The organism is Streptomyces sp. NPDC048734, from assembly GCF_043198675.1.
Lineage (GTDB): Bacteria > Actinomycetota > Actinomycetes > Streptomycetales > Streptomycetaceae > Streptomyces.
The window spans coordinates 123,299-167,917 of record NZ_JBICUZ010000014.1 but is presented as its reverse complement, the minus strand read 5'-3'; the positions used below and the strand labels follow the sequence as shown (position 1 = coordinate 167,917).

At 73.2% G+C, this 44,619-nt stretch carries 44 protein-coding genes, 2 tRNA genes, 4 pseudogenes and 1 riboswitch (1 of these 51 running past the window's edge); of the genes and pseudogenes, 16 read left to right on the top strand and 34 right to left on the bottom strand.

What is annotated here, in order from left to right:
• Positions 1–55: 55 nt before the first annotated feature.
• A complete protein-coding gene (locus ACGFQC_RS29735; RefSeq protein ID WP_363090633.1) occupies positions 56–1,084 on the bottom strand; it encodes a sugar ABC transporter substrate-binding protein in 1,029 nt (342 codons plus the stop codon).
• Between the two features lie 277 nt (positions 1,085–1,361).
• Between ACGFQC_RS29735 and ACGFQC_RS29730 the strand changes: the two are divergent.
• A pseudogene (locus tag ACGFQC_RS29730) lies at positions 1,362–2,208 on the top strand (GntR family transcriptional regulator); the annotation flags it as partial.
• 6 nt (positions 2,209–2,214) lie between these two features.
• Here the strand turns inward: ACGFQC_RS29730 and ACGFQC_RS29725 are convergent.
• The 4 genes from ACGFQC_RS29725 to ACGFQC_RS29710 form a co-directional block, all read right to left on the bottom strand.
• Entirely contained in the window at positions 2,215–2,973 is a 759-nt protein-coding gene (locus tag ACGFQC_RS29725) for an SDR family NAD(P)-dependent oxidoreductase (protein ID WP_363090634.1), read from the bottom strand.
• Between the two features lie 2 nt (positions 2,974–2,975).
• The gene (locus ACGFQC_RS29720; RefSeq protein ID WP_363090635.1) at positions 2,976–4,154 is read right to left on the bottom strand and encodes an acyl-CoA dehydrogenase family protein; all 1,179 of its coding nucleotides are present in this window, start codon (positions 4,152–4,154) and stop codon (positions 2,976–2,978) included.
• Between the two features lie 113 nt (positions 4,155–4,267).
• Positions 4,268–4,840 carry a TetR/AcrR family transcriptional regulator gene (locus ACGFQC_RS29715; RefSeq protein ID WP_363090636.1) on the bottom strand — a complete coding sequence of 191 codons (573 nt, stop codon included), beginning with the start codon at positions 4,838–4,840 and terminating at the stop codon, positions 4,268–4,270.
• Between the two features lie 172 nt (positions 4,841–5,012).
• Positions 5,013–5,089 (bottom strand) — tRNA-Pro (locus tag ACGFQC_RS29710).
• Positions 5,090–5,187: 98 nt separating this feature from the next.
• On the opposite strand from ACGFQC_RS29710, the gene ACGFQC_RS29705 reads away from it, so the two are divergent.
• From ACGFQC_RS29705 to ACGFQC_RS29695, 3 genes are all read left to right on the top strand, one after another.
• Positions 5,188–5,694: a DUF309 domain-containing protein gene (locus ACGFQC_RS29705; protein ID WP_363090637.1), complete on the top strand. Its 507-nt coding sequence runs from the start codon at positions 5,188–5,190 to the stop codon at positions 5,692–5,694.
• Between the two features lie 45 nt (positions 5,695–5,739).
• The gene (gene cobF / locus ACGFQC_RS29700) at positions 5,740–6,525 is read left to right on the top strand and encodes a precorrin-6A synthase (deacetylating) (RefSeq protein WP_363090638.1); all 786 of its coding nucleotides are present in this window, start codon (positions 5,740–5,742) and stop codon (positions 6,523–6,525) included.
• Positions 6,526–7,213: 688 nt separating this feature from the next.
• A complete protein-coding gene (locus ACGFQC_RS29695) occupies positions 7,214–8,665 on the top strand; it encodes a WGR domain-containing protein (protein WP_363090639.1) in 1,452 nt (483 codons plus the stop codon).
• Positions 8,666–8,883: 218 nt separating this feature from the next.
• Here the strand turns inward: ACGFQC_RS29695 and ACGFQC_RS29690 are convergent.
• Both ACGFQC_RS29690 and ACGFQC_RS29685 read right to left on the bottom strand, forming a co-directional pair.
• Positions 8,884–9,015, bottom strand: a pseudogene (locus tag ACGFQC_RS29690) (IS481 family transposase); the annotation flags it as partial.
• Between the two features lie 218 nt (positions 9,016–9,233).
• Positions 9,234–10,016: a cobalt-precorrin-6A reductase gene (locus ACGFQC_RS29685; protein ID WP_363090640.1), complete on the bottom strand. Its 783-nt coding sequence runs from the start codon at positions 10,014–10,016 to the stop codon at positions 9,234–9,236.
• A 128-nt stretch (positions 10,017–10,144) separates the two neighbouring features.
• Between ACGFQC_RS29685 and ACGFQC_RS29680 the strand changes: the two genes are divergently transcribed.
• Positions 10,145–10,942 (top strand): HAD-IIA family hydrolase, encoded by a 798-nt coding sequence (locus ACGFQC_RS29680; protein WP_363090641.1) that lies wholly within the window; start codon positions 10,145–10,147, stop codon positions 10,940–10,942.
• On the opposite strand, the gene ACGFQC_RS29675 is transcribed toward ACGFQC_RS29680, so the two are convergent.
• Entirely contained in the window at positions 10,931–11,704 is a 774-nt protein-coding gene (locus ACGFQC_RS29675; protein WP_363090642.1) for a sulfite exporter TauE/SafE family protein, read from the bottom strand. The genes ACGFQC_RS29680 and ACGFQC_RS29675 overlap by 12 nt on opposite strands.
• A gap of 93 nt (positions 11,705–11,797) precedes the next feature.
• A complete protein-coding gene (locus tag ACGFQC_RS29670) occupies positions 11,798–12,985 on the bottom strand; it encodes a thiolase family protein (protein ID WP_363090643.1) in 1,188 nt (395 codons plus the stop codon).
• Positions 12,986–13,204: 219 nt separating this feature from the next.
• Here ACGFQC_RS29670 and ACGFQC_RS29665 point away from each other — a divergent pair, with 219 nt between their 5' ends.
• From ACGFQC_RS29665 to ACGFQC_RS29655, 3 genes are all read left to right on the top strand, one after another.
• A complete protein-coding gene (locus tag ACGFQC_RS29665; RefSeq protein WP_393288915.1) occupies positions 13,205–13,495 on the top strand; it encodes a WhiB family transcriptional regulator in 291 nt (96 codons plus the stop codon).
• Positions 13,492–13,974 carry a DNA starvation/stationary phase protection protein gene (locus ACGFQC_RS29660; protein WP_363090644.1) on the top strand — a complete coding sequence of 161 codons (483 nt, stop codon included), beginning with the start codon at positions 13,492–13,494 and terminating at the stop codon, positions 13,972–13,974. Before ACGFQC_RS29665 ends, ACGFQC_RS29660 begins: the two co-directional genes overlap by 4 nt.
• Positions 13,975–14,092: 118 nt before the next feature.
• Positions 14,093–14,425, top strand: coding sequence for a DUF3140 domain-containing protein (locus ACGFQC_RS29655; protein ID WP_363090645.1), 333 nt, complete (start codon positions 14,093–14,095; stop codon positions 14,423–14,425).
• 63 nt (positions 14,426–14,488) lie between these two features.
• Here the strand turns inward: ACGFQC_RS29655 and ACGFQC_RS29650 are convergent, their stop codons facing one another.
• Entirely contained in the window at positions 14,489–15,358 is an 870-nt protein-coding gene (locus ACGFQC_RS29650) for a Cof-type HAD-IIB family hydrolase (RefSeq protein WP_363090646.1), read from the bottom strand.
• A 224-nt stretch (positions 15,359–15,582) separates the two neighbouring features.
• Here ACGFQC_RS29650 and ACGFQC_RS29645 point away from each other — a divergent pair.
• The 3 genes and pseudogenes from ACGFQC_RS29645 to ACGFQC_RS29635 all read left to right on the top strand — a co-directional run.
• Positions 15,583–16,104: pseudogene (locus ACGFQC_RS29645) on the top strand (amidohydrolase family protein); the annotation flags it as partial.
• A gap of 7 nt (positions 16,105–16,111) precedes the next feature.
• Positions 16,112–16,651, top strand: coding sequence for an NUDIX hydrolase family protein (locus ACGFQC_RS29640; RefSeq protein ID WP_363090647.1), 540 nt, complete (start codon positions 16,112–16,114; stop codon positions 16,649–16,651).
• Between the two features lie 5 nt (positions 16,652–16,656).
• Positions 16,657–17,085, top strand: coding sequence for a (2Fe-2S) ferredoxin domain-containing protein (locus ACGFQC_RS29635; RefSeq protein WP_363090648.1), 429 nt, complete (start codon positions 16,657–16,659; stop codon positions 17,083–17,085).
• Between the two features lie 49 nt (positions 17,086–17,134).
• On the opposite strand, the gene ACGFQC_RS29630 is transcribed toward ACGFQC_RS29635, so the two are convergent.
• The 8 genes from ACGFQC_RS29630 to tdh all read right to left on the bottom strand — a co-directional run bounded on the left by ACGFQC_RS29630 (position 17,135) and on the right by tdh (position 24,138).
• Positions 17,135–18,952 carry an ABC transporter ATP-binding protein gene (locus ACGFQC_RS29630; RefSeq protein ID WP_363090649.1) on the bottom strand — a complete coding sequence of 606 codons (1,818 nt, stop codon included), beginning with the start codon at positions 18,950–18,952 and terminating at the stop codon, positions 17,135–17,137.
• Positions 18,953–19,170: 218 nt separating this feature from the next.
• A tRNA-Pro gene (locus ACGFQC_RS29625) sits at positions 19,171–19,244 on the bottom strand.
• A 110-nt stretch (positions 19,245–19,354) separates the two neighbouring features.
• Positions 19,355–19,714 carry an MmcQ/YjbR family DNA-binding protein gene (locus ACGFQC_RS29620; RefSeq protein ID WP_363090650.1) on the bottom strand — a complete coding sequence of 120 codons (360 nt, stop codon included), beginning with the start codon at positions 19,712–19,714 and terminating at the stop codon, positions 19,355–19,357.
• Positions 19,715–19,811: 97 nt separating this feature from the next.
• Positions 19,812–20,333, bottom strand: a complete 522-nt coding sequence (locus ACGFQC_RS29615) for a GNAT family N-acetyltransferase (protein ID WP_363090651.1) — start codon at positions 20,331–20,333, stop codon at positions 19,812–19,814.
• Entirely contained in the window at positions 20,330–20,908 is a 579-nt protein-coding gene (locus ACGFQC_RS29610) for an XRE family transcriptional regulator (protein WP_363090652.1), read from the bottom strand. The genes ACGFQC_RS29615 and ACGFQC_RS29610 overlap by 4 nt, the downstream gene beginning before the upstream one ends.
• Before the next feature lie 30 nt (positions 20,909–20,938).
• On the bottom strand, positions 20,939–21,841 hold the full coding sequence (locus tag ACGFQC_RS29605; protein WP_363090653.1) for a LysR family transcriptional regulator: 903 nt from the start codon (positions 21,839–21,841) through the stop codon (positions 20,939–20,941).
• Between the two features lie 35 nt (positions 21,842–21,876).
• Complete coding sequence (locus tag ACGFQC_RS29600) at positions 21,877–23,076, bottom strand: glycine C-acetyltransferase (protein WP_363090654.1); 1,200 nt, start codon at positions 23,074–23,076, stop codon at positions 21,877–21,879.
• A 33-nt stretch (positions 23,077–23,109) separates the two neighbouring features.
• The gene (gene tdh, locus ACGFQC_RS29595) at positions 23,110–24,138 is read right to left on the bottom strand and encodes an L-threonine 3-dehydrogenase (protein ID WP_363090768.1); all 1,029 of its coding nucleotides are present in this window, start codon (positions 24,136–24,138) and stop codon (positions 23,110–23,112) included.
• A 202-nt stretch (positions 24,139–24,340) separates the two neighbouring features.
• On the opposite strand from tdh, the gene ACGFQC_RS29590 reads away from it, so the two are divergent.
• On the top strand, positions 24,341–24,946 hold the full coding sequence (locus tag ACGFQC_RS29590) for a GPP34 family phosphoprotein (protein ID WP_363090655.1): 606 nt from the start codon (positions 24,341–24,343) through the stop codon (positions 24,944–24,946).
• A 20-nt stretch (positions 24,947–24,966) separates the two neighbouring features.
• On the opposite strand, the gene ACGFQC_RS29585 is transcribed toward ACGFQC_RS29590, so the two are convergent.
• The 7 genes from ACGFQC_RS29585 to ACGFQC_RS29555 form a co-directional block, all read right to left on the bottom strand.
• Positions 24,967–25,536: a GAF domain-containing protein gene (locus ACGFQC_RS29585; RefSeq protein WP_363090656.1), complete on the bottom strand. Its 570-nt coding sequence runs from the start codon at positions 25,534–25,536 to the stop codon at positions 24,967–24,969.
• A 61-nt stretch (positions 25,537–25,597) separates the two neighbouring features.
• Positions 25,598–26,218, bottom strand: a complete 621-nt coding sequence (locus ACGFQC_RS29580; protein WP_363090657.1) for an ATP/GTP-binding protein — start codon at positions 26,216–26,218, stop codon at positions 25,598–25,600.
• Complete coding sequence (locus tag ACGFQC_RS29575; protein ID WP_363090658.1) at positions 26,196–26,573, bottom strand: DUF742 domain-containing protein; 378 nt, start codon at positions 26,571–26,573, stop codon at positions 26,196–26,198. The genes ACGFQC_RS29580 and ACGFQC_RS29575 overlap by 23 nt, the downstream gene beginning before the upstream one ends.
• Positions 26,570–27,004, bottom strand: a complete 435-nt coding sequence (locus tag ACGFQC_RS29570; RefSeq protein ID WP_363090659.1) for a roadblock/LC7 domain-containing protein — start codon at positions 27,002–27,004, stop codon at positions 26,570–26,572. Before ACGFQC_RS29570 ends, ACGFQC_RS29575 begins: the two co-directional genes overlap by 4 nt.
• Positions 27,005–27,096: 92 nt before the next feature.
• Positions 27,097–29,307, bottom strand: coding sequence for an ATP-binding protein (locus tag ACGFQC_RS29565; protein WP_363090660.1), 2,211 nt, complete (start codon positions 29,305–29,307; stop codon positions 27,097–27,099).
• A 498-nt stretch (positions 29,308–29,805) separates the two neighbouring features.
• Positions 29,806–30,435 carry a hypothetical protein gene (locus ACGFQC_RS29560; protein ID WP_363090661.1) on the bottom strand — a complete coding sequence of 210 codons (630 nt, stop codon included), beginning with the start codon at positions 30,433–30,435 and terminating at the stop codon, positions 29,806–29,808.
• A gap of 165 nt (positions 30,436–30,600) precedes the next feature.
• Positions 30,601–30,912 (bottom strand): hypothetical protein, encoded by a 312-nt coding sequence (locus tag ACGFQC_RS29555; protein WP_363090662.1) that lies wholly within the window; start codon positions 30,910–30,912, stop codon positions 30,601–30,603.
• A gap of 9 nt (positions 30,913–30,921) precedes the next feature.
• On the opposite strand from ACGFQC_RS29555, the gene ACGFQC_RS29550 reads away from it, so the two are divergent.
• On the top strand, positions 30,922–31,632 hold the full coding sequence (locus ACGFQC_RS29550; RefSeq protein ID WP_363090663.1) for a hypothetical protein: 711 nt from the start codon (positions 30,922–30,924) through the stop codon (positions 31,630–31,632).
• 101 nt (positions 31,633–31,733) lie between these two features.
• Here the strand turns inward: ACGFQC_RS29550 and ACGFQC_RS29545 are convergent, their stop codons facing one another.
• The gene (locus ACGFQC_RS29545; protein WP_363090664.1) at positions 31,734–32,960 is read right to left on the bottom strand and encodes an MBL fold metallo-hydrolase; all 1,227 of its coding nucleotides are present in this window, start codon (positions 32,958–32,960) and stop codon (positions 31,734–31,736) included.
• Positions 32,961–33,130: 170 nt separating this feature from the next.
• Here ACGFQC_RS29545 and ACGFQC_RS29540 point away from each other — a divergent pair.
• Positions 33,131–33,732: pseudogene (locus ACGFQC_RS29540) on the top strand (hypothetical protein); the annotation flags it as partial.
• Between the two features lie 41 nt (positions 33,733–33,773).
• Complete coding sequence (locus ACGFQC_RS29535; RefSeq protein WP_363090665.1) at positions 33,774–34,394, top strand: TetR family transcriptional regulator C-terminal domain-containing protein; 621 nt, start codon at positions 33,774–33,776, stop codon at positions 34,392–34,394.
• A 282-nt stretch (positions 34,395–34,676) separates the two neighbouring features.
• Here the strand turns inward: ACGFQC_RS29535 and ACGFQC_RS29530 are convergent, their stop codons facing one another.
• The 4 genes from ACGFQC_RS29530 to ACGFQC_RS29515 all read right to left on the bottom strand — a co-directional run bounded on the left by ACGFQC_RS29530 (position 34,677) and on the right by ACGFQC_RS29515 (position 39,622).
• On the bottom strand, positions 34,677–35,462 hold the full coding sequence (locus ACGFQC_RS29530; RefSeq protein ID WP_363090769.1) for an SGNH/GDSL hydrolase family protein: 786 nt from the start codon (positions 35,460–35,462) through the stop codon (positions 34,677–34,679).
• A gap of 145 nt (positions 35,463–35,607) precedes the next feature.
• Complete coding sequence (locus tag ACGFQC_RS29525; RefSeq protein ID WP_363090666.1) at positions 35,608–36,321, bottom strand: DUF6250 domain-containing protein; 714 nt, start codon at positions 36,319–36,321, stop codon at positions 35,608–35,610.
• 14 nt (positions 36,322–36,335) lie between these two features.
• Positions 36,336–38,225 carry a hypothetical protein gene (locus ACGFQC_RS29520; RefSeq protein ID WP_363090667.1) on the bottom strand — a complete coding sequence of 630 codons (1,890 nt, stop codon included), beginning with the start codon at positions 38,223–38,225 and terminating at the stop codon, positions 36,336–36,338.
• A 359-nt stretch (positions 38,226–38,584) separates the two neighbouring features.
• Positions 38,585–39,622: a LysM peptidoglycan-binding domain-containing M23 family metallopeptidase gene (locus ACGFQC_RS29515; RefSeq protein ID WP_363090668.1), complete on the bottom strand. Its 1,038-nt coding sequence runs from the start codon at positions 39,620–39,622 to the stop codon at positions 38,585–38,587.
• A gap of 4 nt (positions 39,623–39,626) precedes the next feature.
• Positions 39,627–39,784, bottom strand: a riboswitch (cyclic di-AMP (ydaO/yuaA leader).
• Positions 39,785–40,365: 581 nt separating this feature from the next.
• Here ACGFQC_RS29515 and ACGFQC_RS29510 point away from each other — a divergent pair.
• On the top strand, positions 40,366–41,163 hold the full coding sequence (locus ACGFQC_RS29510; protein WP_363090669.1) for a tyrosine-protein phosphatase: 798 nt from the start codon (positions 40,366–40,368) through the stop codon (positions 41,161–41,163).
• 34 nt (positions 41,164–41,197) lie between these two features.
• On the opposite strand, the gene ACGFQC_RS29505 is transcribed toward ACGFQC_RS29510, so the two are convergent.
• The 4 genes from ACGFQC_RS29505 to hpnH form a co-directional block, all read right to left on the bottom strand.
• Positions 41,198–41,320, bottom strand: coding sequence for a DUF6126 family protein (locus tag ACGFQC_RS29505; protein ID WP_363090670.1), 123 nt, complete (start codon positions 41,318–41,320; stop codon positions 41,198–41,200).
• On the bottom strand, positions 41,317–41,946 hold the full coding sequence (locus tag ACGFQC_RS29500) for an XRE family transcriptional regulator (RefSeq protein WP_363090671.1): 630 nt from the start codon (positions 41,944–41,946) through the stop codon (positions 41,317–41,319). The genes ACGFQC_RS29505 and ACGFQC_RS29500 overlap by 4 nt, the downstream gene beginning before the upstream one ends.
• A 93-nt stretch (positions 41,947–42,039) precedes the next feature.
• Complete coding sequence (locus tag ACGFQC_RS29495) at positions 42,040–43,425, bottom strand: aspartate aminotransferase family protein (protein WP_363090672.1); 1,386 nt, start codon at positions 43,423–43,425, stop codon at positions 42,040–42,042.
• 323 nt (positions 43,426–43,748) lie between these two features.
• On the bottom strand, positions 43,749–44,619 hold the 3' portion of the coding sequence (hpnH, locus tag ACGFQC_RS29490; RefSeq protein WP_363090673.1) for an adenosyl-hopene transferase HpnH. Its footprint extends 152 nt past the window's final position; only the last 871 of its 1,023 coding nucleotides appear in the window; the start codon falls outside the window, past its right edge — the gene reads right to left on this strand; it ends in the stop codon at positions 43,749–43,751.

The window sequence follows — 44,619 nt, the reverse complement described above, 5'->3', positions numbered from 1 at the left end:
GGGCCGGGGACCGGCGGTGGGGTCACCGCCGGCGCAGCCTGCTGGGTCATGCTCATCACCGGGTGCCCTTCGCGGCGAACGCGGCGACCGCGTCGACGTTGGACTTGTCGACGAAGGCCGGACCGGTGAGCACCGGCTGCTCCCCGCCGCCCAGGTAGTTGCCGTTGTTCTTGTAGAGCCACAGCGAGTCGATCGCCAGGTAGCCCTGGAGGTAGGGCTGCTGGTCGACGGCGAACTGGATGGTGCCCTGGTCGATGGCGCCCGTGAGGTTCTTGTTCAGGTCGAAGGTGGCGATCTTCGCCTTGCTGCCCGCCTCCGACACCGACTGGACGGCGGTCAGCGCGAACGGGGCGCCCAGGGTCACGACGTAGTCGACGGCACTGTCCTGCTTGAGCTTGGCGGTGATCGTCGACTTCACCGAGGGCATGTCGGTGCCGTTGACGTACACGGTCTCCGTGGTGCCGGAGAAGGTCTTCTTCACCCCGTCGCAGCGCTGGGTGAGGCCGATGTTGCCCTGTTCCTGGATGACGCAGGCGACCTTCTTGGCGCCCTCGGAGTTCAGCCGGTTGCCGAGCGCCTCGCCGGCCACGGTCTCGTCCTGGCCGAAGAACTCCAGCAGACCGAGGCTCTTCCACTCGCTGACACCGGAGTTGAGGCCGACGACGGGGATGTTCGCGGCCTTCGCCTTGGCGACGACGTCCTTGAGGGCGTCGGGTTTGGCGAGGGTGACGGCGATGCCGTCGACCTTCTGGTCGATCGCGTTCTGCACCAGGTTGGCCTGGTTCCCGGCGTTGGGGTCGGCGGAGTAGACCAGCTTGACGTTGTCCTTGGCGGCGGCGGCCTCGGCACCCTTGCGGACGATGTCCCAGAAGGTGTCCCCGGGAGACTGGTGGGTCACCAGCGCGACGGTCATCCGGGGCGTCGTGGCCTTGCCGGCGGCGGCCTCACCCCCTCCGTCCTCGGCCTTCTTGCCGCCGGAGCTGCTGGAGCAGCCCGCCAGGGTCAGGGCGGCCGCGGCGGCCAGGGCCACGACCGGGGCGATTCCGCGGGAACGGGAGGGACGGGAGGGGGAAGAGCTGTCCATCTTTCCTGCACCTCACTGTGCGACAGGGGAACGACGGGAAAAGGGGGAGGCGATCACGAGGATCCGGGCCCGGACCGGAGGGTCGGGAACTGCGCGCTGCTGGGACGGGATCCAATCCCCTGGGGCGCCCACTGTCAATACTTTGTTAAGACATCATTTCACAAGCAGGTCCGAATGTAAGGACAAAGTATGAACAGGGGGCGCGCGGGTCCTACACCCGCGGGAGCGATCTCTACCCCGAACGCAGGAGCGCCACCCACCCCCGCGGAGGTGTCCGATACCGAGGACCGGTGACCGTTCCCGCACCGTGTCGGGGCAGGGGTCGGGGTCGGCGCTGGACGCGCTGGACGCGCTGGACGCGCTGGATCTCATGCGGACCGCGGCAGCCCGGTGCCGCTACACCACCGGCTCGCCCAGCAGCTGGAGGCGGCCATCACGCACGGGGACTCGCCCCCGGCGACCTGCTCGGCAACGAGATCGCCCCGCCCATCCGGCTCGGCCCGTCCCGCCCGACGGTCCGCCGGGCCATCCGGTCGCTGATCGCTGGTCGCTGGTCGCTGGTCGCTGGTCGACAAGGGTCTGCTGGTGCGCCGCCGCGGAGTGGGCACGCAGGCGGTGCACAGCCGGGTGAGACGGCCGCTGGAACCGAGCAGCCTCCACGACGACCTGGAGGCGGCCGGGCGGGGACCGACCACGCGCGTCGTCCGCGACGAACGCGTCCCGGCCGCGGCCGATGCCGCCGCGCCGGGAATGCCGGAGGGCGCCGAGGTCACGCTCCTGGAGCGGCTGCGCTCGACGCACGGACAGCCGGTGGCCCGCCTGTGCGGCCACCTGCCCCCGGCCCTGCCGGGCCCCGCCACGGCACGGCACGGCACGGCTGGAGGCGACCGGGCCCGTACCGGCTGCCGCGCGCGGCGGGCGTCACGCCGCACAGCGCCCGGCAGACCGTCGGCGCCCGCTCCGCCACCGCCGGGGAGGCCGCCCCTCCTCGCGGAGCGGACGGGGCGGCCCCGCCGACCATCCGGCGCACGGCGTACGACGACACGGGACGCCCGGTCGAGTACGGGACGCACGTCTGCCGTGCGCCCCGGTACGCCTTCGACTTCCGACTGCCGGTCAGGCCCCGAGCGTCACCGCGGTGCCATCCGCAGCGCGCCGTCCATGCGGATGGTCTCGCCGTTGAGGTAGTCGTGGTCGACGATCGCCAGGGCGAGCCTGGCGTACTCCTCGGGCCGGGCGAGCCGGCGCGGGAAGGGCACGCCGGCGGCGAGCGAGGCGCGGAACTCCTCGGAGACGGTGGCCAGCATGGGGGTCTCGACGATGCCCGGGGCGATGGTGCACACCCGGATGCCGTACTGGGCGAGATCGCGGGCGGCGGGCAGGGTCAGTCCGACGACGCCGCCCTTGGAGGAGGAGTAGGCGGCCTGGCCGATCTGGCCGTCGTAGGCGGCGATGGAGGCGGTGTTGACGATCACGCCCCGCTGGCCGTTCCCGTCGGCCTCGGTGTCGGCGATGGCCTCCGAGGCGAGCGCGAGCACGTTGAAGGTGCCGACCAGGTTGATCTGGATCACCTTCGCGTACAGGGCGAGGTCGTGGACGCCCTTCTTGCCGAGGATCCGCATCGAGGGGCCGATGCCGGCGCAGTTGACGACGGTGCGCAGCGGCACGCCCGAGCCGGCCGCGGTGGCGACGGCGGCCCGCACCTGCTCGGGGTCGGTGACGTCGGCGGGCACGTAGCTCACGCCGGACACCTCGGGCGCCTGGTCGATGCCGTCCTTGAGGTCCAGGGCGAAGACCCGCGCGCCGGCCTCGGCGAGCGCCTTCGCGGTGGCCGCGCCGAGGCCGGACGCACCACCGGTGACAAGGGCGGCGGTGTTCTCGAGCTGCATCATCACTCCTTGCCGAAGACGGTGAGCGCACCGCCCTCGTTCCGGTCCAGCGCACGCGAGATGATCATGCGCTGGATCTGATTGGTTCCCTCGAAGATCTGCATGACCTTCGCCTCGCGCATGTAGCGCTCGACGGGGAAGTCGCGGGTGTATCCGTACCCGCCCAGGACCTGCACCGCGTCCGTGGTCACCTTCATGGCGTTGTCGGTGGCCACGAGCTTGGCGACGGACGCCTCCCGGGTGAAGGGCAGACGGGCGTCCTTGAGCCGGGCGGCGGTGAGCGCCGTGGCGCGCGCCGACTCGGTCGCCGCCCCCATGTCGGCGAGGACGAAGGCCAGACCCTGGTGCTCGATGATCGGCTTGCCGAAGGTCTCGCGCTCGCGGGCGTAGCGCACCGCGTGGTCCAGGGCGCCCTGGGCCAGGCCGGTGGCGACGGCGGCGATGCCGAGCCTGCCGCAGTCCAGGGAGGCGAGCGCGATCTTCAAGCCCTGCCCCTCCTCCCCGATCCGCCGTTCGACGGGCACCCGCACGTCGTCGAGGCGCATGGTGGCCGTCGCCGACCCCGTCAGGCCCATCTTCCGCTCCGGCGGGTCGGCGCTGAGCCCCGGGGTGTCGGCCGGGACGAGGAAGCAGGAGATGCCGCGGGCGCGGTCGTCGGAGGTGCGGGCCATGACCGTGTAGAAGTCGGCGTACCCGCCGTGCGTGGTCCACGCCTTGGCGCCGTTGAGGACGTACTCGTCGCCGTCGCGGACGGCGCGCGTGAGCATCGCCGCCGGGTCCGAGCCGGCGTGCGGCTCGGAGAGGCAGTACGCGCCGAGCAGTTCTCCGCCCAGCATCTCGGGCAGCCACTTGCGCCGCTGCGCGTCGGTGCCGAAGCGGGCCAGCGGGAAACAGGACAGCGCGTGCACCGAGATCCCCACGGCCACACTGGACCAGACCGCGGCGACCTCCTCCAGGACCTGGAGGTACACCTCGTACGGCTGTCCCGCCCCGCCGTCCTCCTCGGCGAAGGGCAGCCCGAGCAGGCCGCTGCGCCCGAGGGTGCGGAAGACGTCCCGCGGGAACGTCCCGTCCGCCTCCGCGTCGGCGACCCGGGGCGCGAGTTCCCTGGCGGCGAGGGTGCGCGTCAGCTCGACGAGGTCGACGGCCTCCTCGGTGGGCAGGGCGCGAGTGGCAGGCATGCCGACCTCCACGGAGTGATACTGGAAGGAGTACGAAAGTATCATTCACAGTACTGCACGTGGGCGCGCGAGGGCATCCGCGGACGGGGTCGAAGGTGCCGGAGCCGCCGGTCTCAGGAGGAGACGGCGTGCACGATGAGCGAGGCGAGCTGCTCGTAGGCCTCGGCGTCGGTCAGCCCGGTGCGCGCCTTCAGCTCGCCCTGCTGGATCTGGCGCATGGTGGCGGCGGCGACCTCGCCGACGAAGGCGGTGTGCACCTCGCGGAAGGCCCCGTCGGAGACGCCCTCCGCGATCAGCCGGCGCACCCGCTCCGCGGCCATGCGCGTGTTGGCCTCGTACACCTCGCGCGCGGGCGGGAACTCGGCCACGTCGTCGAGGAAGCGGCGGGACAGCGGGCGCAGTTGCTCGGCGACGGCCGTCAGGTAGACGCGGACGCGGTCGGAGGGGTCGTCGGTTTGCGCCACCCGCTTCTCCACGGCCTCGGTCGCGCCCCGGAAGTAGTGCTTGACCGCCTCCACGACCAGCCCCTGCTTGCTGCGGGCCAGCTGGTACAGGGTGGTCTTGGAGCAGCGCAGCCGCTCGGCGAGGTCGTCCAGGGTGAGGTCGGAGAACCCCTGTGCCGTCAGCAGCGCGACGAGTCGTTCCAGCAGGTCGGCCTGTCGGGCGGTGCGGCGGGGGGACGGCATGGTGCCAGAATATCCGCGCCTTCGCCGCGCCCGGCCGCCCGATCCGGAATCGGCTCGGTCGGGCCTCGGCACACGGGATCCAGCCGTCCCCTCATCGCGCCGGGACATCCCCCGAACGCACCGAAGCCGCCTTCTCACGGATGAGAAAGCGGCTTCCGACCGGCGATGAAGCTGGTCGGGACGACAGGATTTGAACCTGCGACCCCTTGACCCCCAGTCAAGTGCGCTACCAAGCTGCGCCACGTCCCGGTGCGCTTCCCGCGGATTCCCGCGTGATCGCGCGAACAGCACTTTACCCCACACCGGGCGCTGCACCGAAAGGGGCACCGGCGCGGGACAATCGCCCCATGGGCAGCATGAGGAACGGCGGGGACGCGCGGGACCGGGACGAGGAGGGGCGGGCGCGCAGCGCGCGGCCCCGGGACGGGCTGGGGCGGCCTCTGCCGTACGGGGCGGCCGGGGTGGAACGCCAGCCCGAGGGCGTCGTACGCCGTCCGCGGGAGAGTGTCGCCGAGGCTCAGGCGCTGCTGGACGCCGGGAAGCCGTTCCACGCCCACGAGGTGTTCGAGGACGCCTGGAAGTCGGGCCCGGAGGCGGAGCGCGCGCTGTGGCGGGGGCTGGCCCAGCTCGCGGTGGGTCTCACCCACGCCGCCCGCGGCAACCTCACGGGCGGGCCGCGTCTGTTGCGGCGCGGGGCGGCGTCCGTGGAGGAGTGGGCCGACGACTGCGGGCGGTGGGATCCGTACGGGATGGACCTCGCCGCACTGGCCGACTGGGCGCGGCGGCTGGCGGGGGAGGTGGAGGAGTCGGGGACGGCGGTGGACGCGCGGGCCTCGGCGCCGCGGCTGCGCTGACACCCGCCACCGTCACCGCCGGTGGCGTACGGCAGACTCGTGGCCGTGCGAAGGATTCATGTCATCGGTATCGGCGCGGGCGACCCCGACCAGCTGACCCTCCAGGCGGTCCGGGCGCTGCGGAACACGGACGTGTTCTTCGTCCTCGACAAGGGCGAGGTGAAGAGCGACCTCACGCGGCTGCGCCTGGACATGCTGGAGACGCATCTGCCGGAGGGCGGTTACCGGGTCGTGGAGGCCCGCGACCCGGAGCGGGACCGCCGCGCGGGCGGCGCCGCGTACTCCCCCGCCGTCGGCGACTGGCGCAGCGCCCGCGCCGGGATCTACGAACGGCTGATCGCCGGGGAACTCGGCGAGGACGAGAGCGGCGCGTTCCTGGTGTGGGGCGACCCCGCGCTGTACGACAGCACGCTCGGCATCCTGGAGGAGGTGCTGGCGCGGGGCACGGTGACCTTCGAGTACGACGTGGTGCCCGGCGTCAGCAGCGTCTCGGCGCTCGTCGCCCGCCACCGCACGGGCCTGAACCGGGTGGCCGGGCCGGTGCAGATCACCACCGGGCGGCGGCTCGCCGAGGGGTTCCCGGAGGGGGTGGACGACGTGGTGGTGATGCTCGACGCCCACCAGGCCTTCCGCCGGTACGCCGACCAGGACATCGACATCTACTGGGGTGCCTACATCGGCACCCCGGACGAGATCCTGGTCTCCGGCCCGCTCGCCGAGGCCGGTCCCCGCATCGAGCGTCTGCGCGCCGAGGCACGCGAACGCAAGGGCTGGATCATGGACACCTACCTCCTGCGCCGCAGTCCCCGGGACGACCGGGGCCTGTTGTGAAAGTGCCGGTCACAGCCGTTCGTTGACGGTTGCTCTCCCGTGTCCGCCGCGGGCTGCTCGTGCTGCCCGGGCCGAGCGTCCTGCTCAGCCTGACCACCGTCGAGAACCTCACCGAGGCATGCCTGCCGGCCGCCGACTGGCCGCCGGGCGCGTACGACATCGCCGGCCCGGTGCCGTACGACCGGGACGAAGCGGTCCGGACGGTCCCGCGCGCCCACGGCGTACGGGCGCGCGTCGGCCACACCCCGCTGCCGGTGGCCCAGGCCGCGGCGGGCGCGGCCCAGAGGCTGGCCCGGCTGCGCCCCGCACGCGGAGCCGCCGCTCACCCGCTACGCCGTCGACCAGCTGGCGCACTCCGTGGTCCTGGACGTGTCCAGGGCCGAGTCGCAGGGACGGGTGGCCGGCCGCACTCTCGAGGACTGCGGAACCGCCCTGGGGAACGGTCCGTGTGCGCCGTCGGTCACCCGGTGAGACGTACCGGCGGACCGCGGACCATCCTTCCCGGCCGCCGGACGGTCGCCGCCGGACGGATGTCCAGGGCCAGGTCGGGGTGGCGCCCGTCAAGCGCGTCCGGGAGCACCTGCCGGGGCCGTCGGCGGGAGGGGGTGATTGTCAGTGGCTCCTCCTACGGTGTGAGCAGTGGGACCCGTCGGAAAGGCCACGGGTCCGCTGTGGGGAGGGGTGTGCCATGTCTGCCGGGTCCGCGGGGTCGACGACGTATCTGGAGTTGTCACAGGAGGGTGACGGCGCGCACAAGTTCTACGAAGTGACCGTCGACGGACAGGTGGTGACGGTGCGCTACGGGCGGATCGGCGCCGGCGGGCAGACCCAGACGACGACGTTCCCCACGGCGGAGAAAGCACGCGCCGCGGCCGCGAAGAAGGTCGGCGAGAAGGTCCGCAGGGGATACGCCCCGGCCGTTCCGGGACAGCGTGCCCCGCGCGCGGTGACCCGGCGTCAGGTGGCCTCGGCCCCGTCCACCGCGCGCGCCGTCGCCCCCGTGGTGTGGCGGTTCGCCACCGGCTCCTCGGCGTTCGGCATCCACGTCGACGGCGACCGCTGCTGGGTCGGCAACCAGGCGGGCGACGTGTACACCCTGGACCACGACGGCAACACGCTGGCCCGTTTCAGCCTGCCGGACGGCGTGAAGTGCCTGGTGGCCGACGACTTCTGGATCTACGCCGGCTGTGACGACGGCAAGGTGTACGACCTGTCCTCCAAGCTGCCCTTCGCCGCCTACGACATCGCGGCGGACGTCGACATCTTCTGGCTCGACATCCACGAGGGCGTCCTGGACGTCTCCGACCGCGAGGGCCGGCTCACCGTCATCGACCACGAGGACGAGCACCAGTGGTCCCGACGCAGCCAGGGTGAGCACGCCTGGATGGTCCGCGCCGACGACCGGGCCGTCTACCACGGACACCACCGGGGCGTCACGGCCTACGCGCCGGACGGCGGCAGGGAACTGTGGCACACGTCCACCCGGGGCGGTGTCCTGTTCGGCTGGCAGGAGGACGACGTCGTGTACGCGGGCACCGCCCACAAGGTGGTCCAGCGGCTGTCGAAGCGGACCGGCGCGATCGAGGCCACGTACGCGTGCGACAGCGCGGTGTACTCGTGCGCCACCTCACCCGGCGGGCAGTTCGTCTTCGCGGGCGACGCGGCCTCGTCCGTCTACTGCTTCGACCAGGACGGCACACGCCTGTGGAAGCTCGGCACCGGCGGCGGTTCCGCGCTGTCGATGCAGTACCACGAGGAGCGGCTGTACCTGGTGACCACGGACGGTTCGCTGGTGTGCGTCGACGCGAGCGAGGCGGCCGTCTCCGCGGCGCAGCAGGGTACGGTCCCCGTGGCGCGGGACGTCAAGCTCGCCGCGGCCCTGCCGACCTACGAGCCGGCCACGGCCGCGGCCGCGGTGGCCACCGTCACCCGGGCCCCGGCGGGGGCGGTCGTCGTGGAGTGCGTCAGCGAGGCGGGACGCATCCGGGTGCACGTGGTGTCCGAGGGCTACGATCCAGCGCTGAACGTCCAGTTCCCGCGCGCGATACGCGAGCCCGGAGCACGCTACGTGGTGGACGCCCTGCACACGGCGGCAGGCGGCTTCTACCGGGTCCGCGGCGACATCCGGCGGCTGCTGTGACGCACCCTGCACCGGGGACGCCCGGCGTCACCCCCTTTACGGCCTCGGAATCCCCCTCGGACACCAGGGCCAGGTGACTGGCGCGTCCCGCCCGGCCGCCGTACCAGCCGCCGGTGGCAACGGGCGTCGGCGACGGCCCTGCGGCTGCCGTCGGCGGCCACCGCATCGTTGTCGTACGCCTCTGTGACGATCGACGACTGCCTGTCAGCCGGCCTCGTCCAGGGGGCGGCGGCGGTGTGGCCGACCTGGAGGCGTTCCTCGGCCCGGCGCGACGGCCGGCCGTCGTCCACGACGCACCGGGCCGGACGCAGTCTGCCGGTCGGGGTCAGCGGGGCATTGCGGTGGGCCACGAGGGCCTCCTGCGGCCGGGCGTAGAGGTCGCGATCCACACCGGACCCGGAAGGCCCTCACTCGTTCAAGATCACCCTTCAGTGATCGCTGTCACCAACCTCCGCGGGCAGGACACCTAGGGCCAATGCCAGTGACTCAACGGCTGCCGGAAGCCCTGACTGGCGACGTTTTCGCACGTCAGAGCCTCGAATCGATCGCTAAGTCACCGGCATTGCACCTAGGGCCCGTCCGGCGGGTCCGGCCGGCGGAAACCGGCGGCGCCCCGCAGCCCCAGCCGCTCCAGTGCTCCGGCCACGTCCGGGACCGCCGTCACGCCGTCCGGCAGCGGCGGCCGCCGTACGACCACGACGGGCAGGTCCAGCCGGCGTGCGGCCGTCAGCTTCGCGGCCGTCGCCGCTCCCCCGCTGTCCTTGGTGACCAGCACGTCGATGCGGTGCTCCCGCAGCAGCGCCAGTTCGTCGGTGACGGTGAACGGGCCGCGGGCCAGGACGACTTCGGTGTCCGGCGGCATCGGCGGCGCGGGCGGCTCCACGGACCGGACGACGAAGTGCGGCCCGGTGAGGTGCGCGAAGGCGGCGAGGCCCAGGCGTCCCGTCGTCAGCAGGACGCGTCCGCCCAGCCGGGGCAGCAGTTCCGCCGCCTGCGCCAGGGAGCCCACGGGGTGCCAGCGGTCGCCGGGGCCGGGCCGCCAGCCCGGCCGGCGCAGCACGATCAGGGTCCGTCCGGCGGCGGTCGCGGCGTGCGCCGCGTTCGCGGTGATGCCGGCGGCGAAGGGGTGGGTGGCGTCGACCACGGCGTCCACGGCGTGCTCGGCCAGCCAGGCCGCGAGCCCGTCGGCCCCGCCGAACCCGCCGCTGCGGACGTCCCCCGCGAGGGCCCCCGGCCGGGACACCCGCCCCGCCAGTGACGAGGTCACCCGGACACCGGGGCGGGCCGCGAGGGCGGCGGCCAGTTCGCGGGCCTCGGTGGTGCCGCCGAGGACCAGGACGTGGGCGGACATGGCGTCGAGAGTACGAGGCCGGGGCGGCGGCGGACGCGGAGGGGGCGGCGGACGCGCGGGGCCGGACCCGGGCAGCACCCGGGTGATCCTTTCCGGCGGACCGCCGATCCCGGCGTTATCGTCCCCGTATGGGTGCTGTGCGTGCCGTCCTGATCGACGTCGACGGGGTCCTCACCGTCTCCTGGAGGCCGCTGCCGGGGGCGGTGGAGGCGCTGCGGGCGGTGCGGGGGGCCGGGTTCGGCGTCGTCCTCGTCACCAACACGACCTCGCGGACCCGGGCCTCGATCGCGGCGACGCTGGCGGACGCCGGGTTCCCGGTGGGCGCCGAGGACGTCCTCACCGCGCCGGCCGCGACCGCCGCCCACCTGGCCGAGCGGTTTCCGGGCGCCCGGTGCGCTCTGCTGAACAGCGGTGACGTCGAGGAGGACCTCGCGGGCGTGAACCTGGTCGGCCTCGACGCGGACGGCGTGGACGTGGTGGTCCTAGGCGGGGCGGGCCCCGAGTTCGGTTACGAGGCGCTGGACCGGGTCTTCGGGCACCTCCAGCGGGGCGCGCGGCTGGTGGCGATGCACCGCAACCTGTACTGGCGCACCGACGCGGGACTGCGGCTGGACGCCGGGGCGTTCCTGGCGGGGCTGGAGGCGGCCGCACGGGTGGCGGCCGAGGTGACGGGGAAGCCGTCGCCGGCGTTCTTCGCGGCCGCGCTGGGGCGCCTCGGGGTGGGCGCCGGGGAGGCGCTGATGGTGGGCGACGACGTCGAGTCGGACGTCCTCGCGGCGCAACGGACGGGGATCGGCGGGGTGCTGGTCAGGACCGGCAAGTTCCTGCCGGAGGCGCTGGAGGCGGCCGACGGCACCCCGGACCACGTGGTCGACTCGTTCGCGGACCTGCCCGCCCTGCTGGCGGGGCCGCGGTCAGCGCAGTAGCAGCTGGAGGCCGCCCACCACCGTCGCCGCGATGACGAGCCGCTCGAACAGCAGCTGGTCGATGCGGTGCACCGCCCACCTGCCGAGCAGCGCCCCGGGGACGACGAACGCGGCGAGCGCCGCGTCCAGGAGCAGCGAGCGGCCGTCGATCAGGCCGAGGCCCACGCTGAACGGCACCTTGGAGATGTTGACGATGAGGAAGAAGAAGGCGGAGGTGCCCAGGAAGCCGAGTTTGCGGAATCCCGCCGACAGCAGGTACATCGACATCACCGGGCCGCCGGCGTTGGCGACCATCGTGGTGAAGCCACCGAGGACGCCGTAGGAGCGGGCCTTCAGACGGCCGGCGCGGGTCACCACGGCGTCGGGGTCGTCGGCCGCCTCGGCGGTGCGCCGCCGCCACACCGTGACTCCGGCCATGAACAGCAGGATCGCGCCGATGGAGGTGCGCACGGCCGCGTCGTCGGCCCACATCAGGAACAGCGTGCCGGCGACGACACCGGCGGCCACCGCCGGGAACAGCCGCCACAGCGTGGGCCAGTGGGCGTGCCGCCGGTAGGTGAGGACGGCCAGTACGTCCCCGGCGATCAGGATCGGCAGGAGGACGCCGGTGGATGCGCGGGCGGGCAGGACCGCGGCGAAGATCGCCAGGCTGACCGTGTTGGCCCCGCTGACGGCCGTCTTGGAGAAGCCCACCAGGAGGGCCGCGAGGGCGAGGGCGGCGAGCTCCCAGCCGGTGATGTGCCACAACGTCATCGTGTTCATGCGGAGACCGATGCTACGCACACGTGATCGGCCCCGGTGAGGAGCCTCCCGTCCGGCGGCCGCCGGGCCGCCGGGCCGCCCCGTCGTGGCGCGTCAGTGCCGCTCGACCAGCACCGCGCTGCCCTGCCCCACCCCGACGCACATGGTCGCCAGGCCCCGCTCCGCGCCCGTGCGCCGCATCCGGTGCAGCAGCGTGGTGAGGATGCGGGCCCCGGAGCAGCCGAGCGGGTGGCCGAGGGCGATCGCGCCGCCGCTGGGATTGACCAGTTCGGGGTCGATGCCCAACTGGTCCACACAGGCCAGCGCCTGTGCGGCGAACGCCTCGTTGAACTCGGCCTCCTGGAGATCGTCGACGCTCCACCCGACGCGGTCCAGCGCCTTGCGGGTCGCGGGGACCGGGCCGATGCCCATCACGTCGGGGTGGACACCGGCGGAGGCGCCCGCGACGTAGCGGCCGAGGGATTCCAGGCCCAGCGCGTTCAGGGCCTCCTCGCTGGCGAGGAGGAGACAGGCGGCACCGTCGTTCATCGGGGAGGCGTTGCCCGCGGTGACCGTGCCGTCCTGCCGGAAGACGGGCCGGAGCCGGGCGAGCTTGTCGTAGGAGGTGTCCTCCCGGACGCACTCGTCGGCGTCGACGACCGCGCCGTCCGGGAGCCTCACCGGCAGGATCTCGTCATCGAAGTGGCCCTTGTCGCGGGCGAGGGCGGCACGGCGGTGGCTGCGGAGCGCGAAGTCGTCCTGGCGCTCGCGGGGGATGCCGTACCGTTCGGCGACCTCCTCGGCGGTCTCGCCCATCGCCAGCAGGCCGTGCAGGTCCTTCATGGCGGGGTTGACCAGGCGCCAGCCGAGCCGGGTGTCGACGGTCTCCATCCGGTGCGGGAGGGCCTCGTCGGGGCGGGCGAGCACGAAGGGGGCGCGGCTCATCGACTCGGAGCCGCCCGCGAGCACGATCTCGGCCTCGCCGGCGGCGATCGTGCGGGCGGCGGCGGTGACCGCCTCCATGCCCGAGGCGCACAGCCGGTTCACCGTGGCGCCGGGCACGGTCTCGGGGAGTCCGGCGAGCAGGGCGGCCATGCGGGCGACGTTGCGGTTGTCCTCGCCGGCCTGGTTGGCGGCGCCCCAGTACACGTCGTCGATCCGCGCCGGATCGAGCGCGGGCAGGTCGGCGACCAGGCCGCGGATGACACCCGCGGCGAGGTCGTCGGGCCGTACGGCGGACAGGGCGCCGCGCAGCTTGCCGATGGGGGTGCGGCGGGCGGCCGCGAAGTGGACGGGACGCACGACTGGGGACTCCTGACCGACGACGACGCTGTGGTCCGACAGATTGACCACCACTACTTAATTAGCACTGCTAGTTTCGGACTATAGACCGCCGTCACGTCCTGTGGGAAGGCCACCGGAAGGTCACCGGGCGGCGGCGCCGACCGCCCCGGAGCCCCGCGCGCACCCGCCCCGAGACCGCGGCCGCTCCCACCGGGGCCGCTCCCGCCGGGGCCGCGTTTGCGCAGAATCGCCCTGGGCACCCGCGCCCCCATGGAGTGGTTGCGCAGTGCCGCCTGCATCGGCGAGGACCCCGAGCTGTTCTTCCCCGTGGGCACGTCCGGACCGGCGTTGCGGGAGACCGCGGACGCCAAACGGGTCTGCGGGCGGTGCCCGGTGACCGCCGACTGCCTGGAGTACGCCCTCGTCGGCGGGCAGACGTCCGGCGTGTGGGGCGGTACCGACGAGGCGGAGCGCGCCGACCTGCTCCGTACCGCACGAGACGACGTGAGAAGGAGGACCGCCGTATGACTGTCGTCAAGAGCCCTCTGCCCGAACCGGCCCGCCAGGTCACCTTCGACGCGCTGCAGGCCACGCTCGTCGATCTGCTGGGGATCTCCCTGATCGGCAAGCAGGCGCACTGGAACATCGTCGGCCCGCGGTTCCGTTCGATCCACCTCCAGCTCGACGAGGTGGTCACGACCGCCCGCGGCTTCGCCGACACGGTCGCCGAGCGGACCGCCGCGCTCGGCCTGCCGCCGGACGGCCGCCCGGAGACGATCGCGTCGGCGTTCACGCTGCCGTCCCCGAAGGACGGCTGGCTGCGCGACGAGGACGTGGTGCGGGTGATCGCGGAGACCCTGGGCGCGGCCATCGACCGGCTGCGGGAGCGGATCGGGACCACCGAGAAGGCCGACCCGGTCACCCAGGACCTGCTCATCGGCATCACCGCCGAGCTGGAGAAGCAGCGGTGGATGTTCGAGGCGGAGAACTGGCCGCGCGAGGACTGACCGCCGACCGCGAGGACCGACCACCGGCACGGCCCCCGCGGCAGGGACACGACGCGGGCGCCCGACTCACGCACACGACTCGGGCGCACGGCGCAGTGGCACGACGGAAGGGGATGCCATGACCGACGTTCTCGAACTCGACGCGCTGTGGGAGGACTTCCACCGCGTGGTGAACATGACCTCGCAGGAGCTGGCCGCCTGGCTCCGAGTGCGGGACGCCGGCGAGACCACGGAGGCGCTGCCCCGGGAGGCGGGTTCCCCGACCGGCCGCCATGTGCTGGCGATCCTCCAGAAGCGGCGCACCGACCTCACCGAGGACGACCTCCGCGTGATGCGGGAGGTGGTGGAGACGGTCGACGACGAGACGGACATGGCGGACGAGCCCGCGGCCGAGGACACCGCCTTGCGCCACCGGCTCATGACGATCGGCCACGATCCGCTGAAGCCCTGAAGCCCTGAACCGCTGAAGCCGGGAGCCGCCGGAGCCCTGAGCCGGACGGAGCCGGGCCCCGGGTCAGATACCCGTCACCGGCAGGTCGAGAAGGCGGACCAGGGTGCGCAGCACCCCGTTGTCGTTGTTGGAGGGGGCCAGGTGGCGGGCCCGCCGGACGACCTCCGGGTGGGCGTTGGCCATGGCGAAGGACCAGTCGGCGGCGTCCAGCATCTCCAGGTCGTTGAGGTAGTCGCCGAACACCACGGTCTGCGCGGGCGTGACGCCCAGCTCGCGCTGGAGCCGGCGCAGGGCGGCGCCCTTGTTGGCGGTGCGGTTCATGACGTCGACCCAGTGCTCGCCGGAGACGACGACCTGGTGCGTCTCCGCGAACGGGGCCAGGGCGGGCGCGGTGGTCTCCGCCACCGACCCGAAGTCGAACAGGGCGACCTTGATGACGTCGTCCTCGACGGCGGCGACGTCCTCGACGACCCGGTGGCGCAGGTAGTAGCGGCCGACCTCCGCGAGGAAGGCCTCGTCGGCACGCTCGACGTACGCGGACCGCTTCCCGCAGACCACGGCCCCGACGTCCGCGCCGCCCGCCACGAGCCGCCGTACGGCGTCGACGACGCGGGCGACCGCTGCGGGGTCCAGGGGGTCGGAGCTGAGTTCCTCGCCGTCGCGGACGACGTAGCCGCCGTTCTCCGCTATGAAGACCATCCCGTCGGCGACCTCGGCGAACTCCCGCGCCAGCGTCGCGTACTGCCGGCCGCTGGCGGGGCTGAACAGCACGCCCCGCTCCCGCAGCAGCGCGAGGACCTCCCAGAGCCCGTCGGGCGTCCGCTTGTCGTCGTCGAGCAGTGTGCCGTCCATGTCGGTGACGACGAGACGGATGTCGGCGCCGTCGGCCGCCGGCTCGGGCGCGGTCAGCTGGGGGGCGTGCGAGTAGGGCATGTCCTGCTTCCTGTACGGGGGTGACCGGATTGTCACCCTACCGGGGGACCCCGGACGTACCCGCGACCGCGATCCCAGGCCCGGGCCTGGGTCTGGGCTTGGGCCTGGGCTTGGGCTTGGGCTTGGGGTCGCGGTCGCGTCCGGTCCCGGGACACCGGTGATCGCCCGGCGGCACAATGGCGGAGGACGGGCAGGGCGCGCGAAGGAGGGGGGACGCGGGTGCGGAGCCCGTGCTCGTGCGGCACCTGCTGTGGACGGCCGTCGACCTGGGGCTGCCGCTCCAGCCGCACACCTGCTTCGGCGACGACGACGTCCGCCCGCACCGGGCGGATCCGGCCCGGCTGACGGACTGGCCGCACCTCGTCGCGGGCACGGTCCCGGTACTGCTCCCGCACCGCCGGCCCTACCAGCGGCAGGCCGCCCGTCTGGCCGCGGTGTTCGAGCAGGTGTACCTGGACGTGGGGCTCACCCCGCACCACGTCGGCCCGTTGCGGGCGCGGACGGTCCTGGAGGAGGCGCTGGAGATCACACCGTTCCGCAAGCTGCTGTACGGCTCGGACGCCTACGGCGTGGCCGAGTTCTACGGGCTCGGCGCGTCGGCGTTCCGCCGGGGACTGGGGGATCTGCTCCAGGACCGGGTGGACGCCGACGAACTGGGCCTGCCCGACGCGCCGCGCCTGGCCCGGTGGGCCGGGACGGAGACCGCCCGCCGGGTCTACCGGCTTCCCGACGGACTGAAAGTATGATCAAGCAATGTCAGACTTGACCGATACCACGCCCGGCTGGCTGAGCCAGGACGAACTCGAACTCGCCCGCTCCCGCATGCCGATCCTGTACGTCGAGGCCGTGCCCGTGCGCGTCGACGACAGCGGCGAAGTCACCAAGATCGGCCTGCTGCTGCGGATAGGACCGGACGGCAACGTCAGCCGGACCCTGGTCTCGGGTCGGGTCCTGCACCACGAACGGGTCCGCGACGCCCTGCTGCGGCACCTGGAGAAGGACCTCGGCCCCATGGCGCTGCCCCGCGTCCCGGCGTCGCTGCAGCCCTTCACGGTCGCGGAGTACTTCCCCACCCAGGGCATCACGCCGTACCACGACCCGCGTCAGCACGCGGTGTCGCTGGCGTACATCGTGCCGGTGACCGGCGACTGCCGGCCCCGGCAGGACGCCCTGGACCTGGTGTGGTTCGACCCGCAGGAGGCGGTCTCGCCCGCGGTGCAGAGCGAGATGCCGGGCGGGCACGGCTTCCTGCTGCGGCAGGCGCTGGCCCACGTCGGCCAGTCGGCGTCCTGACCGGCGTGGGAGCGCGTTCCGTCCCGCCCGCCCGGCGCGTGGTGTCGGTCGGCGCCGCCGCGCGCCGGCCCTGCACCCTGGTGGTCTGCCGGGGCTGCTGCTGCGGCGACGCCCGCAAGCACCCCGGCTACGACCACGCCTGGCAGCTGGAGCGCCTGCGGGCGGCGGCCGCCGCGTCGGCGGGCACCTTCGCGGTCCGTACGACGGACTGTCTGGGCCCCTGCGACCAGGCCAACGTGATCGTCGTCCAGCCGTCCGGCGCGGGCCGCCGGGCGGGCGGCCGGGCCACCTGGGTCGGTTTCGCGACGGACGACGACTGCACCGAGGAGATCCTGGCCTGGGCGGCGGCGGGCGGCCCGGGTGTCGCCGGGCCCCCTGCCGCCCTGGAGCTCCAGTTCATCAGCCCGCCCCGCCCGGCCCGCACCCGCGGGTGACGGGACGGGCGGCGGGCCGCCGACGGCCCCCGGCCCGCCGGCGGCGCGGTCAGCGCAGATCGGCCGCCCGGGCCGGGCTGTCGTCGAGGAAGCCGCCCGACTGGTGCTGCCACAGCTTGGCGTAGGTGCCGTCGGCGGTCAGCAGCTCCTGGTGGGTGCCCTGCTCGACGATCCGGCCGCGGTCCAGGACGACCAGCCGGTCCATCCCGGCGACGGTGCTCAGCCGGTGCGCGACCACCAGCGCCGTCCGCCCCTCCATGAGCCGCCACAGCGCCTCCTGGACGAGGATCTCGCTCTCGGAGTCGAGGGCGCTGGTCGCCTCGTCGAGCAGCAGGATCGGGGCGTCGCGCAGGATCGCCCGGGCGAGCGCGACCCGCTGGCGCTGACCGCCGGAGAGTTTGACGCCCCGCTCGCCGACCAGGGTGTCGAAGCCGTCGGGCAGCGCGTCGGCGAACTCCGTGACGTGGGCCGCCGCGGCGGCGCGGTGGACCTCGGCCTCGGTGGCGTCCGGCCGGGCGAAGGCGATGTTGTCCCGCAGCGAGCGGTGGAACATCGCCGGGTCCTGCGGCACGTAGGCGATCAGGCCGCGCAGGTCGGCCTGGCGCAGCCGGGTGATGTCCTGGCCGCCGACGAGGATGCGTCCGCCGTCGATGTCCGTCATCCGCAGCAGGAGCCGGGTCAGTGTGGTCTTGCCGCCGCCGGACCGGCCGACGAGGCCGAGCTTCGTCCCGCCGGGCACCTCCAGGTCGAGCCCTTCGAAGAGCGGCCGCGCGCCGCCGTGGGCGAAGGTCACCCGCTCGAAGCGGACGTCGGCGGCGGCGGGCCGCAGCGGCTCCGGCACCTGCGGGTCGAGCACGGTCGGCGGCGACAGCAGCAGTTCGGTGAACTGGGCGGCCTCCGTCATCGAACTCTCCAGGCGGCGGTAGACCTGGTTGAACTCGAACATGATCCGCGTCGCGTTGGAGTAGTACGTGAAGGCCACCACGACCGCCTCCACGCCGTGGCCGCCCCCGCCGAGCGCGACCGCGAGCAGCAGGCCCAGCGCGTTGGTCAGCACGGACATCGGCGCCACCAGGGTGTCGATGCGCAGGTTGCCGTAGTCCCACGAGCGCAGGGTGAGCCGCCGGGACGCCGCGACCCGGGAGCGGTGCTCGGCGGCCTCGCGCTCCTCCGCCGCGAACGCGCGGACCGTGTCCATGTTCATCAGGCTGTCGGCGACGTGGCCGGAGACCCGGGCGATGGCCTCCTCGCGTTCGGCGACGAGCGCCTGCCGACGGCGGATCAGCGGCACCACGCACCACGCCGTCACGGCGATCATCGTCAGCAGTCCGACGACGAGCAGCGGCTCGTAGTGCCACAGCACCACCGAACCGAACAGCAGGGGAACGAGACGGCCCACGATCTGGAACGTGAGCGTGTCGACGAACTCCTCGTAGCGGGAGGCGAAACTCAGCACCCGCTTGGTCAGCGACCCGGCGAAGTTGTCGTGGAAGAACGCGGCGTCCTTGGCGAACAGCTCGTCCATGCCGATCACGTACAGATGCTCGATGCCGAGCGCGTCGAGGCGGTTCAGGCAGTGCAGCCCGACCCGCCACAGCGTCTCCGCGAGCAGCAGCACCCCGGCGAAGCCGAGCACGTACGGCAGCACCGGGCCGACCCCGGTGCCGGGCTCCCCGGCCAGCCGCCCGACGAGCTTCGCGACGACCAGCGGGGCGATGTAGTTGATGCCGATGTTGCCGAGCGCCGGCAGCAGCAGGGCGGGAACGGCCAGCCACCGGAGGCGGCCCAGCTCCCGTCCGTAGTACCGCAGTGCCAGCAGTACGGAGCCCTTCCCGGGCCTGACCTTGCGCGCTTGAGACGATCCCATCCCCACCCCGTGCGGTCGTCCGGCAACCGGCCGGGCCGGCCCTCGCAGTGTCCCGCGACGGCTCCGACGGAGTCCAAGGAATAACGCACCGGACGCCACCGGTGCTCCCGTGCGCCCCCGGAGGGCGACCGGGGCCGCCCCCCCCCCAGGCCGCGGACACGGCGAAGGCCGCCTTCTCGTCATGGAGAAGACGGCCTCGGATTCACGACTTCGAAAAGTCGGGACGACAGGATTTGAACCTGCGACCCCTTGACCCCCAGTCAAGTGCGCTACCAAGCTGCGCCACGTCCCGTTGCCCGTCTGACCTGGGGTTTCACCGGGCCGGACGTGCAGGGAAACAATACCGCACTCGGGTCGGTGATCGCGCACGCGTTTGTCGGGGCGGCGCTCACCGGGCGCCGCTCAGCCCTCCACCGGCGCCCCCAGTCCCGGGTGCGCCTCCAGCAGGTGCGCCGGGGCGGCCTGGCGCCAGGAGTCGGCGAGGATGTCCCGCAGCTCGTCCTCGTCCTCCAGGGCGGCCAGCCGGACCCGGACCCAGGCGAACTGGGCCTCGTGGTCGGCGATCCAGAACTTCTCCGGCTCGGCGAGGGCCAGCTCGTCGCGCTCCTCCTTGGGGCAGCGCACGGCGAGGGAGGTCTCGTCCTCGGGCAGGGTGGCGAACATCTTTCCCGCGACCCGGAACGTGGGCATGTTCCAGGCGGTCTTCTCGGCCGTGTCCGGCAGGGACAGGGCGACACGGCGTACGTCTTCGGCGTCCGGCATGCTGCGCAGGCTAGCGGCAGGCACTGACATTGATATTGCCGGGCAGGTTCTGGCGGCCGTGGCTCGGGCACCGACTGACGTCCTGCCGGGCTGTCAGTCACGCCGGGGTGAGGTGCTTGTAGTACAGGGTCGTCGGCCGCAGGACGCCGGACGGGTCGGCCGCGTAGTCGGGGATGACTCCCGCCCTGGTCCATCCCCCGGTGCGGTAGAGGTGTTCGGCGGGGCTGCCGGTCTCGGTGTCGAGATGGAGGAGGGTGACACCGGCAGCGGCGGCGGCCTCCTCGGCGGTGGCCAGCAGCCGGCGGCCCAGGCCCTGCCCCCGGGCGTCCCGGTGGACCATCAGCTTGACAAGTTCGGCGCGGTGACGGCTGTTGGGCTTGTCGGGGAGGGCCAGGGTGACGGTGCCGGTGACCCGGCCGCCGTCGAGGGCCGCCCAGACCGCCAGCCGCCCGGCGGCGACCCCCGCCGCGCGCCCCTGCCACCAGGCGAGGGCCTGCGCGCGGTCGAGCGGGGCGAGGAAGCCCACCGAGGCGCCGCCGTGCACCGTGTCGACGAGCAGGTCGGCCAGCCGGCCCGACAGGTCCAGCAGCCGGGAGGCATCGAGCCTGGTCGTCGTCACGGCAGCACCACCGCCAGCACGTACCGGGTCTCCTTCCCGCCCACGCACCGGAACCGCGTCGGCCCCCACACCCGCAGCCGCAGGCAGTCACCGGCGGCCAGGTGGTGCCCGGTGTCCCGCTCCGTCACCTCCAGGGCGCCCTCCAGGACCCAGATGTGCTGTTCCAGGCCGGGCACGGGCGGCCGGTCGTAGGCGAGGTCGGCGCCCGCGGCGAGCCGGCCCTCGACGAGTTCGCCGCGCAGCGCGGGGTGCGGCGGCGACACGGAGCGCCGGACGAACCCGGAGGCCCGGTCCTGCCAGACGGGCTGCTCACCGGCCCGCACCAGCGGTACCGGCTCGGCCTCGGCCTCCACCTCGCCGAGCAGCCGGGACATGGTCCGGCCGTAGACGTGGCACAGGCGGTTGAGCAGGGCGGCGGTCGGGCTGATCTCGGCACGCTCGGCACGGGACAGGGTGGAGCGGCTCACTCCGGTGCGCTCGGCCAGTTCCCCCAGCGACCAGCCACGCTCGGCGCGCAGCTCGGCCAGCCGGGCGGCCAGCCGGGCGTCGACCTCTCCCTCGGCGGACTGTCTCATATCCGGGATGCTATCCCGGATATGAGAACCTCAGGTGGGGGTGGTCTCCCCCAGCGCCTCCAGCACCGGACGGATCAGCGGATGCTCCTCGGACCCGCGGCGCACGGCCGCGAAGACGCGGCGGGTCGGGGCCGCCCCGTCGACCGGGCGGACGACCACGCCGGTCAGGTCCATGCCGCGCAGGGCCGAGCGCGGGACGAGCGCCACGCCCGCGTCGGCCGAGGCCAGCGCCACGACCGCGCGGAAGTCGTCCGAGGAGTGCTCCAGGCGGGGCTGGAACCCGGCGTGTTCGCAGGCCAGCACGACCACGTCGTGGCACGGGTTGCCCGGGTACGGGCCGATCCAGGGGTCCTTGGCCAGCTCGGCCAGCGGCACCTCGGCGCACTCGGCGAGGCGGTGGGTGACCGGTACGACCGCGTCGAAGGGCTCGGCGTAGAGCGGGACGTGCGCGAGGCGCGGGTCGTCGGCGGCGGGCGCCCCCCGGTACTCGACGGCCACGGCGACGTCGACCTGCCGGTCGAGGACCATCGGCAGGCTGGCGTCGCCCTCGGCGTCCTGGACGCGGATCCTGATCCCCGGGTCGGTGCCGGCGAGCCGGGCCACGGCGGGCGCGACGACCAGGGCGATGCCGGTGGCGAAGGCGGCCACGGTGACCGTGCCGGCCGCGCCCGAGCGGTAGGCGGCCAGTTCCGCCTCCGCCCGCTCCAGCTGGGCGAGGACCGCGTGGGTGTGGGCGAGCAGGATCTCACCGGCCGGGGTGAGCCGTACGCCCCGGGCGCCGCGGTCCACCAGGCGGTGGCCGGTCTCCTGCTCCAGGGCGGTGAGCTGCTGGGAGACGGCGGACGGGGTGAGGTACAGCGCGGCGGCAGCCGCCGTCACCGTGCGGTGGTCGGCCACCGCACGGAGGATGTGGAGCCGCCGCGCCTCGATCATGGAGCGATTATCGCAAGGTGCCCGGACCGGCCGGGTCAGGCCTCCAGTTCCGCCCGCGCCGCCACGAAGGCGTCCACGGCACGGTCGACGTCGGCCGTGGAGTGCGCGGCGGAGAGCTGGACCCGGATGCGGGCCTGCCCCTGCGGGACGACCGGGTAGGAGAAGCCGATCACGTACACCCCGCGCTCCAGCAGCAGCTCGGCCAGCCGGCCCGCCCGCGCCGCGTCGCCGATCATCACGGGCGCGATGGCGTGGTCGCCCGGGAGGACGTCGAAGCCCTCGTCGGCCATGCGGCGGCGGAAGAGGGCCGTGTTCTCGGCGAGCCGGACGCGCAGGTCGTCGGCCGACTCCAGCAGGTCGAGGACCTTGAGGGAGGCGGCGGCGATGACCGGGGCGAGGGTGTTGGAGAACAGGTAGGGGCGGGAGCGCTGGCGCAGCAGGGCGACGATCTCGGCGCGGGCCGCGACGTAGCCGCCGGAGGCACCGCCGAGGGCCTTGCCGAGGGTGCCGGTGACGATGTCGACGCGGTCCATCACGCCGTGCAGCTCGGGGGTGCCGCGGCCGCCGGGGCCGACGAAGCCCACGGCGTGGGAGTCGTCGACCATGACCATCGCGTCGTAGCGGTCGGCGAGGTCGCAGATCTCGGCGAGGGGGGCGACGTAGCCGTCCATGGAGAAGACGCCGTCGGTGACGATCAGCCGGCGGCGGGCGCCCCCTTCGGCGGCCTCCTTCAACTGCCGCTCCAGGTCGGCCATGTCGCGGTTGGCGTAGCGGAGGCGGCGGGCCTTGGACAGGCGGATGCCGTCGATGATGGAGGCGTGGTTGAGGGCGTCGGAGATCACCGCGTCCTCGGGGCCCAGCAGTGTCTCGAAGACACCGCCGTTGGCGTCGAAGCAGGAGGAGTACAGGATCGTGTCCTCCTGGCCGAGGAAGGCGGACAGCCGCGCCTCCAGCTCCTTGTGGACCTCCTGGGTGCCGCAGATGAACCGTACCGACGCCATGCCGTAGCCCCAGCGGTCCAGGGCCTCGTGGGCGGCGGCGATCACCTCGGGGTGGTCGGCGAGGCCGAGGTAGTTGTTGGCGCAGAAGTTGAGGACCTCGCCGGGCCGGCCGCCCGCGGTGACGGCGACGGTGGCGGACTGCGGGGTGCCGATGACCCGCTCGGGCTTGTGCAGGCCGGCGGCACGGATCTCGTCGAGGGTGGCGCGCAGGTCGTCGCGCACGGAGTCGAACATCGGGAAGCTCCAGGCTCCTAGAGGGCGGATGGCTTACGCGGTCCAGTCGAGGATGACCTTGCCGCCCCTGCCGCTCGCGGCGTCGGCGAAGGCCGCCTCGAAGTCGCGGTGGGAGTAGCGGCCGGTGATCACCGGGGCGAGGTCGAGGCCGCCCTCGAGCAGTACGGACATCGCGTACCAGGTCTCGAACATCTCACGGCCGTAGATGCCCTTGATGGTGATCATCGAGGTGACGATCCGGGCCCAGTCGACCGGGAACTCCTCGGCGGGCAGGCCGAGCATCGCGATCCGGCCGCCGTGCGTCATGTTGGCGATCATGTCGCGCATCGCCTCGGGGCGGCCGGACATCTCCAGCCCGATGTCGAAGCCCTCGCGCAGGCCCAGCTCGCGCTGTCCGTCGGCGATGGTCGCGCCCGAGACGTTCAGGGCGAGGCTCGCGCCGATCTTGCGGGCGAGTTCCAGGCGCTCCTCGCTGACGTCGGTGACGACGACGTTGCGGGCACCGGCGTGCCGGGCGACGGCGGCGGCCATCAGGCCGATCGGGCCGGCCCCGGTGATCAGCACGTCCTCGCCGACCAGCGGGAAGGACAGCGCGGTGTGGACGGCGTTGCCGAACGGGTCGAAGATCGCCGCCACGTCGAGGTCGACGGGGACGCGGTGCACCCAGACGTTGGCGGCGGGCAGCGCCACGTACTCGGCGAACGCGCCGTCGCGGCCGACGCCGAGCCCGACGGTGGCCCGGCACAGGTGGCGGCGCCCGGCGAGGCAGTTGCGGCACCGGCCGCAGACGAGGTGCCCCTCGCCGCTCACCCGGTCGCCGGCCTTGATCTCGCCGACGTCCCGCCCGGTCTCGACGACCTCGCCGACGAACTCGTGCCCGAGGACGAGCGGGGTGCGGATCGTCTGCCGGGCCCAGCCGTCCCAGGACCGGATGTGCAGATCGGTGCCGCAGATACCGGTGCGCAGCACCTTGATCAGTACGTCACCGGGTCCGACGGCGGGCTCCGGCACGTCCGCGAGCCACAGTCCCGGCTCCGCCTTCTCCTTGACCAGCGCCTTCAACGCTACGGCTCCTGACGGTGAGACCCCCGCGCCGGGCATGCCGAAGGAGGCCCGCGGCGGGGGAAGGGGGTGGAATCCGGTAGCAATCTGCCGTACGGCGGCGGCACGGTCCATCGAGACTTTCTTAAGCGGCGCCACAGCTGCGCTTCACGCCCTGGTCCCCGTGCCACCCTGGAGGGAACCGACCGACGGGGAGCAGCCCATGACCACGGCTCAGGACCTGATGATCGTCTCGCTGGACGTGCCGCCCGCGCGCCCCGTGGAGCGGGGTGAACTCTCGCTCGCCCTCGCGGGGGCCGAACTGATCGACCTGCTGGAGGCGGGCGTGCTCGTCCTCGCCGACGACCGGGTGACGCCCGGACCGGCGCCGGCCCCGGACGACCGGCTCCTCGCACAGGCCGCGGCCTCGGCGGTGCGGCGGGAGCCTTACGAGTCGGTCGAGGAGTGGCTGTGGCGCCGCGGTAGCGGGCTGGCCGAGGCCTACACCGCCCGGATGGAGGCCGACGGCGTGCTGGCCCGCCCGCACGGCCGCCTGCTCGCCGGGCGGTCCGACCGGAGCGGGGCCGCGGACTCGCCGGCCCGGCGCCGCGCCGCCGAACGCTGGGCCGCGGGCGAGCCAGTCCTGGCGGGCCTGGCCACCGCCACCGGTGTCCGCGAGGAGGAGGGCGAGGGCTTCCCGGGCCCGCTGACCGACCGGGTGGTGACGGTGCTGGTCGCGGTGGGCGACGCGGTGACGGAGCTGACCGCCGTACGGCAGCGGCGGTCCGTGGAGGACGCCGCTTTCGACAACGTCTGGCGGGGCTTCTGACGGACCCCGGCCGGGCCGGCTCACCAGGGCGGCCCGCCGGCCTCCCGGTGTTCCAGCCGTCCGGCGAGGTCCGCCGCGGTCGCCTTGATGGTCTCCAGCCCCGCCCTGCCCCAGGGCCGGGGCGTCAGATCGGCCACGGACACGGTGCCGAGCACCATGCCGGCCCTGTCGATCAGCGGGGCACCGAGGTAGGAGCGGATGCCGTACTCCTCGACGACCTGATTGCCCGCGAACCGCGGATAGTCGCGGACGTCCTCCAGGACCAGTGCCTTGCGCCGCGCGACGACGTACGGGCAGTAGCCGTACTCGCGGGCGAGCCGGCGGCCCAGTTCCGGCCTGCCGCCGCGGGCGGCCCGGCCGCCGGGCGGTGTGTGCAGGCCGGCGAAGAACTGCCGTTCCACGTCGATGAAGTTGACCATCGCGTACGGGGCGCCGGTCATCTCGGCGAGGCGGTCCGCGAAGGCGTCCAGACCGGGCTCGGCCCGCTCCCCCAGGCCGAGGCCGCGCAGCTTCAGGGTGCGGGCGGGAGCCTCCTCGTCGTCGGGGGTGAGCAGCAGCCGACCGGCCGGGCGGGGCGGGTCGTGGCTCATGGGCGGACTCCGTCGCTGTGGACGTACGGCATGTGCGGCTCCGGTAGGGGGTGGTACGGGATCACCTGTGGGCGCCGCGGCTCGGCCGGGGTGCCGCCGGCGCGTGGGCGATGAGGTGGCGGACGAGGGCGAGCAGGGTCTGCACGCCCGAGGCGGAGATACGGGCGTCGCAGCGCACGATGGGGACGGCCGGGTCCAGGTCCATGGCGGCGCGCACCTCCTCGGGGTCGTAGCGGTGGGCGCCGTCGAACTCGTTGACGGCCACGATGAAGCCGAGGCCGCGCTCCTCGAAGAAGTCGACGGCCGCGAAGCACTGCTCCAGGCGGCGGGTGTCGGCGAGGACGACGGCGCCGAGGGCTCCCTCGGACAGCTCGTCCCACATGAACCAGAACCGTTCCTGTCCGGGGGTGCCGAACAGGTACAGGACGTGCTGCGGGTCGAGGCTGATGCGGCCGAAGTCCATGGCCACGGTCGTCTCGACCTTGTTCTCGATGCCGTCGAGGTCGTCGGTGGCGGCGCCGGCGGTGGTGAGCAGTTCCTCGGTGCTCAGGGGCGCGATCTCGCTCACCGCGCCGACGAGCGTGGTCTTGCCGACCCCGAACCCGCCCGCGACCAGGATCTTCAGCGCGGTCGGGAAGGGGGCGGAGCCGTCGTCGTGGTCAGAGCTGTCGTCGTAGTCCATCGAGCACTGCCTCCAGTAGGGCCCGGTCGGTGGGGTGGTGGTGGAACTCGGGGGGCTTGGTGGTCAGCGCCCCGCAGTCGACGAGGTCCGCCAGCAGCACCTTGGTGACGGCCGCCGGGAGCCTCAGGTGGGCGGCGACCTCGGCGACCGGGACGGGGGCACGGCACAGGTCCAGTGCCTGCGCGTGCTCGGGGCCGAGGTGGCCGAAGGGGGTCGTCCCGGTGGTCCTCACCTGTGACATGAGGTCCAGGGCGACGGTGGGTCTGGTGCGGCCGTTGCTGACCGTGAACGGACGCACCAGCCGTCCGGCCGCGTCGTCGAGCCAGGGCCCGTCGCCGGCCGCCACCGCCCTCAAGGTCCCATCACCGAGGGTTCGACGGCGTGCTGCCGGGGCGCGGTCACCAGGTAGGGCCGCACGCTCTTGACGAGCATCGCCATCTCGTAGCCGAGCACGGCGGCGTCGGCCTCGCGTCCGGCCAGCACCGCGAGGCAGGTGCCCGATCCCGCGGTGGTGACGAACAGCAGCGTCGAGTCGAGTTCGACGACGACCTGCCGCACCTCACCGCCGTCGCCGAAGCGGAGCCCGGCGCTGCGGCCGAGCGAGTACAGCCCGGAGGCCAGGGCCGCCATGTGGTCGGCGCTGTCGTGGTCGAGGCCGTGGACGGACTTCACGAGGCCGTCGCAGGAGAGGAGGACCGCGCTCCTCGTGTGCGGGACGCGCTGCACGAGGCCGTTCATCAGCCAGTCGAGATCGGATACCTGGCCGGTCGGCGCATCGCTCGCCATGGTGGATCGACTCCTTGGGGTACGAAGGTCAGCGGGAGCGGTGGGGACGGGGGTGGGGGTGGTGAGGGGGGCGGGGGTGGTGAGGGGGGTGCTCATCCGGCTGGTGTGCTCCCGTCGTGCCGGGTGGTGGACCGGTGGGCGGGGCCGCCGGACAGGCCGTGCGCGGTGTGCGCCCCGGCGTCGGGCCGGGGGGAGGCTGCCGTTGCGGGCGGTACGGCCGGGGCGGCCTGGGCGGCCTGGACCGGCAGGACGTCCGTCTCCGGGTTCTGCTGGGCCTCGGCGAGGCCGACGCCGCGCTGGAAGGCGGCCATCAGACCGGGGTCGTGCCCGGCGGGCCGCTCGGCGTCCGGGCGGGGGGCGGGGCCGCCGCGCAACTGGGGGGCGATGTGCTCCCGGGCACGGCGGCGGGGCAGTTGCGGCTTGCCCATGGTGCCGCGCACCGTGCTCGCGCGCGGGGTGGGCACGAGGCCCGCGACCTCCTCCACGGCGGCCCGGTCACCGGGCCGGATCCCGGGCACCGCCTCGGCCGGATTGGGCCGCTCCTCGTGCGCGCCGCGGACGGGCAGCGGGGCCGGACGGGTGCCGTTCGGGTCGGCGGTGTCGTGCTGGACGGAGGGCGGGGTGGAGGACGAGGTGGAGGACGGGACGGAAGGCGGGGTGGAAGGCGGGGCGGAATGCGGGGCGGCGGGTGCGTGCCCGGCGCCGCCGTGCGGATGCCCTTCCGGGGCGAGGCCGGGCCCCTGGAGACCGGCCTGGGGGGACGCGGTCCGCGGGTGGGCCGGGGAGTCGCTCCGGGGAGCGGACGGGGCGGGGGTTCGGATCTGATGACGCGTCAGCGATGTCTCGTTCGAAGCAAATTGATGTGACGTCAGCGAATCAGTTCGAGGAAGGAGTTGAGGCTGGGGTTGGAGCTGGGACTGGGACTGGGACTGAGGGTGCGTGCCCGGCTGGACCTGGCCCTGGACCTGGCCCTGGGGCCGTGCGCCGGCCTGCAGGGCAAGCGGCGGCCGCTCCCCGCCCCGCGGCACCCGTCCGCCTGCCGTACCCGCCGGCACCGCGCCCGCGCCGCTCTCCTCGACCTGCGGCGACGGCGGTCCGGCCGGTCCCAGGAGGGCCTGCGGGACGACGAGTACGGCCTGGACGCCGCCGTAGATGTTGTTCTGGAGCCGGACCCGGATGCCGTGGCGGCGGGCCAGCTGCGAGACGACGTAGAGGCCGATGCGGCCGTCCGCGAGCAGGCGGCCGACGTTGACCTGGTCGGGGTCGGCGAGCAGGGCGTTCATCCGGCCCTGTTCGTCGACGGGCATGCCGAGGCCGCGGTCCTCGACCTCGACGGCCAGCCCGGAGGTGACCAGGTTGGCGCGCAGCAGGACCTGGGTGTGCGGGGCGGAGAACACCGTTGCGTTCTCGACGAGTTCGGCGAGCAGGTGGATGACGTCGGCGACGGCGTGCCCGCGCAGTTCGCCGTCGACCGGCGGGACGAGTTTGACCCGCGAGTACTGCTCGACCTCGGCGATGGCGGAGCGCAGCACCTCGGTCATGGAGACGGGGTTGCTCCACTGCCGCCGGGAGACGGCGCCGCCGAGGACGGCGAGGTTCTCGGCGTGCCGGCGGATCCGGGTGGCGAGGTGGTCGACGTGGAAGAGGCCCTTGAGGAGGTCGGGGTCCTCGATCTCGTTCTCCAGCTCGTCCAGGGTGGAGATCTCGCGGTGCACGAGGGACTGAAGGCGCCGCGCGAGGTTGACGAACACCTCCAGTTTCTGTTCGCTGCCCGTCCGGCTGGAGAGCCGGGCGGCCTGGACGACGGCGGTGACGGCCCCGTCGTGGGCGCGGGACAGGTCGGCGGCGAGCAGCTCGAACTCGTCGGCGTCGCCGGGCGGGCCGCCGCGCGGCTTGCGGTGCGGCGGGGCCTCTCCGCGGCGCAGCGCGTCGAGCAGGGCGCGCAGGTCGGCCTCGCCGCGCGCGCTGCTGCGGCGCAGGGCGGTGATGCGGTCGCTGACGGAGCGGGCGGCCCGGTCCGCGGCCACGGCGGCCACGACGATGCCGACGCCGGTCACCGCGACGGCCCCGGCGAGGACGGCCCACAGGGTCGGCCCCGGCCTGACGCCGGTGGAGCGCACGGTGAACAGGACGGCCGCGCAGGCGCTGAGGGCGACGGCGGTCGGGGGCAGCACGGCGAGCCGCAGCAGCTGGGACCGTATGTGCCTCTCGGCCGGTGCGGGTGCGGTGCCGGCGACCGGCCTTCCGTGCCGTCCGCCCTCACGGCGGTCTGCGCGTGCGGCCGGTGCGCGGAGGTGAGACATCGGTGTCCTCGTACTGTCCGTCGGACCCGGGGCTCGCGCGGGGTGCGCTCCTCGGGCTTGCGCCATCGCGGTGTCGGTCGGGAGAGCCGAGGGATGTCGGAACCTTCCCACCCGATGGCGACTCACAGTAGTCGCCGACTCGACAAGCGCGATGGGCAGTTGACAAAGTCCCCCGGCGAGCGTCCCGCTCTGGTATGAGGCTTCGTACGACAGACCGATAAGCTCGCGAGGTGCCCGGACAGTTGAGGCGAGAGAATCGATCAGAGCTGTTCAGAGGTGTTCACGAACAGTCGGCGGGGGGCGGGGGGCAGTTGGCTCCCCGGCCCCCGCCGACGGACGGTCCGGTCCGGTCCGGAGGGCCGGACCGGCCTGCCGGGACGACCCTCCGGGGCACCCCCACCCCCGGCCGCACTCTTCGGAATGTCACTCACCGTATCGGCCGTGGCCTTGGCTTCCGGGTGCAGGCCGGGCCGGCCGGCGAGGGGCCGCCGAAATGGCTCAGTGCTCCAGGTCGCCGCGCATTCCGACGAAGAGTTCTCCCGCCTCGGCGAGCGTGCTGTTCTCGAAGAGCGCGACGGCCGCGGTGCCCTGGTCGGCCCAGCCGCAGATGACGTTGCCGTCCTCGCTCAGTGAGGCGAGCAGGCATTCCACCGAGCCGCCGAGCGGTCCCGGTTCCACCGGCCGGGCTTCGGGGTTCCCCAGTTCGGGGTCCCACCCGATGTGTTCGAGCATGCCCCGGAAGAGGTGCTCGCGGCGCTCGTTGGTGTCCTCGGGCACGTGGTCGACGCCCTCGAACAGTACGGGTGCGTCCTGCGCGTCGGGGTTGGCGTAGTTGCCGGTGACCAGGGTCATGCCGTCGCGCATCTCGCCCGGGTCGACGGGGACGTCCGTCAGGACTCCGTCCCCCGTCAGCTTGCGCAGGCCTCCGGCCGTGGGGGCGTCCACCAGGGTGCGTGGGCCGTTGCGTGACGCCGAAGGAGCCGGCGAAGCGGTCTCGGTGACCTGTTGGGTCGGGTACGCCTCCTCGGGAAGGTCCTCCGCGTTGTTCACCCGGCAGCCGCTGGTGGTCAGTGCCGCCAGTGCCGCGAGGGCCGCCAGGCCGATTCGTGCCGCAGATGCGTGCTTCATGGGATTCCCTGCTGTCGTGCTGTTCGGCTTGTGGTCTTGCGCTTGGTTTGTGGTGTTGCGCTTGGCTTGTGGTCTCGCGCTTGGCTTGTGGTGTCGCACGCCGCTTCGGACGGGGTGTCGATGGTCGGTGACGAGTCGTCGGGGGAGGTCGGTTCCCCCGGTTCTTCATGCCTGTCCGGTCCCGCCCCGCCGGCCTGTCGTCGCGAACCGGGAGCCGTCGTGCTGGCGGGCGACCAGCGCCGCGTAGGTGCCCTCGCGGCGGAGCAGTTCGTCGTGGGTGCCGGTCTCGACGATGCGGCCCGCCTCCAGTACGACGATCAGGTCGGCGTCACGGATGGTGGGCAGCCGGTGGGCGATGACCAGTTGGGTGCAGCCGAGTCCGGCCAGGTGGTGGCGCACGGTCTTCTCGGCGGCGGCGTCGAGGGACGACGTCGGCTCGTCGAGCAGCAGGATCCGCGGGCGGACGATCCGGAGCACCGTGCGATCGTGCTGTGCTACCGGGCCCACTTCCTCGCCGCGCGGGGCGACGGCACGGGCGCGGCCGAGTCCGGCGAACAGCCGCTCGCGCTGGCCCGCCGGGCGGCACAGCCGTGGGTCGAGGCCGAGGCGCTCGCGGTGCTCGGCCAGGTCGCGCGGGCGGGCGGCGACCCCTCGGCGGCGGACGCGCTGATCGTGCGGGCGGTGTCGACGGCGCACGCGGCGGGGCACGAGTGGGCCGCTCTGTCGTCCACCTGGATCGGCCTGAAGGTCGCGATGGACCTGGGTGACCGGGACCTGCTGCTGCGGCGCGGGCGGGAGCTCGCGCGGGAACTGTTCGAGGAGTGGGACGTCACCTCGTGGCTGGTCGGTCTGCACACCCTCGCGGGCTGCATGGCCGTGGTGGGCCGTCCGGCAGAGGGCGCCGTACTGCTGGGAGTGGTGGCCGCGCTCGGCGGACGGATCGGGTTCTTCCCCGAGCGGACGGACCCGATGGACGGACCGCGCAGCACGACGGCCGTACGGACGGCGCTGAGCACGGAGGAGTTCGACGCGCGGTTCGCCGAGGGGCGGGGGCTGTCACGCGCCGAGGCGACGGCGTACGTGCGGGAACTGCTGGGCAGAACCCGCCCGGCCGCCGCCCGGCACCCGACGCCGTCGGGCCTCCGCCGGGCGGTGGCGGGGAGCGGTGGCGGCGAGCGGTGGCGGGCGGTGACGTAGGGCGGTGACGGGCGGTGGCTTGGGCGGCCGGCACCCCACGGCCCGCACGAGCGGGCCGGGGAGCCACGCCGGACGCTTCCGTCGCTTCCGTTCCGCCGCGGTCAGCCCTCGCCCACGAGGTCGAGGTCGTCACGGGACACCTCGGGGGTGATCTCCGGAACGGGCCACTCGCGGTTCAGCGGCAGGGACACGTCCCTCCACCAGGGGTGCCCGGGGAGGTTTCCGGCGGGCTCGAAGGGCTGGCCCGGAACGGGGACGGCGACCGGCTGTCCGACCGCGTCGGCCGCGGCCAGCGTCCACTCGCCCGGTTCGGCCCAGGGATGCAGCGAGAGGTTGAACGTCCCCCAGTGGATCGGCAGCATGACACCGCCCGGCCGGCCCTGCTGCAGGTCGAGGTGGCTCCGGACTCCTTGCGAGGGGTTCATGTGGATGTCCGGCCACGCGCCGGGCAGGGGCGCGGAACCCGTGTGGTTCTTGGGCCACAGGTCCGAGTAAGCCCCGATCTGGATCATCGTGGCGTCGAACGGGCCGTGCTCGGCGCCGATGTCCTTGAAGCCGTCGAAGTAGCCGGTGTCCCCGCTGTGGAAGATCCGGTGCTCGTCGCCGGCGACGGACCAGGAGGCCCACAGGGTGTGCTGGCTGTTGCGCAGACCCCGGCCGCAGAAGTGGCGGGCCGGGGTGGCGGTGAGGGTGAGGCCGCCGATCCGGGTCGCCTCGTGCCAGTCCAGCTCGCGCAGCCGGTCGGCGGACACACCCCAGTGTTCGAGGTGGGCGCCGACGCCGAGCGGCACCGCGAACAGGGTGTCCGTGCCCGCCAGCGCCTTGACGGTGGGCAGGTCGAGGTGGTCGTAGTGGTCGTGCGAGATGACGACGACGTCGACCGGGCCGAGTGCGGCCAGCGGCAGGGGGGCCGGGTGCAGGCGCTTGGGGCCCGCGAAGGGGAAGGGGGAGCAGCGCTCGCCCCAGACGGGGTCGAAGAGCACCCGGTGCCCGTCGATCTCCGCGAGCACACTGGAGTGCCCCATCCAGGTCAGGCGCAGGCCCGTGGCGGGCGGCCGGGCCAGGTCGGCGAGGGTGGTGGGGTGCACCGGGACCGTGCCGGAGGGGGCGCGGCGGGGGCGGGTGTCCTTGTCGAAGAAGGCCTTGGCGAGGTCGAGCGGGGAGCCCGAGGGCCGGGTCCTCGCCTGCCCGCCGGGGTTCTGGAAGACCCCGTTCGCGAAGTGGGGTGATCTGCGGATGCGCGCCATGCGCTCACCGCTCGGGTCCGCGCCGAAGGCCTCGGGCTGCAGTGCGCGGAGCCCGGGACTCAGGGAACGGAATCCGGCCACGGTACCTCCAGGTGGAGTCGCTGAGGATTCCCATTATGGTCGGCCGGTCCGACAAACCTTCCGCTCGCCCGTCCGGAGGGCGGCAGCGACGCGTCGGCACGACGCCCGAAGGCTCCCGGTACCGGCCCGTTCTTCGGTGAAGGTCCCTGTCGGGGAGCCCTCTGTGACGGCGCGCTTCCTCGCGCGCGGGGCTGACGGTGGCGGCCGTCGCCGACGTCAAGGGCACGACCGGCCGACCCGGCGGGCCGCGCCCGGCGGGCCGCGACGTGAGGGCGCTGCGGGCCGCGACGTGGGAGCGCTGCGGGCCGCGACGTGAGGGCGCTGCGGGCCGCGACGTGAGGGCGCTGCGGGCCGCGCGGGACGCCCACGGCACCGTCGACCGCGGCACGCTGGGCCCGGGCTTCGGCGAACTCCCGGGCGACGCCCGGCTGTCGGCCGAGGCGGAGGAACTGCCGCACGCGCGCGGGTGAGTCGGCGGCACCACGGCGAGCACGGGGGCAAGCCCGGAACTGCTGCACGCGCGCGGGGTGAGCGTGCCGGCGGACGTCGTCGTCAACTCCGGGGCGAGCGCCTGCTGGTGGAGGCTGTCCGGCGACATCGGCGCGGACGCCGGGGAGGCGTTCGCGCGCGCCGCTCGACGCGCGCGCCGCCGCGGGTGGAACGCGTACTGGCGCGCGCGGAGACCGGCGGAACGCCGCCTCGCCAGGCCGCGCACGCCGACGCCGAGCAGCGGCTGCCGGTCGTCGCGGAGCGCTTCGGCCACCACCGCTGACGGCGTCCGCGCAGGTCGCAGGCCCTGTGTAGGGTGACGGCGTGGCAAAGGTCCGGTTGAGTGTGGCCGAGCGGCGCGAGGAACTGCTGCGGGCGGCCATCGAGCAGATCGAGGCGCGGGGCGTGGCGGCGGTCAGGATCGCCGACGTGGCCTCGGTGCTCGGCGTGAGCAACGCGCTGGTGCTCTATCACTTCTCCACCAAGGAGCGGCTCGTCGCCGACGCGTTCGCCTACGCCGCCGAGGGCGACCTGGCCCATCTGCGCAAGCTGCTCGGCCGCCGGACGACCGCGCTGCGCCGGCTGCGGTCGGCGGTGCGCTGGTACGCCCCCACGGGGCCGGCCAAGGGCTGGCGGCTGTGGATCGAGGGCTGGGCGGTGTCGCTGCGCGAACCCGCGCTGGGGGAGGTCGCCCGCGGTCTCGACCGGCGGTGGAAGGCGGCGCTCGCCGAGGTGATAGCGGAGGGGGTGGCCGCGGGCGAGTTCCGCTGTCCCGACCCGGCCGGGACGGCCCTGCGCCTGACGGCCCTCCTCGACGGCCTCGCCGTACAGCTCACGTCCTACGACGGCGCGGTGTCCCGGAGTCGCGCGCAGGAGTGGGTGGAGGAGGCGCTGACCCGGGAACTGGGGCTGACGGCGGAGTCGTCGGGCGCCCAGGAGGGCTGAAGCCGGACCGGCCGGGTCCGCACCACCGCCGTCACCCGCGACACGCCACCCGCCACGCGTGCCCAGCCACCCGTCACCACCCCCGTGACCCGTGACCAGCCACCCACCACCCGTCACCCCCGTGACCCGGCAGTCGCCGAGGCGGGCGAGGAGCGGGGCCGGCGGGTCGCGGACGGGACGGGCCGCCCGGCGCAGGCCGCCTGCGGGCCCGTACTCGCCGCGCTCACCTCGCTCGTGGCCCGGCCGGCCGCCCCCCGGGACCGGCCGGCCGCGCCTCCCTGCTCACGCCACCGTGGCGATCCGCATCCTGATGTCGTCGGGCGAGAGCGTGCCCTTGGCGGTCACGTGGTCGCCCGAGGACTGCCCGCGCAGCCGGCGCCCGATCCACGGCACCAGGTACTCGCGCGCCCACTGCACGTTGTCGCGCCGGATCTCCAGGGTGCCGCGCGGCGGGAGCTGCGGCCAGGGCTGCTCCGGGTCGGCGGGCACCTCCAGGCCGAGGACCTGACCGGCGCGCAGCGCCACACGCGTGTGGCCCTCCGCCCCGAGGTGGAGCCGGTCGCCGTCCCAGGCCCGCCGGTCCTGGATGGACTTCAGGGACCACAGGTCGAGGACCGGACAGCCGTACCGGTCGGCGACGGCGCGCACGTGTCCGTTGTAGGTGGCGATCTTGCCGCGCAGATGCTTGAGCACGGGGACGCCACGGGTGTCGAACCCGGTCGTCACCATCACGGTGCCGGCCACCGGGACGAGGGCCGCGATCGCCCGCTCGAAGCGTTCGGCGACCTCGTCGGGGTCGGTGCCGGGCCGGAGGATGTCGTTGCCGCCCGCGCAGAAGGAGACCAGGTCCGGCGCCAGCTCGACCGCTCGCGGAAGCTGGGCCTCCACGATCTGGTCGAGCAGCTTGCCGCGCACCGCGAGGTTGACGTACCGGAAGTCGCCTTCGGGCCGCCGGTCCGCGAGGAGTACCGCGAACCGGTCGGCCCAGCCGACGAACCTCCCGTCGGGGCCGGGGTCGCCGACGCCTTCGGTGAAGCTGTCCCCCACCGCCACGTACGACCCGATCACTGAACTGTCGTCATTCTTCGAATCGTCTGCCACAGCCGTTCATGATTCACCTTCGAATGTGACTTACGCGACCGTAGGCAGGGGTTGACGGGCGGTGAGATAAGCCACTCCTAAAGACTTGGCCAATGCGGGAATAAGGTCCTCGTCACCCGTGTCGGTGCAACGACCACACCCGGAAGCCGTCGATCCGGAAATGGCTCCAGGTGGTGCGGAAGGCGAAGTGCCCGGCGGTGTACGGCTCGGGGTCGGTGTGGTCGAAGACGAGCCGCCCGTTGTTCCACCAGCGGACGGTCGAGCCGTCGGAGACGATGCGGACGTGGTGCGGCGCGTTCGGCACCAGCAGCGGCTCGGTGTGGTCGGACAGCAGCGGCCGCTCCCCCGCCCGGCCGACGTAACGGCGCAGCCGGGTGGTGGTGTTGCCGTTGGCGCCGTAGCCGACGTAGTACGTCCTGAGGTGGTCGTACTCGGCGAGGGCGCCGCCGCGCGCGGTGGCGAAGAGGTCGTCCGGGGAACGGGCGTCGACGGCGTTCCAGAAGTTGTTGAGGTCCGAGACGCGGTCGTTGACGCCGCCCGCGGAGACCGGGGTGGCCGTGTACTCCAGGACGTACGGCCCTTCGAGCCGCTCCTTGAACCAGATCGTCGCGCCGGCGGGCACGTCGACCTCCAGGGTGCCGCGGGAGGCGGTGACGGTGCCGCCCCTCTCCAGTTCGACGGCCCACTTGCCGAGGCCGCGGTGGAAGTCGTCGTGGGCGATCAGGCGGCGGTGGCGGGGCGCGGCGCTCACGGCGGCCGCGGGGGCGAGGGCGGCCAGGGCGGCGCCGGCGGCCAGGGCGCCGAAGGCCCTGCGGGTGGTGGTCATGGGATGCGGCTCCTTCAGGGCGTGGTGACGCGGGGTTCGGGGACCCGGCGGGTCTCGGTGCCGAGGTAGTAGTCCGTGTACGTCGACTGCAGGTAGCCGCGCACGGTCCAGCCGAGCCGGTACGCCGGGTTCTGCGCGAGGGTGTAGAGGCGGGTCCTCGTAGGCTCGGTGGTCGTGTGGAGGCGCAGGGCGGTGTGGTCGGCGGTCTCGGCGAGGATCTCCTCGCGCCAGTCGCCGACCAGGTCGCCGTAGAAGGGGGTGGCGTTGCGGGCGCCGGAGACCACGCCCGCCGGTTCGAAGATCCGGGTGGCGGTCCCGGTGGCGGGGTCCCACTTCTCGACGTGTGTGAGGTCGAGCAGCTCCGACGCCTTGTCGCCGTCCCACCAGATGCGGAAGTTGACGCTCGGCGTGGTGCCGGAGACCTTGCCGTCGCGCACGTTGAAGACGCCCGCGCCGGGCCGGGTGACGTCGGCGGTGGAGGTCCAGTACTCGTAGCCGGGGTGGCCGGGGTCGATGTCGGCGGCGTTGCCGCGGCCCACGTCGAGGCCGGCGTCGCTCGCCGGGTTCGCCGGGTGGGCGCCGGTCGCCAGCCGCTCGCCGGTGTCGGCGTCGTAGTAGTACCAGGGGAAGTTCGACACGACGCCCAGTTCGGACTGCTGGACGGCGAAGCCCTCCAGGCCGGGGCGGGCCGGGTCGAGGTCGGCGATGTCGAAGCGGTCGCCGTGGACGGCCCCGTCGACGACGTAGCGCAGGGTGCCGTCGCCGTTGACGACGTAGTTGCCGTCGGCGATCTCGTCCCGGCCGTCCCCGTCGACGTCGACGGTGCGGATCTGGTGGAAAGAGGTCGCGCCGGAGGCCGGGTCCACGACGTACTTCCAACGGCGGGTCAGGTCGGTGCCGTCGAAGTCCCAGGTCTGGAAGAGGGTCCGGAAGGCGCCGCGGCGGGCGCCGACCCGGGTCACCAGCTTCGTCACCAGACTGGGGTGCACACCGTCGAGGTGGGCGATGCCGAAGTGGCCGCCGGAGGGACCGTCGGCGACGAGGTCGTCGGGGACGGGCTGCCGGGTGCGCTCGGTGCCGGCCGCGCCGTCGATCACCGAGACGAACTGGTCCGCGGGCGAGTCGGCGGTGACCCGGGCGCCGTCGGCGAAGGTGGTGCCGTCGGCCGTGTGCACCAGCACCTCGGCCCTGCCGTCGCTGTCGAGGTCGTACACGGTGACGTTGTCGTCGTTGCGGTAGCCGCCGATCGCGGTGGACCCGCTGATCGCCGCGGGTGCCGGGTCGTTGGCGCCGTTCCCGCCGGCCTGCCGGTAGGAGCCGGGACCGAGGTCGACCCGCCAGAGCCGCTCGCCGGTGAGCGTGTACGCCTCCAGCAGATCGGGGCGGTCCCGGGTCGGGGAGAGCCGGCTGACGACGAGCTCGTAGCGCCCGTCGCCGTCCAGGTCGCCGGGCCAGGCGTGCTGGACGGTGTAGCCGTCGGCGGCGGCGAGCGGGATCTCGGCGTACCCGTCGGCGAGGTCGAGGGCGGGCGGACTCGCGTCGGCCTCCGTCCCGTTGACGACCGCCCGGACGGTGTAGGTGCCCTTGCCCGGCGTGTCGTCGCGGTAGGTCGTGGAGCGCCGGACCGGTTCGCGGTTGAGACGACGGCCGTTCTTGTACACGTCGAAGGCGATCGCGTCACCGTGGCGGGCGTACTCGGTGCCGAGCAGACGCCAGCTGAGGAAGGTGCCCCCGGCGGTGGGCACGGCGACCAGTCCGCGGTCGAGGTCCTCGACGACGCGGCGCGGCCGCTCGGCGTGCGCGGAGGCCGCCCGGACGGTGGTCGGTGCGGCGATCAGCCCCGCCAGCAGGGCCGCCGCGGTCGCGCTGACGGTGACGGTTCTTCGGCGTGCGGTGGCGTCCACCAGAGGGCTCCTTCGTGACACGGGATCGCGTGAGATGAACGGGGCGCGAGACGAGAAAGCGCTTGCCGTCCTTTTCGATCACTGTGTCCCCACCCCGCCCCGCCTGTCGACGCCTCAGGCCGGCCCGCCACAGAACCGCAATGGAGCGATCACGAACGCGCAAGATCGCGCGGGTGCGGGCGCGCGTGCCGGCGCGGACGCGCGTGCCGGTGCGTGCCGGCGCTGGTGCCGGTGCCTGCCGGCGCCGGCGCCGGTGCGTGCGCACGCGTGAGTGGGTGCGTACGGGAACGCCGAAGGCCGGCCCCCGGGAGCGGGGGCCGGCCTTCGGTGGCGTGCCGGGCGGGAGGCCGGGCGGTACGTCAGCCGACGGAGACGCCGTGCGAGCGGAGGTAGGCGACCGGGTCGACGTCCGAGCCGTAGCCGGCACCGGTGCGGATCTCGAAGTGCAGGTGCGGGCCGGTCACGTTGCCGGTGGCGCCGGAGAGGCCGACCTGCTGACCGGCGGAGACGGACTGGCCGGCCGAGACGGAGAGCGAGGACAGGTGGGCGTACTGGGCGTAGAAGCCGTCGGCGAGCTTGATGACGACCTGGTTGCCGTACGCGCCGCCCCAGCCCGCGGAGACGACCGTGCCCGCGCCGACGGCCTTGAGCGAGGTGCCGGTGGGGACGACGAAGTCGACACCGGTGTGGTACCCGCTGGACCACATGCTGCCGGACATCTTGTACGGGGTGCCGACGGTCGCGCCGGAGACCGGGACGCTGAAGCCGGTGGCGGTGGTGGCGTTCCCGGCGGCCTGCGTGGTGGACGCCCGCGAGGAGGACGACTTCGAGACGTCCGAGGAGTTCGACCTCGAGGACGCAGAGGAGTTCGACGACTTCGACGACTTCGACGACTCAGAGGACTCAGAGGACTTCGCGGAGGAGCCCGAGGACTGCTTCGACAAGGAGGAGGAACCGGATGAACCAGACGAATCGGACGGCGACTTGGTCGTGCTCGTCGCGGCCTTCTTGCCGATCGACAGCTTCAGACCCGGGTGGATCAGCGACGGGTCGTCCCCGACGACCTCGCGGTTGTCCGCGTAGAGCCGGGTCCAGCCGCCGGTGACATCCTGCTCGTCCGCGATCTTGGAGAGGTAGTCGCCGGAACGCACCGTGTAGGTCGTGGCGGACTTCGCGGACTTCTGCGCCACGGGAACGGCCTGGGCGGCCTTCTCCGGAGCGGCGGAGAGCTCGGACACCGCGGAGACCGCCTGCGCCGCCGACTGCGACGGTGCGGCGTGCGCACCGGTGGCCCCCATGAGGGGGAGGGCGAGCGCGGCGCCGCCGGTTCCGGCGGCGGCGATGGAGCGGGTGAAGCGCTGGGGCTTCGGACGGCGGTGCTTACCCTTGGCGGGCATGACGAATTCCTCTCCGGCGCCTGCGAGGTGAGCTGTCGGGTGCGGACTGGAGATGTCCGGCCGCGCCGGGGCGCGGCTGTACCCCTAGCCGTTCCGGAGACCGGAACAGGCGGTACTGCCTGTGGGTCCCCCGCTCCTGCCGTTCACGGGTGAGTGTGCGGGCTCCGGGCGGCGGCAGGATTGGGCGTCCGTCCGGATTGGTCTGGAACGTAAGCGACCACGACGCACAGGGACAAGCGAAGGTTGTACTCGCCGAGGCTTTCTCTTGATCCCCGGCAGGAATTCCCGGTCACTTTCCGTGAATCAAGGGGCCGGTTTCACGATGAACAGCCTTGGAAAACAGCCGTATTACGTGAGCATGACGGACAACTCAGGGTCACGGATATGACGCTGCTCACGTGACGGATCCCCAGAGCCGCTTATTCCAGAGCGAGTTGGAACGAAGGCTTCAATTCAGACAGAAGCCTCAGATGCGACACGAACGGATAACCGGCACATCGGGGTCACCACATGTCGGGTGCGCACCCGGTCGGCCCTCCCGGGGCGGCCTCCACCGGCGGACCCGAGCGCCGGCCCCCTGGTGCGAACAGGACCGGCAGAGGCCTCGAACAGGGCTCGCGGAGGTCTCGAAGGCCTGGTCGAGGACCCGTTTGCCCCAGGCATCGATGTCGTATGGTCAGGGAAGTGTTCCGGTGGCCACGTCGAGCCGCGCCGGCCGGGACCGACGACCGGGAGGAGCCCCCGTGACGCAGCAGATCCCGTCGACCGAGCCCGAGCTGGCCGGAGTGCGCAACTTCCGGGACGTGGGCGGCCTGCCGACCGTCGACGGCCGGCGGGTCCGCCACGGCGTGCTGTTCCGCAGCGGACATCTCGCGCACGCCACCGACGAGGACGCCGCGTTCCTGGCCTCACTGGGCCTGCACACGGTCTTCGACTTCCGCAACGCGGCGGACCAGAGGCTGGAGGGCCCGGACGTCGAGCTGCCGGGCGTGCGCAATGTGAACCTGCCGCTCTCCGACCCGGCGGACGGGGCCGAGTTCTGGAAGATGGTCCGCGACGGCGACATCGACCAGCTGCGGGAGATCCTCGGCGGCGGCAAGGCGGCCGGCCGGATGATCGCCTCCTACCGTTCGGTCATGACGGAGCGCACGGGCGAGCACTCGCGCGTGCTGCACTCCCTCGCCGAGGACAGCGTCCCGGCGCTCATGCACTGCGCGGCGGGCAAGGACCGGGCCGGCCTGTCCATCGCCGTGACGCTGCTCGCGGTGGGCGTGGAGCACGAGGCGATCCTGGCCGACTACCTGGAGTCCAACGCCAAGCACCGCCGCTACAAGGTGCGCCGCAGCGGCACCTCGGCCGAGGCGTACTCCCCCGAGGTCATGGAGCTGCTGAGCCCCCTCTTCGACGCCCGTGCGGAGTACCTCGCGGCCGCGTTCGACACCGTCGAGGAGACCTGGGGCGGTGTCGAGGCCTACCTGGAGCAGGGCCTCGGCCTGGCCCCGGAGACCCGTGAGCGGCTCCGGGAGCGCCTGCTCGACTGAGCGGGCACTCCCGGCGTCCGGCGTCCGGTGCCGTCTACTGCTTGGCGCCGACCTCGAACAGCAGCCAGAGGAACCCGGCGAAGAGGTGCCCCACCGCGATGTAGATGATCAGCCGGATCCACAGGCTCCGGGGGAACTTCTCCTCCATGTCGGTCATGGCGTCTCTCCAGGGGTGGGGCCGAGGCACAGCGCGGCCGTCGGGCTCTGCAACAGGGTGTGGACGAACAGCAGGTCGACCCCGTCGGGGTCCTGGGCGGCGATGCGGTGCGGGGTCAGCGAGTCGAAGTGCGCGCTGTCGCCGGGTCCGAGCAGATGGGTGGTGTCCCCGAGCCGCAGCCGCAGCCGCCCGCGCAGGACGTGCAGCCACTCCTCGCCGGGGTGCACCCGCACCATGTCGCTCTGCGAGCCGTACGGCACCTGCACGTGCAGCGCCTGCATGCCCCGCCCCGGGGCGCCGGACTGCCGGTAGGTCCAGCCGCCCGCGTGGGTGGGCTCCATGTCGGCGGCACGCACGACGGCGTCCCGGCCGGCGACCGTCTCGCCGAGCAGTTCCGAGACGGTCGTACCGTAGACACGGGCGAGCGCGAGCAGCATCGGCAGCGAGGGCTGGCGCTGCCCGGTCTCCAGCCGGGAGAGGTGGGCCGGCGACAGCCCTGCCGTGCGGGCCGCGTTCTCCAGGGTGAGGGAGGCGCGCCGGCGCAGGGCGCGCAGCTGCGGGGCGACGACACCGAGGTCGTCCGCCGGCCCGGGCTCGGGCCCGGCCTCCGAAGCGGGGTGACTCATACCCTCATTCAGTCGCATCTTTGCCTCTCCGGCAAATTTCTTGCCTGAGAGGCAAAGTACCTCAGGGCCTCGTGGAAGGGACCACCGGTTGCCCTACCCGTTGGCCACCGCCTGTTTGACCAGTGTCCGGCCGAAGTCCCAGACGAGCCCGCCACCCTTGTGCGCGTCGTCCATCACCTCGGTGAAGGCGTCCACGAACCGGTCCACCTCCCGCTCCCCCACGACGAGCGGCGGGATGAGCTTGATCACCTCCAGGTGATCGCCGGAGACCTGGGTGAGGATGCGGTGCCGCTGGAGCAGCGGGACGACCACCATCTGCGCGAACAGGCCCTTGCGGGCCGCCTGGAGCATGGCCCAGCGGCTGCGCAGTTTCAGCGAGCGGGGCTTGCCGAACTCGATGCCGATCATCAGGCCCCGCCCGCGCACGTCGGCGAGCAGCTCGTACGTGTCGATCAGCGCCGTGAGCCGGGACTTCAGCAGCTCCCCGGTCACGCGGGCGTTCGCGACGATCTGCTCGTTCTCCATCACGGACAGCACGGCCAGCCCGGCCGCCATGGCCTGCGCGTTGGATCCGAAACTCGCCGAGTGCACCAGCACCCGGTCCATGGACGAGTAGACCTTCCTGAAGATCCAGTCCTTGCCGAGCGTGGCGCCGACCGGCACATAGCCGCCGGAGAGCGCCTTGGCGACGCAGACCAGGTCGGGTTCGACCCCCTCCTCGTGCTGGTGGGCGTAGAAGTCGCCGGTCCGGCCGAGGCCGGTCTGCACCTCGTCGGCGATGAGCAGTGCCTGGTGGCGGCGCAGCAGCTCCTGGGCGGAGCGCAGGTAGCCGGGCGGGGTCTCGTACACCCCCTTGCCCTGGATCGGCTCGACGATCAGCGCGGCCACATCGCCCTTGCGCAGCTCCCGCGCCAGCGCGTCGAGATCGCCGAGGGGTACGGCGGTGTCGGGGAGCAGCGGCGCGAAGCCGTCCCGGAACCCGCCCTCGCCGTTGACCGACAGGGAGCCCGTGGTCAGCCCGTGGAAGGCGTGGTCGCAGTACAGGACCCTGGGCCTGCCGGTGGCGTACCGGGCGAACTTCAGCGCGGTCTCCACGGCCTCGGTGCCGCTGTTGCCGAAGAAGACCCGGTCCAGGTGCGGGCTGTGGGCGAGCAGCTTCTCGGCCAGCAGTCCGGGCAGCGGCTGGCAGTCGAAGCGGGTGAGGTCGGCGAGCGAGGCGTCGAGGACGTCGTGCAGCGCCTTGCGGACGACGGGGTGGTGGCGGCCGAGGCCCATCACCCCGAACCCGGCGAGCATGTCCAGGTAGTCGTTGCCGTCCGCGTCCCAGAAGTACGCGCCCTCGCCCCGCTCGTAGACCTTGTCGAAGCCGATGGTGTGCAGCATCCGCGGCATCTGGTGGTTGAGGTACCTGCCGTGCAGCTCGTAGCGTTCGGCTCCGCGCTCGGCCAGCAGCGCGCCGAGGTCGAACTCCGTGGTCATCGCGTTGTCTCCCTGCCGGGGCCGTCGGTGGTCTTGTCGCAGGTGCCGCCGGCCGTCCCCTCGGCCGGGCCGCCGGTCGTGTTCTCGACGCTGCCGCGCGCTGCGTCCCCTCCGCCGGGCCGACAGGCGTCCTCCCGACGGCTGCCGCGCGCCGTGTCCCCTCCGCCGGGCCGACAGGCGTCCTCCCGACGGCTGCCGCGCGCCTCACGGGCGGTCGGGCTCGCGCTGATCCGTCCGGCGATCTCGACGGGCGTGCGGCCGATGCCGGCGAGCCGGGACCCCGGGGACACCTGGGGACACCCGGGGAGACGGCGGTCATGACGTCATTCCCGGTTCCCGGAGACCGTCTCGCGCATGGCGCGCAGCGACTCCTTGAGCGAACCCATGGTGGCGAGGACGGCGGTGGGCTCGTAGCCGCAGTGCGCCATGCAGTTGGCGCAGCGCGGGTCCTTGCCGCGGCCGTACTTGTCCCAGTCCGTCTCCTCGATCAGTTCGCGGTACGTCGGCACGTAGCCGTCGCTCATCAGGTAGCAGGGCCGCTGCCAGCCGAAGAGGGAGTAGTTCGGGATCGCCCAGGCCGTGCACGGGAAGTCGACCTTGCCCTCCAGGAAGTCCAGGAAGAGCGGCGAGTGGTTGAGCCGCCAGCGGCGCCGGTTGCCTCCGGAGAAGGCCTTCTTGAACAGCTCGCGGGTCTGTTCCACGCCGAGGAAGTGCTCCTGGTCGGGGGCCTTCTCGTAGGCGTAGGCGGGCGAGATCATCATCTCGTCGACCTTGAGGTCGTCGTTGAGGAAGTCGAGCACCTCGACGATGGTCTGCGGGGTGTCGGTGTTGAAGAAGGTCGAGTTGGTGGTGACCCGGAAGCCGCGCCGCTTGGCCTCCTTGATCGCCTCCACGGCCTCGTCGAACACGCCCTCCTTGGCCACCGACTCGTCGTGCCGTTCGCGCAGCCCGTCGATGTGCACGGCGAACGCGAAGTAGGGCGAGGGCGTGAACTCGTCCATCTTCTTGCGCATCAGCAGGGCGTTGGTGCAGAGGAAGACGAACTTCCTCTTCGCCACCAACTGGCGCACGATCTCGTGGATCTGAGGGTGCATCAGTGGTTCGCCGCCGGCGATCGACACCATGGGCGCACCGGATTCGAGCACCGCGCCCACGGCCTGGGCGACCGGCATGCGCTGTTTGAGCACTCCCGCC

What these genes read in the sequence shown, in the direction of transcription:
- ACGFQC_RS29735 (WP_363090633.1), bottom strand. Translation starts at nt 1,084, where the DNA reads ATGGACAGCTCTTCCCCCTCCCGTCCCTCCCGTTCCCGCGGAATCGCC.
- ACGFQC_RS29725 (WP_363090634.1), bottom strand. Translation starts at nt 2,973, where the DNA reads ATGCAGCTCGAGAACACCGCCGCCCTTGTCACCGGTGGTGCGTCCGGC.
- ACGFQC_RS29720 (WP_363090635.1), bottom strand. Translation starts at nt 4,154, where the DNA reads ATGCCTGCCACTCGCGCCCTGCCCACCGAGGAGGCCGTCGACCTCGTC.
- ACGFQC_RS29715 (WP_363090636.1), bottom strand. Translation starts at nt 4,840, where the DNA reads ATGCCGTCCCCCCGCCGCACCGCCCGACAGGCCGACCTGCTGGAACGA.
- ACGFQC_RS29705 (WP_363090637.1), top strand. Translation starts at nt 5,188, where the DNA reads ATGGGCAGCATGAGGAACGGCGGGGACGCGCGGGACCGGGACGAGGAG.
- ACGFQC_RS29695 (WP_363090639.1), top strand. Translation starts at nt 7,214, where the DNA reads ATGTCTGCCGGGTCCGCGGGGTCGACGACGTATCTGGAGTTGTCACAG.
- ACGFQC_RS29685 (WP_363090640.1), bottom strand. Translation starts at nt 10,016, where the DNA reads ATGTCCGCCCACGTCCTGGTCCTCGGCGGCACCACCGAGGCCCGCGAA.
- ACGFQC_RS29680 (WP_363090641.1), top strand. Translation starts at nt 10,145, where the DNA reads ATGGGTGCTGTGCGTGCCGTCCTGATCGACGTCGACGGGGTCCTCACC.
- ACGFQC_RS29675 (WP_363090642.1), bottom strand. Translation starts at nt 11,704, where the DNA reads ATGAACACGATGACGTTGTGGCACATCACCGGCTGGGAGCTCGCCGCC.
- ACGFQC_RS29660 (WP_363090644.1), top strand. Translation starts at nt 13,492, where the DNA reads ATGACTGTCGTCAAGAGCCCTCTGCCCGAACCGGCCCGCCAGGTCACC.
- ACGFQC_RS29655 (WP_363090645.1), top strand. Translation starts at nt 14,093, where the DNA reads ATGACCGACGTTCTCGAACTCGACGCGCTGTGGGAGGACTTCCACCGC.
- ACGFQC_RS29650 (WP_363090646.1), bottom strand. Translation starts at nt 15,358, where the DNA reads ATGCCCTACTCGCACGCCCCCCAGCTGACCGCGCCCGAGCCGGCGGCC.
- ACGFQC_RS29640 (WP_363090647.1), top strand. Translation starts at nt 16,112, where the DNA reads ATGTCAGACTTGACCGATACCACGCCCGGCTGGCTGAGCCAGGACGAA.
- ACGFQC_RS29630 (WP_363090649.1), bottom strand. Translation starts at nt 18,952, where the DNA reads ATGGGATCGTCTCAAGCGCGCAAGGTCAGGCCCGGGAAGGGCTCCGTA.
- ACGFQC_RS29620 (WP_363090650.1), bottom strand. Translation starts at nt 19,714, where the DNA reads ATGCCGGACGCCGAAGACGTACGCCGTGTCGCCCTGTCCCTGCCGGAC.
- ACGFQC_RS29610 (WP_363090652.1), bottom strand. Translation starts at nt 20,908, where the DNA reads ATGAGACAGTCCGCCGAGGGAGAGGTCGACGCCCGGCTGGCCGCCCGG.
- ACGFQC_RS29605 (WP_363090653.1), bottom strand. Translation starts at nt 21,841, where the DNA reads ATGATCGAGGCGCGGCGGCTCCACATCCTCCGTGCGGTGGCCGACCAC.
- ACGFQC_RS29600 (WP_363090654.1), bottom strand. Translation starts at nt 23,076, where the DNA reads ATGTTCGACTCCGTGCGCGACGACCTGCGCGCCACCCTCGACGAGATC.
- ACGFQC_RS29590 (WP_363090655.1), top strand. Translation starts at nt 24,341, where the DNA reads ATGACCACGGCTCAGGACCTGATGATCGTCTCGCTGGACGTGCCGCCC.
- ACGFQC_RS29585 (WP_363090656.1), bottom strand. Translation starts at nt 25,536, where the DNA reads ATGAGCCACGACCCGCCCCGCCCGGCCGGTCGGCTGCTGCTCACCCCC.
- ACGFQC_RS29580 (WP_363090657.1), bottom strand. Translation starts at nt 26,218, where the DNA reads ATGGACTACGACGACAGCTCTGACCACGACGACGGCTCCGCCCCCTTC.
- ACGFQC_RS29570 (WP_363090659.1), bottom strand. Translation starts at nt 27,004, where the DNA reads ATGGCGAGCGATGCGCCGACCGGCCAGGTATCCGATCTCGACTGGCTG.
- ACGFQC_RS29565 (WP_363090660.1), bottom strand. Translation starts at nt 29,307, where the DNA reads ATGTCTCACCTCCGCGCACCGGCCGCACGCGCAGACCGCCGTGAGGGC.
- ACGFQC_RS29560 (WP_363090661.1), bottom strand. Translation starts at nt 30,435, where the DNA reads ATGAAGCACGCATCTGCGGCACGAATCGGCCTGGCGGCCCTCGCGGCA.
- ACGFQC_RS29525 (WP_363090666.1), bottom strand. Translation starts at nt 36,321, where the DNA reads ATGACCACCACCCGCAGGGCCTTCGGCGCCCTGGCCGCCGGCGCCGCC.
- ACGFQC_RS29515 (WP_363090668.1), bottom strand. Translation starts at nt 39,622, where the DNA reads ATGCCCGCCAAGGGTAAGCACCGCCGTCCGAAGCCCCAGCGCTTCACC.
- ACGFQC_RS29505 (WP_363090670.1), bottom strand. Translation starts at nt 41,320, where the DNA reads ATGACCGACATGGAGGAGAAGTTCCCCCGGAGCCTGTGGATCCGGCTG.
- ACGFQC_RS29500 (WP_363090671.1), bottom strand. Translation starts at nt 41,946, where the DNA reads ATGAGTCACCCCGCTTCGGAGGCCGGGCCCGAGCCCGGGCCGGCGGAC.
- ACGFQC_RS29495 (WP_363090672.1), bottom strand. Translation starts at nt 43,425, where the DNA reads ATGACCACGGAGTTCGACCTCGGCGCGCTGCTGGCCGAGCGCGGAGCC.